Raw genomic sequence first — 55,953 nt, 5'->3', positions numbered from 1 at the left:
TACGCGAATGTGGCGCTCAGTGTGGCCGCGGGCCTCGGCGCGGCGTTCCTCGGCTACGCCCTCGTGACCGCGGTGGCCGGCTGAGCGCGCAGGTCAGCGGGGCGGACCGTCAGCGTGCCCGGCGTTCCGGGTGCGCCCGGTTCCACGCCCGCATCCGCTCCGGGTAGCCGGTGCGGGCGGCCTCGTACAGCGGCAGCGCGTGCTTCTGCGCGATCTTCGCGGCCACCCGCGGCGAGCCGGTACGGCGGCGGATCCACTCGCCGTCGTGCGCGATGGCGACCACGGTCGTGTCGGTGGCGGTGGTCTCCGGTTCCAGGTAGAACTCGACTCCGCTCCGGCTGGTGACGAACGCCTCCAGCTGCGCGAGGTCCTCCCGGTTCGCCTCGCGGTCGAGCTTCGTCGGGGTCGTCGGGTCGGCGGCCCGGCGGCTGAACCAGCCCATGCCCGCCTCCTCTCCTCGGCGTTCGCTCCAGTGCAGCACGCCCGCCTGGCAGGCGGCTGGGAGCACGGTGGGAGTCGACTGGGCCGGCTCGGCCGACCGTCACCCCCGGCTCAGCCGACCTTGACCCCTGGCGCGCCGGCCGGCGCGTCCGGCGCGGCGGGGCGCTCCCGCAGCACCGGCACCAGCGCGAGCGTGGGCAGCAGGAGCAGTGGCACCACGCCGAGCGCGGACAGCACGCCGAAGTGGTCGCCGAGGAAGCCGAGCAGCGGCGGGCCGGCGAGGAACGCGGTGTAGCCGATCACCGCGACCACGCTCACCCGGGCCGGGGCCTTGTCCTCGTCGTCGGCGACGGCGCTCATCCCGACCGGGAAGCCGAGCGAGGCGCCGAGCCCCCACAGCGCGACGCCGACCACGGCGAGGGGGCCGTTCCCGGCCAGCACGGCGAGCGCGGCGCCGGCGGACGCCATCGCGATGGTGGTGAACAGCACCGGCACGCGCCCCCACCTGTCGATGGCGACGGTGCCGACGGTGCGGCCGATCGTCATGCCCACCACGAACACGCCGAACACGGCGGCGCCGACCGCCTCGTCGACCCCGTACCCGTCGACGAACGCCACCGCGAGCCAGTCGTTGGCGCTGCCCTCGGTGAACGCCATGACCAGCACGAGCAGCCCGATCAGCAGGGTGCGGGGCTCGCGCCAGGCGGCCAGCAGCGCCTGCCGCCGGGCCGCCGGCTCCCCGGCCCCGGCCGCCTCGGCGGTGGCCGCGAGGAAAGCCCGGGCGCCGAGCAGCGTGCCGGCCAGGATCAGCACGGACAGGACCGGCAGGTGCACGCCGACGGGTACGCGGAAGTGCGCGGCGCCGGCGCCGAGCCCGGCCCCGGCCACCGAGCCGAGGCTCCAGGCGGCGTGGAACCGGGGCAGGATGGTGTAGCCGAGGCGTTTCTCCACCGCCGCGCCCTCGACGTTCATCGCCACGTCGCACAGGCCGGAGCCGAAGCCGAACGCGGCGAGGCCGAGCCCGACCCCGACGACCGAGCCGGCCAGGCTGGCGGACAGACCCGCCACGGTCAGGCCGAGCGAGACCAGCACCACCGACACGGCGACAGTGCGCGCGGGCCCGAGCCGCTGGGTGACCAGGCCGGCGGTCGGCATGGCCAGCAGCGAGCCCGCCGACGCGCAGAGCAGCAGCAGGCCGAGCCGCCCCGGGTTGAGGTCGAGCGCCTCCTGGGCCGCCGGGACCCGGGAGAACCAGCTCGCCACCGCGAGCCCGTTGAGGGCGAAGACGACGGCGACGCCGTTGCGGGCGGTCAGCACCGCCCGGGGCGCCGGTGGCCGCTTCCCGGCCTGCGCGTCGATGGTCCTGCTCACGGTGCGGTGGTCCCTTCCCCCGTCTGGTTCCCGACGACAATCGCACACCTGAGAGCGCTTCCACCACAAGCGCCGTTATGGCTTAGCCCATCCGCGCCCGAGCAGGCATGATGCGGTCATGGATACGCCGACCGCACGGCCCGCCACCCTCGAAGACGTGGCCCGCGACGCCGGGGTGTCCCGGGCCACCGCCTCCCGGGTGCTCGGCGCCTACGGGTTCGCCTCGACGGACGCCCGCGCCCGGGTGCACGCCGCCGCCGAGCGCCTCGGCTACGTACCGGACGTCACCGCCCGGGCGCTCGTGCGCGGGGCCGGAGTACGCCTGGTGGTGGCCGTGGTGGGCCGCGACGACACGGTGCTGGACGACCCGTACGTGCACCGGGTGGTGGGCGCGGCGTCGCGGGTGTGCGCGCCGCACGGCGTCGGGGTGGCGCTGGAGTGGCTGCCGCTGGCCGACCCGTCGGGGCTGACCCGGCTCGGTGCGGACCGGAGCGTCTGCGGTGTGATCCTGGTCAACACCACCCAGGCGGCGCTGGAGGCGGTGCCGCCGAGGTTGCACGGCCGGGTCGCCTCGATCGGTCAGGGTTCGGCGGCGGTGCCCTCGTTCGACGTGGACAACGCCGGCGGCGCGGGCGAGGTGCTGCGCCACCTGTACGCCACCGGCCGGCGCCGCATCGTCATGGTCACCGGGCCGCGCTGGCTGAGCTGCGCCGAGCGTTCGGTCACCGCGTACCGGGAGTTGATGCGGGAGTCCGGGGCGCCGGCGCGGCTGGTCACCGGCGACTTCACGGCGGCGCGGGGCGGCCGGGCGGCGCTGGCGGCGCTGCGCCGGTGGCCGGACGCCGACGCGGTCTACGCGGCCAGCGACGCCACCGCGTTCGGGGTGATCGCGGCGCTGCGCGGGCGCGGCGTGCGGGTGCCGCACGACGTGGCGGTGGCCGGGTTCGACGACCTGCCGTACGCGGCCGTGAGCAGCCCGCCGCTGACCACGGCGACCCATCCGGTCGACCGGATCGCCGCCGCGGCGGCCACGGCCGTGCTGACGCGCGCGCCGGTCGCCCCGAGCACCGCGTTCCCGTCGACGCTGGTCGCCCGGGAGAGCGCCTGAGCGCCGGTCAGTGCCCGGCGGCGGCCGCGTCGACCCGGTCCGGGATCGCGTCGTCGTCGCCGGCGTCCACGGCGCGCAGCAGGTCGATGGCGGTGTCGCGGACCTGACCGGTGACCATCGCCAGCGGCAGTGTGGCGTCGCCGGTGAACAGCCGCCCGGCGCTGCGGACGGCCGCGAGGGCACGCTCCTCGGTCCGCGCGCGGTGCCCCGCCGATTCGCGCTCCCGCCCGCCGACCTCGGCGGCGAGCGCGTCCCCGGCAGCCCGGACGGCCTGGCCGAGGGTATGGAGCGCGTCGCCCAGCTCGGCCGGGACGGGCGAATCGCCCCGGGTGAGTGTGACCGCGGCGCGCACGAGCGCCCGCACGTCGCGTACCGCCAGGTCGACCTGCCGGACCGAGCCCTCCACCCAGCGCAGCCGGCCCAGGCCGCGGCGGCGGCGTACGGTCAGGCGCAGCCCTTCGCCGGCGGCGCGTGTCGCGTCCCGCAGCCGGTCCACCGCGGCGTCGGCGTGCCGGGCGCGGTCCAGGACGGCGCGGGCGCCGTTCTGGTCGCCGTGCCGCAGCGCCTCGGCGGTGTCGTCGAGCACCCCGGCCAGTTCCGCGAAGGTCTGCCGGACCTGCCCGGCGAGCGGGACGAGCGGCCGGCGGGCGCTGAGGACCTGGCTGGTGACGAGCGCGACCGCGCCGCCGATGAGCGCGTCGACGAACCGCACCGGCACCAGCGTCTCGTCCGGCGGCGAGACCACGGCCAGGTAGAGCGCGGAGAGCGTGGCCTGCACGGTGCTGACCGAGCTGGCGCCGAACGCCACCGCCAGCGTGACGGTGAGCAGGAGGACCGCGAAGACGGTGCCCGTGGTGCGCGGGCCGAGCGCCTGCACCACCAGTTCGGCCACCAGCACGCCGACGGCCACGCCGATCACCACCTCGGCGGTACGGCGGATGCGCCGCCCACGGGCCTGGGCGAGCACGTTCAGGGCGGCGGCGGGCGCGAAGAACGGCAGCGGGTGCCCGGCGACCCGGGTGGCGATGATCCAGGCGACCGTGGCGGCCAGGGTGTCCTGGAGCACCGGCCGCCAGCCGTGCCGGAGCCGCCCGGCCGCCTGCCGGAGCGCCGCCGCGGCCCGGCTCGCGGTCGCTGTCATCCGCTTCCCCTCCGGTCCCCCGCCTCATCCTGCGGCCCGCCGGACCGGCCGGTGGCCGGGCAGGCGGTGGTTCACGCTGCGGTGGACGGCTACGGGCCGGTCGGCCCTGGCCGCCGACGCGCGCCTGCCCGTCAATGGGTACGGGAGAAGGAGGGCCTGCGATGGGCGGCGTCATGACGTGGATGTACCGGGGCGGCCGGCCGAACCGGCTGGCCCGGATGTTGAACGCGCTGTCGGCGTGGCAGTACGGCGCCGGCCTCGCTCCGCGGCACTGGATGACCATGGAGGTGCCGGGCCGCCGCACCGGGCGGATCGTCTCGGTGCCGATAGTGGTCGCCGATCACGACGGCGAGCGGTACGTCGTGTCGATGCTGGGCGAGGGGGCAAACTGGGTGGCGAACGTGCGCGCCGCGGGCGGCCGGGTGGTGCTGCGCCGTCGCCGCCGCGAGCCGGTCCGGCTGGTCGAGGTGCCGGTGGCGCAGCGGCCACCGATCCTGCGCCGGCACCTCGCGCTCGCTCCCGGCGCGCGCCCGCACGCGCCGGTGGACCGGCACGCCCCGCTCGCCGAGTTCGCCCGGGTCGCCGCCGGCATCCCGGTCTTCCGGATCGTCGTGGCGGAGTCCTCGGCGCGGTGAGCTGTAGAAGGAGGTGCGGGGTGGGCGAACCACACGCGGTGGTGGTCGGCGCGGGGATCGGCGGGCTGGCCGCAGCCGTCGCGCTGCGCCGGCGCGGATGGCGCGTCACGGTGCTGGAGCGTGCGGACCGTCCGCGCGAACTCGGCACCGGCCTGACGCTGATGGCCAACGCGCTGCGCGGGCTCGACGCGCTCGGCCTCGGTGACGCCGTGCGGCGCGACGGCCGGCCCGACACGCCGGGCGGACTGCGCACCCGCGGCGGCCGGTGGCTGTCCCGCATCGAGGGCGCCGACCTGGAGGCCGCGCTGGGCACCGCGGCGCTCGGCATCCACCGGACCGCCCTGCACCGCCTGCTGCGGGACGCGCTGCCGTCCGGGGCGCTGCGCACCGGCGTCGAGGTCGTCGACGTCGACGCCACCGCGCCGTCGGTGACCTGCCGGACCGACGGCACGACTGAGGTCCTCGCCGGAGACCTGGTCGTCGGCGCGGACGGGTTGAACAGCACGCTGCGCCGCCGGTTGTGGCCGGCGGCGCCGCCACCGGCGTACTCCGGCTCGACGGCCTGGCGGGCGGCGATCACCTGGCCCGCGCCGGTGGCGACGGCAGTCACCTGGGGGCCGGGCCGCGAGTTCGGCACCGTTCCGCTCGGCGACGGCCGGCTCTACTGGTACGCGGCGGACGTCGCGCCGCCCGGCGGACGCGAGCCGGACGAGCTGGCCGCCGTACGGGAGCGGTTCGGCGACTGGCACGAGCCGATCCCGGCGCTGCTGGCGGCCACGCCGCCGGAGGCGGTGCTCCGAACGGATCTGCTGCACCTGGACACCCCGCTGCCGACCTACGTCCAGGGGCGGGTGGCGCTGCTCGGCGACGCCGCGCACGCGATGACGCCGCACCTGGGCCAGGGCGCGGGGCAGGCGATCGAGGACGCCGTGGTGCTGGGCGCCGTCTGCGCGAACGGCACGGCGGACCTGGCCGGCGCGCTGGCCTCGTACGACAGGCAGCGGCGACCGCGCAGCCAGGCCGTCGCGCGCGCGGCCCTGCGCACCGCCCGGTACGGCCAGCAACTGCGCAACCCGGTGGCGGTGGCCCTGCGCGACACGGCGATCCGGCTGACCCCGTCGAGGGCGGCGCTGCGCGGCATGGCCCGGTACGCCGACTGGCAGCCACCGGGCTGACCGCCGGAGGACCGGGCGCCACCGGGACCGCCGGCGAATCAGCGACGCGACAATCCTTCAGAATATCGATCGCTCGCATTTTCGAGGTCGTCCGAATGGGAGAGGACGCCGGTAAGATCGGCGACAGAACGGCGACCGATCACGGACTGCCCGGCGGGCGGCACCGGCTCACACTGAGCGCATGAATACGAGACTCCGCCGCAGCCGGTCATTCCGCCTCGCGGTGTGTCTCGCCCTCGTGGCGATATTGAGCGGCTGCATGCAGCTCAACCTCGGGCTGACCCTGAACGACGACGACACCGTCTCCGGTCAGCTCCTGCTCACCGCGCCGAAGTCCGTGCTCAAGCAGCGCAACCCGGACCCGGCGGTCGCCTTCGCGCAACTGCGGCCGAACATTCCCTCACTTCCGCCCGGGGCGGAGAGCCGGTACGAGGACGCGACCTCGTACGGCATTCAGATCACGTACCGGAAAACGCCGCTGGCGCAATTCATGAGCGAAAGCGTGAATCTTGTCCGGGACGACGATCTCTATCGATTCTCGCTCCCGCTGGACCCGAAGAAATACGGCGGGATGGTCGGGCAGCAGGATCCGCGCCAGCAGCAGGCTTTCATGACCCTGATGGCGTTCGAGATCTCGGTGACCTTCCCCGGCCGGGTGCTCGACACCAACGGCACGGTCACCGGGCGCTCGGTCAGCTGGAAGGTGGTCGCCAACCAGCCCAAGCCGGCCGAGCTGCGCGCCGTCGCCCAGGCGCCCCCGCCGCCGGCCACCAGCCCGGCCGCGGTGGTGACCGGGAACGGATCCTTCCCCTGGCTGCCGGTCGTCGGCGCGGTGATCGTCCTGCTGCTGGTCGCCGGCGTGGCGCTCGTGCTGCTGATGCGGCGGCGGCGCTCCCGCGGCGGCCCGGACGCGACGGCCACCACCGGCCCGGGCGCCGCCACCGGCCCGGGCGCCATGCCCGGGGCCGCCCTCAGCCCCGGCGCCACCACCGGCCCGGGCGCGCCCGGCAGCCCGGCTCCGGCCCCGACCGGCGGCCCGGCCGCGCCCGACGCACCGACTCGACCCGCCGGTCCACCGGCCTGAGCCCTCCGACCACCGACGGCGCCCGCGCCGGCGGCCCACCACCGCACCGGGCGGAACCTGGGGTGAGCACCCCGGAACGCCGCCGCACCATCGCACCCCGGCCGCACCACCGCACCATCGAAAAGAGAGGGATCGCCGTGAACGATCTCTTCACCTGGGCCGCCCTGGGCAGCCTCACCGGCGCCAGCGCCGCCACCCTGCTCGCCACGAACGTCATCGGCGGGCTGATCGGCCCCAGCGGCGACAAGGCGCGCAAGTGGATCGCGCTGGGCTTCGCGCTCCTGCTGTCCTACCTGACCGCCGCGTTCGCCGCCGACGCCGGCCCGGAGAAGTGGATCATCGCGTTCTTCAACGGACTGGTGATCTTCTCCGCCGCGCTCGGCGTCAACCAGCTCCCCCCTGGCAACCGGCAGGCGACGCAGGCGTCGCCGACCCAGCTCGCCCAGGGCCGCGAGTCCCGCTACGTCCGCTCCTGGGTCTGAGAGAGGTGACCCCATGATCTTCGGCATCCTCAGCGCCGCCGTCCAGGTCGTCTTCGGCGCCGTACTCGGCCAACTCGCCGCCGGCACCGTCGGCCTGCTGGCCGGCGCCGTCGTCGGACTGCTCGTCGGCGCGCCGTTCGGCTGGGCGTCCGCCTCCGCCGGCACGTACGGCGCCGACCCGAAGGGGATCTTCCTCTTCGTGGTCGACCACACCTGGAGCCTGCTCAACACGTTCGCCGGGGCGCTCTTCCTGGCCCTGCACCTGGTCTTCGGCCACCAGCTCGACCGGATCATCTCGGCCGGCAGCGGCCGGGTCAACGTGATCGAGGGCGTCTCCCCCCGGTACGCCACGACGATCGGCACCGTGTGCGCCGGGTCCAGCCCGGGCATCCAGCGCCACGAGGACGTGCACGTGTTCCAGGCCCGGCTGCTCGGCCCGTTCTACCTGCCGCTCGTCGCGCTCAACTACGTGCTGTTCACCATCGCCCCGGTGTGGCTGCTCTGGCACGACCACACAAACGCGCCGATCAACAGGTTCACCCGCTACTTCGAGATCGGCGTCTACCCGCACGTCTGGAACGAGGCCATCGCGTACCGGATCCAGGGGACGCCACCGCGATGACCGGCGCGATCGAGGCGGCCGTCGCGGACGTCGCGAGCTGGCTGACCGGAGCCGCGGGTGAGCCCGTACCGGTCGGTCCGCCACGCGACGACCCCGACGGCGGCCTCACGGTCTGGCCGCTGGAGCTGCGGCCGGCCCGGCAGACCGCCACCGGCGGCGCGGCGCGCGAGCCGTACCGGTTCGTGGTCCGCCTGCTGGTCGCGGGCGGCGGCCCGGCCGCCCTCGCGGCGCTGGACCGGGTGCTCGCCGCCGCCACCACGGCGGGCCGGCCGGAGCTGGTGCTCGCCACCGGCGACCCGGCGCTGTGGCGGGCGCTCGGCGTGACGCCCCGGCCGGCGCTGCTGCTGGACGTGCCGGCCCGCATCGACCGGCCGGTCCCGGCCGCGCCGCCGGTGCGGCACCCGCTGCGGCTGCGGCAGCTCGGCATGCGCACGCTCGACGGCCGGGTGGTCGGCCCGCAGGACCAGCCGCTCGCCGCCGTCCGGGTGGAGCTGGTGGGCACCGCCCAGACCACCGAGACCGACGCCGCCGGCCGGTTCCGGCTGACCGGCGTGCCGCACGACCCCGACGCGCCGGACGCACCGGTGCGGATCCGGCTGGTCGGCGCGGGACGCGTCCACACCGCCGAACTCGATCCGGACGGCGACCACCTGATCGTCGTCCGCGCGCCCGACTGACGTCCGAGGAGGACCGATGCCCACCTACTTCTCCCCCGGCATCTACGTCGAGGAGGTGCCCAGCGGGGCCCGCCCGATCGGACCGGTCGGCATGAGCACCGCCGCGTTCGTCGGGGTCGCGCCCGACCGCGGCGCCCACGTCGGCGAGGCGCTGGCGGTGAACAGCTGGACCGAGTTCCTGCGGCTGTACGCCGACGGCGAGCACCTGGAGAGCACCCCGCTGGCCCGCGCCGTGTTCGGCTTCCTGGACAACGGCGGCACCCGCTGCTGGGTGGTGAACGTCGGCGAGGGCGGCCGGCTCACCGGCACCGGCGGGCGGCGCGGCGGCCTGGAACTGCTGGAGGCGATCGACGAGGTCTCCATCCTGGCCGCGCCCGGCTACCACGACCCGGTCTCGCACGAGGCGCTGATCAGCATGGCCGAGCGGCTGCGCACCATGGTGGCGATCTGCGACCCGCCGCCCGAGGTCACCGACGTCTCCCGGCTCACCCGGGTCGCCACCCCGGGCAAGCCGCCCAAGCCCGCGTCGGCCGCTTCGTCCTCGTCGGCCGACAAGCCCGCCGAGGGTACGCCGGGCGACGCCGACGACGAACCGCCCGGCACCGGCGGCGACCGGCCCCGGCAGTCGGACTTCGCCGCCTTCTACTTCCCGTGGATCCGGGTCCGCGACCCGCTCAGCGGCGACCTCGTGCTCACCCCGCCGAGCGGGCACGTCGCGGGCATCTGGGCCCGCACCGACGCGCTGCGCGGCGTACACAAGGCGCCCGCCAACGAGCCGGTACGCGGCGCCGTCGACCTCGCGTACCGGGTCACCCGGCCCGAGCACGACGTGCTCAACCCCAAGGGCGTCAACGTGATCCGGTTCTTCGCCGGGGAGGGCATCCGGCTGTGGGGCGCCCGTACGCTCGCCGCCGAGGCAAGCGAGTGGCGCTACCTGAACGTGCGGCGGCTGTCCATTTCCATCGAGCAGGCCATCGCCAACGGCACCCGGTGGATGGTGTTCGAGCCGAACGACTTCACGCTGTGGCGCTCGATCCGCCGCGACATCGGCGCTTTCCTCACCCGGGTGTGGCGCGACGGCGCGCTTCTCGGCCGTACGCCCGAGGAGGCGTTCTTCGTCAAGTGCGACGAGGAGACCAACCCGTCCGACGTACGCGACGCCGGAATGGTGGTGGCCCACATCGGCATCGCTGTGGTCAAGCCCGCGGAGTTCGTGGTGTTCAAGCTGAGCCAGTGGGCCGGCGGCACCGAGACCGAGACGATCGGAGGCTGACATGCCCACCACCGCGACGCCGCAGCCGGGCGCGCCCGTCGACCCGTACCGCGCGTACCACTTCAAGCTGCTCATCAACGGCATCACCAACGGGCACTTCACCGAGGTCAGCGGCTTCGAGGTGGCGATACCGGCGCTGTCGTACCGGGAGGCGGGCAACGAGCGCATCCGGGCCGTGCCCGGCCAGGTCGAGTACGCCCCGGTCACGCTCCACTTCGGCCTGACCAGCTCGCGTGAGCTGTGGGACTGGGTGAACGCGGCCGCGAAGGGCACAGTCAACCGGCGCAACGTGTCGGTGGTGCTGCTGGACCCGGCCGGCACCGCCGAGGTGCTGCGCTGGAACATGATCAACGCTTGGCCGACCCGGTGGCGGGGCGCGCACCTGAACACGCTGTCGCAGGAGATCGCCATCGAGGCGCTGACCCTGGCGTACGAGGGCCTGGAACTGGAGGCCGGCGGTGCCGCCGCCCCGGCGACCGCGTGACCGGCTGGCCCGCGCGCTGCGGGCCACCGCCGATCGCCTGTCCGATCCGGGCTCGCCGTCGTCGCCGGACTTCCCGGCCGACGCGCCACGTCCTCCCGGTCAGCCGCCCGAGCACTGGCGGCGCCTGGTGGCCGCGCACGCCCCCGGCCTGCTGCGCGACCTTCCCCCGCCCACCGCTCCTCCCCCGCTCTCCGACGAGCGGGTTCAGGCGCGCCGGTGGCGGACCTGGACAACACGGCTGATCAACCGCCTCGCCGCCCCCGGCAACGGCCCGTCGAGATCTTGGTACGAAAGGGCCCCTATAGGGGCCGTTTCCTACCAAGATCTCCCGGAGGTCCTGGAGGATGGGACGGGGATCCCGGAAAGCGGGAAGGCGGAGCGGGGGCGCGGCGCGGCATCGCCCTGGCGTGGAGCGTCGACGTGGGCGGGTGCGGAGTGGGAAGCGGGCGGGGCGGTGACCTCCGCAGCGGTGGCGGACACCCGGTCCTACTCGGACAGTGCTGCGCGGGCGTGGGATACCGGGTCGCTCGGGGATGGGCCCGCAGGCCGGGACGTGGCCGAGTCGGGCGGTCCGGCCGCGGCGCCGGCGCCGGCAGGAACGGCGAGCATCTCCGACAGGACTGGATCACCGAGCGCCACCGGCACGACCGACACCACACGCACGACTGACGCCAGCGGCGCGTCCTCGATCCGCAGGCCGACGGTGACCCGCGCCCCCAGGCCCACCACCACCGGCGCACGCGGCGCGAGCGGCGCGAACGGCGCACGCGGCGCGAGCGGCGCGAACGGCGCACGCGGCGCGACCGGCGCACGCCGCGTGATCGGCGCGAGCAGCATGACTGGTGCGATCAACGCGAACGGCGCGCGCCGCGTGACCGGTGCGAGCGGCATGACCGGTGCGATCAGCCCGAACGGCGCAAGCAGCAGCAACGGCGGCAACGCCGCGAGCGACGGCACTGGCGAGATCGGCGGCCTCGGTCGGCCCACCGAGCCGGGCCCGCCCACCGGCACTGGCGGACCCGCACATCTCACCGAAAGCCGGGACACCATCGGCGTGACGTCCCGCGAAGCGGACCGGCCGTCACCGCCCGAGCGGCCCGGACTGGGCGCGGATCGGGTGGACGCACTCCGGAATCCGGCGTCGGCCGGACGGGACCGGAATGTGGTCGGCGGAACGAGCCCGTCGCCCAACCGGGACGAGGTCCTCCCACTCCTCTTCGCCGCCGCACGACCAACCGCACAACCAGACGCACGACAGGCCGCACGATGGGCCGCACCACCGGACGCACGACCCGGACCGGCCACACCCGACGGAGGCGACCGGTTCCGGACCGCCGATCCCGCCGCGCAGAAGCGGGGACGCGCCGCCGAGCCGTATCCCGAGAGGCCCGGCCCGGCGACCGACGGCGATCATCCGGCGCGACAGCGGCACCGGCCCGAGTCCACGCCTTCCGGCCCGTGGCCGGCCCTGCCGGACGACCCCGGCCGGACCCCGGCCGCGGTCTCCGCACACCAAGCTGCCCAGGGCGGCGGGACACACGCGGACCCGTGGCCGGCGCTCCCGGCCGAACCGGTGTGGCTTCCCCCGCGGACCACGCCGTGGAGCGACACGGCCCGGCTGGACCGGGAACAGGCGGGTGACTGATGGAGCGTGTCGCCTTCCTCGTGGACGAGTCCGGCACCCGGGTCGACTGCCTGCTCAACCCGGAGACCGTGCAGGTGACCCGGCTGGCCGGGGTACGCCCGCGCGGCGGCCCGGACGGTCCGCTCACCGGCGCCGGACTGGCCGACGATCCGCTGGTCTTCACCGGCGGCGGACGTACCGAGCTGGTCCTCGATCTGCTCTTCGACGTGGACTTCGTGGAGTCGCCGGCCCGGCCGCAGGACGTGCGCGCGCTGACCCGGCCGCTGTGGATGCTCGCCGAGAACTCGGCGGTCGAGCACGGCTGGCTGCGCCCGCCGCTGGTCCGCCTGGTCTGGGGCAAGACCTGGAACGTCCCCGGCGTGATCACCGCTATCGCGGAACGCTTCGACGCGTTCACGCTCACCGGTACGCCCCGGCGGTCCTGGCTGCGGCTGAAGCTGGTCCGCGCCGCGGAGAGCGCCGAGGCGGCGCGCGCCGGATTCGAGGAGGAACTGGCCGCGGCGAGCACGCCCGCCGTCGCGCCCGGATCGGCGGTGGTCGCGGCCGCCGACGGCGCGGCCGAGCCGGGCTGGTCCGGGGTGCGCTTCGACCTGCTCGCCCACGACGCGCTGGGCTCGCCGCTGCGCTGGCGGCTGCTCGCCGAACACAACCGCATCACCGACCCGCTCACCGTGCCCGCCGGCACCGCGCTCGCCGTCCCGCCGGTCGGCGCGGTCACCACCCCACCAGACGGGGCCGCCGGAGGCGCGCCGTGAGCCGGGCCGCCGTCGTGACAGTCGACGGCCGTCCGCTGGCCGACCCGGCCCGGCTGCGCGCCATCCGCGTCGCCGCCCGCCTGAACCGCCCGGCGCAGTGCGAGCTGACGCTCACCGCCGCCCCCGGCGCGGGCCCGCTCGACCCTCCGGTACGCCCCGGCGCCGCCCTCGACGTACGCCTCGACGGGCAGGCCGAAGCGCTGTTCACCGGTGAGGTGACAGCCGTCGAGCGGGAGTACGCCGGTGACGGCGTGCCGCTGGCGCGGATCCGGGCGTACGACCCGCTGCACCGGCTGCGCAAGCGCCAGGAGCTGCGGGTGTTCGAGTCGGTGACCGCCGCCGAGCTGGCCGGCGAGCTGTGCGCCGGGCTGGGGTTGAGCGTGGCGGCCGAGGACGACGGGCCGCGCCTGGACCGGCTGCTCCAGCACCGGCACACCGACCTGGACCTGCTGTGCGAGGTGGCCGGCCGGGCCGGGCTGCACCTGAGCGTGGACGGTGACCGGTTGCGGCTGCTCACGCTGGACGGCTACGGGGATCCGCTGCCGCTGACGCTCGGCGAGACGGTGCACGCGCTGCGGATCACCGAGAACCTGGACCGGGCGGGCGCGGAGTGCGCCGTACTCGGCTGGCACCCGCAGCGCGCGGAGGCGCTGGGCCAGCGGGCGGACGAGGCCCGCAGCGGGCGGCGCATCCCGCTGCGCCCGGAGCCGGGCGACGTCGGCGCGGACGGCGTGCGCACGGCCGTGGACCAGCCCGGCCGCAGCGACGACGAGCTGGCCGCGCTGGCCCAGGCCGGGCTGGACGCCCGGGTCGCCGCGCTGGTCACCGCCGAGGGCACGGCCGAGGGCGACCCGGCGCTGCGGCCCGGACGGCGGATCGCCCTCGCGGGCGTCCCGGACCCGCTGGCCGGGGTGTACGTGCTCACCGAGGTGGTGCACACGGTCGACGCGGACGGGCACCTGACCCGGTTCGCCACTGCGCCGCCCGGCCCGCCGCCGACGGCCGCGCCCCCGGCCGCGACGGTCACGCTCGGCACCGTCACCGACGTCGACGACCCGGACGGGCTGGGCCGGGCCCGGGTGACGCTGCCCGCGTACGGGGATCTGGACGCCGGCTGGCTCGCGGTGCTCTGCCCGGGCGCGGGCCGGGGCAAGGGCATCGTCGCGCTGCCCGACCCGGACGACACCGTGCTGGTGGCGCTGCCCGGCGGCGAACCCGCGTCGGGCGTGGTGCTCGGCTCGCTGTTCGGCGCGGTCGAGCCGTACGACACGGGGATCGTGTCGGGGCGCTCGCGCCGCTGGTCGATGCGGACCGGCACCGGGCAGTCGATCGTGATCGACGACGACGGGCGCACGCTGCGGCTGGCCACCGACGCGGGCAGCTTCGTCGAGCTGCGCCCCGAGCTGACCACCGTGCACGCGGCCGGTGACCTGGTGCTCTCCGCGCCCGGCCGGGCCGTCGTGGTGCGCGGCCGGACCGTCGACTTCCTGCACGCCCCGGCGGCCGAGGACGCCGAGACCGCCGCCGCCCAGGCCCGTACGCTCGCCCGTTCCGCCGGAGGTGGCTGATGCGCTGGATCCACCGCGACTCGCTGATCACCTGCGGGCACGACGGGCGGGTGCGCAACCGCCCGTCTCAGGACTGGGTGACGGTCCAGGCCGTGCCGGTGCTGACCCGTCCCGACCCGGAGGGGCGGGACATCACCGCCTGCCCCAACTACGGCCCGACGATCAAACCCTGCCTGCACACGCTGACCGTCACTGTGGGTTACAGCACGTGGGTGCGGGTGGACCGGCAGCCGGTGGTGCTGTCGCACCTGGACGGCCTGACCGACGGCACCCCGCCGGGCACCGTGCACCACCAGGTCCGCGACGTGCGGCAGGGCTTCCTGGGGGCGGACGCATGAGGGCCTTCCGCTTCGTCGGCGCCGGCTTCGACGCCGGCCGCGCCGGTGGTCTCGCGCTCACCGCGGCCGGCGGGCTCGCCATGACCGACGGCGACGAGACGGTACGCCAGGCGCTGTACCTGCTGCTGTCCACCACGCCCGGGGAACGGCTGATGCGTCCCGGGTACGGGTCGCGGCTGCACCGGCTCGTGTTCGCGCCCAACGACGACACCACGGCCGGGCTGGCGATCCACTACGTGCGGCAGGCGATCCGGCGGTGGGAGCCCCGGGTCGAGGTGCTGGACGTGGACGCCGGCCCGGACCCGGACGACCCGTGGCGCCTGGTGATCCGGCTGGACTACCGGGTGCGGGCCAGCCTCTCCCCCGGCCACCTGGTGTTCTCCGTCGACCTGCTGCCGGCCGACGAGGAACCCGCTGACGAGGAGGGCACGCCATGACGCTGCCGGTGCCGCACCTGGACGACCGCGCCTTCCTCGACCTGGTCACCGAGGCGCGGGAACGCATCGCCCGGTCCTGCCCGGACTGGACCGACCTGTCCGCGCACGACCCGGGCATGGCGCTGGTGGAGGCGTTCGCGTACCTGACCGAGGTGATGATCTACCGGCTGAACCAGTTGCCGGAGAAGGCGTACGTGGCGTTCCTGAACCTGCTCGGCGTCACCCGGCACGCACCGGCGGCGGCCTGGGCGGACGTGCGCCTGACCCGCACCGGCCCGGACCGCGGCCCGGTGCGGGTGCCGGCCGGCACCCGTGTCGCCGCGGCGCGCGGCGCGGACCCCCGGCCGGTCGTCTTCGTGACCACCGAACCGGCGGTGCTGCCCGCCGGGGAGACCACCGTGACGGTACGGGTGCACCACTGCGAGCCCGTCGAGGCGGAGCTTCTCGGCACCGGCACCGGGCAGCCCGGTCAGGTGTTCCGGGCCGCCCGCGCGCCGCTGATCCGCACCACCGAGGCACTGGACCTGCTGCTCGGGGTGGAGGTGCCGGCGGGCTCGGTGGAACTGGGCGCGGCCGCCCGCGAGCACGAGGGGCGCACGTACGAGATCTGGCGGCCGGTGGACAGCTTCGCCGGTGTCGGCCCGCAGGCGAAGGTCTACCTGGTGGACCGGGCGTCCGGGGTGGTCACGTTCGCCCCGGCGCTGGACCTGCGCCCGGTCGTGGGCGCCGCGGCCGTCGAGGGGGCGGCCGGGGCGACCACGGTGGCGGCGGTGCCGCCGGCCGGGCGGCAGGTGCGGCTCTGGTACCGCTGCGGCGGCGGGCCCGCCGGCAACGTGGCGGCGGGCGTGCTGACCAGCCTGCGCGACCCGCTGCCCGGGGTGAAGGTGGACAACCCGGCGCCGGCCACCGGCGGGCGGGAACTGGAGTCGCTGGAATCGGTGCTGGCGCGCGGGCCGTACGAGTTCTTCGCCCAGCAGCGCGCGGTCACCGCCCGGGACTTCGAGATCCTGGCCACCGGCTCCGGGGCGGTGGCGCGAGCGCGGGCATTCACCCGGGCCGCCGTCTACAGCTTCGCCCGGCCCGGCGAGGTCGAGGTGGTGCTGGTGCCGTACGTGCCGGACGCGGCCCGCCCCGGCGGGCGGCTGCCGGTGGCGGTGCTGCGCGAGCACGAGGTGGAGGAGGCCCGCCGCCGGGTCGAGGCCGACCTGGAACGCCGACGCGCCCTGGGTACGGCGGTGCGGGCCGGCTGGGCCCGGTACAAGGCGGTGTCCATCCAGGCGCGGGTGGTGGTGCGCCGCGAGGAGGACGTGGACGCGGTACGCCGCCGCATCCACGACCGGCTGCACCAGACGCTCAGCCCGCTGCCCACGCCGCTGAACCCGGCCGGCTGGGCGTTCGGCGAGCCGCTGCGCGCCTCCAACGTGTACCGGATGCTGGAGCACGCCGAGCCGGGCGTGCGCTACGTCGAGTCGGTGCGCTTCGTGGTCGACGAGGCGCCCGACGCGCAGGTGCGCACCGTGGCGGTGGACCAGTACCAGGCCGACACCTGGTACGCCGGCGGCGGCCCGGTGCTGTTCCGCTCCACAAACGCCGGTGCCGGCTGGGAACCGGCGGGCCGGTTCGACGGCGAGACGGTGGTGCGGGTGGTGCCCGCGCCGGCCCCGGTACGCCCCGGCGTGGTTCCCCGGGCCGGTTCGGTGGCGGTGGTGACCACCCGCGACGCCGGTGGCTCCCGGGTCCGGCTGAGCACCGACCTCGGCGAGACGTGGACGCTGCTGACCGACCTCGACTCCGGCGTACGCGACCTGGCCTGGATCGACCGCGACGGCACCGGCGCGCTGCTGCTGGCCACCGACGCGGGCCTGTACGAGGTGCCGCTGCTACCCGGCGCGGTGCCGTTGCAGATCCTGGTCGACCCGGCCGACGCGGACCGGGGCTTCTACGCGGTGCGCGCGTTCGTCTCCGAGCGCGGCGCGCCCGGGGTGGCGGTGGCCGCGCAGGCCGGGTTCGGCGTCTACCTGTCCACGGCGGCCGGACGGCCCGGCACGTTCGCCCACGTCGGCCTCGCCAACGTCGACAACCGGGTCCTCGCCGTGCAGTACGACGGCCCGGCCACGCTGCTGTGGTGCGGCGCGGGCGAGCCGGACCCGAAGAAACCCGGGCAGGGCTGCCACCGCACCCGGCTGTTCGAGTCGGACGTGAAGTGGCAGTCGATGGCGTCCGGCTGGATCGGCGGCACCTGCCGCGACCTGGCGTTCAGCGGCCCGCTCGCGCTGGCCGCGACGCAGAGCGGCGGCGTGGTCCGCCTGGACACGCTCGCCGGGCAGCCGCAGTGGTCGCCGGTGATGGTCAACTGCGGCCTGCCGCTGCGGGACCGGACCCGGTTTGTCCCGGTCGACGCCATCGCCGCCACCGCGCCCACCGGCACGTCCGGCGCCGGGCGGCTGGTGCTCGCCGGCGGTGAGCGCGGCGTGTTCCGCAGCGGCGACGGCGAGGACTGGACGGCGAGCGCCAACCAGGCCACCGCCGACGTGGTCACCGTCCCCGGCACCTGGCTGCTCTGCTCCGGCGAGCACGACATCGAGGTGGTGCGGCAGGATGCGCCGAGCGGCGATTGAGCGGCTGCTGCCCGCCGCGTACCAGCGGGCCGCCGGGCCGGGCAGCGTGCTGGGCGCGCTGCTGGACGTGATGGAGGCGCTGCACGCCCCGGACGAGGCGGTGCTCGCCGACGTCGACGCGCTGTTCGGGCCGTACCGGACGCCGGACGGGTTCGTGGCCTACCTGACCCGCTGGGTGGCGATGGACCACGTGGTCGCCGCGCCCCGCGCGGACGCGCCGCTGCCGTTGCCGGCGGGCCGGCTGCGGGACCTGGTCGCGCACGGCGCGCTGCTGGCCCGCTGGCGCGGCACCCCGTACGGGATGCGGACCGCGCTGGAACTGGCCACCGGCGTGTCCGGGTTCGTGCTGGACGAGCCGCCGGAGCGGCCGTTCCACCTGGTGGTGCGGGTGCCTCCTGCCGCCGCCGACCGGCTCGCGCTGGTCACCCGCATCGTCGAGGCGGAGAAACCGGCCGCGGTCACCGTCGAGGTCGTCACCGACCCCGGCCCGCCCGAGCCGGCGCCGCCCACAGCAGGCCCGCCGGACCCAGGCCCGCCGCCCACGCCCGAGCCGGACGACGCCGAGCCCGCCGCCGGGGTGGCGACGGTCCGCGCTGTCGGCCGGGCCCACGTACCAGCACCCTTGCCCCACGATCCGCCCGAGGAGCCGTCATGACCACCGAATGGACAGTCGTCGCCGCCGCCGAGCAGTTCACACTGGACACCCGCAACGGCGGCGAGCTGACGTTCACCGTGTCGAACCCGGGTACCGCGCCGGACACCGTCGTCTTCGACGTCGCGCCCGGCGAGGGCAGCCAGCGGGCCTGGTTCACGGTGGCCGAGCCGCAGCGGGTGGTGCCCGGTCAGGGCTCGGTGTCGTTCCTGGTACGGCTCGCCGTACCGCCCGGCACGCCGCCCCGGCGCTACGACATGACCGGGTTCGCGTACTCGGCGAACACCGCGCCGGAGGAGAGTTCCCGGTCCAGCGGCCGGGTCACGTACGACGTGCGGGCTGTCGTACCCCCGAAGCGCGCGCCGTGGCCGTGGATCGCCGCCGCCGCGGCGCTGGTGCTGGTCGTGGCCGGGGTGGTGGCCTGGCTGGTGACCCGCGGACCGGACGCCCCGGCCCCGCCGCAGGCGAACGCGGTGACAGTGGAGGCGGAGACGCTCGTCTCCGGCGCTGTGGTGCAGTCCCCCACCGGCGCCAAGGCGGAGGTGGTGGCGCAGGAGAACTGCTGCGACGTGGTGTGGTCCGGCGACGCGCAGCTGTTCTTCCTGGGCCGGGGCGTGGGCGACCGGGTGACGGTGCAGGTGGACCTGCCGGCCGACGGCACCTGGCGGTTCTCCACCGTACGGACCACGTCGTTCGACTACGCGAACACGATCTGGCTGGTCGACGGCCGGCAGGTCGGCGACACGTTCTTCGGGTTCAGCCCGACCGTGGTGCGCACCGACGAGGTGGACGTGGGCACCGTGGAGCTGACCCGCGGGCCGCACAAGCTGACGCTCGTGGCGGTGAGCAAGACCCAGGGCACCGACAGGTACTTCGCCGGGGTGGACGAGATCCGCTTCACGCCCGTCGTCCGGCCGTGAGCGCGAGGAGTGAGCCGGTGTTGCGAGCCCCGCAGTCGCGAACCGAGCCGGCACCGTGACCACGAAGCAGAAGGTGCTGCTGGTGGCGGTGGCCGTACTGCTGGTGGCGCTGTACGTGGTGGCGGTGGCCGGTCGCCGCGACGACCCGGGCGACCCGGCGGACGGGCCGGGCGCGCTGGCCCGGCTCGGGCGCGGATCCGGGACGGTCGACCCGGCGACGGTGGCGGTGACGTGCCTGCCGCCGGCCGCCGAACCGGCCACCACCGCCGACGGGGTGGCGCTCGCCTTCGGGACGGTGTGCCGGCTGCGGGTGGCCGACCCGGGCGCGCTGCGCACGCTCGTGCTGCGCGGCACGGCGCCGTTCCAGGTGACCGCCCGCGCGCCAGGCGACGCGGACGTCACCGTCACCGACGAGGTCGCGCCCGACGCGGACGGCCCGGCGGTGGCGAAGGTGGCCGTGGACCGGGAGACCGAGGTGCTTCTGCGCTGTCCGGGAGGTGGCGGATGCGCTGTCACGCTGGCCCGGTCCTGACCGGGACGGAGACGCGGCATGGGTGAGTTGCGCAAGCCGTTCCTGCTGCTGGCGTTGCTCGCGGTGGCGCTCGTGGTCGGCGTGGAGCTGGGCGCGGCGGTGCTGACCGGCGGCGGCGACGCGAGCGGCGCGCTGCGGGGCAGCGCCGGGCAGCTCGGCGTCGAGCTGGGCGACGTCGGCGCGGTGTCCGAGCCGTCCGGGCGGGGCATCGGCTATCTCGCGCTGATCGACGTGGTGGCGCTCTGGACGACCGGGCTGTTCTGCCTGAGCCTGGTGCTGCCGGACCGGGTGCAGGGCCGGGTGCAGGGTGTCGCCACGCTCGTCTTCTCGATCGTGCTGCTGCTGGTGTCGCTGGTCCTGCTGATCGTCGCGTTCGTCGAGCTGACGGTGATGGTGTCGCTGTTCCTGGCGCCGCCGTTCGGCACGCTGGCGTACCTGGCGGTCTGGGGGTTCTTCCCGGTCGACGACGCCGCGGCGCTGCTCGGGCTGACGCTGCTGCTCAAACTGGTCTGGGCCGGGCTGCTGCTCGCCGCCCAGCCCCGGATCCTGCGCAACAAAGGGCTGGTGCTGCTGGCGCTGACCACGCTGCTGTGCACAGTGGTGCTGCAGTTCCTGCACGCCCTGGTGCCGGTGATCCTGGTCAGCATCCTGGACGACCTGGGCGCCGTGGTGTTCGCCGTGGTGGCGCTGATCTGGGCGCTGGTGCTGCTGATCGGGTCGATCCCGGCGATCGTCAAGGCGGTCCGGACCACCGCAACCACGTCCGGCCGTACGGTCCGGTGACCGCGCGGCCGGTCAGGCGATCGCGGCCGAGGCGGCGGCGACGAACTGTTCCGCCGCCCGGGCCGGAGTGGCCCGGCCGGACTGGGCGTTCTCGGCGGCCTTGACCAGCTCGGACCTCACCGTGCGGTGTCCCTTGAGCGGGGGCCGCGGGCCGTCGCCGAACGTCTTCGCCAGCTCGGATCCGAACCGGATGGACCGCTTCACGGTCGGGTCGGTGACCGTCTCGCCGAGCTTGGCGCGCAGGTCGGCGTTGGGCGGCAGGCCACGGTCGGTGCCGAGCAGCGCCACCGCTTCGGGATCGTTGAGCATGAAGTTGATGACGTCGACCGCGGCGTCCTTCTTCGTGCTGCGCCTGTGCACCGACCAGTACGTCCCGGCGCGCGCCCACTGTGCGCTCGGGTCACCCGGGTACGCCACCACGCCCAGCTCGTCAGCGGTGCCCTTCTGCAGGTCCGGCATCTGGCCGGCCCAGACCCAGGACGTGGCCGCCCTGCCGGTGACCACCAGCTGCCTGGTGACGTCGCCGGTGTTTCCCTGGCGGATGACGTCCGGCGTCGGCGTCGCCCCCCGGTCGCGGGCGCCGGACCACAGCGCGAACCACCGCGTCACGTCCTCGACGGTGAAGCCGAGGCCCTTGTCCTGGTACAGATCCTTGCCCTGCTGCCGCAGCCACACCCAGAGCGCCTTGTCGTCGGCGCTCGGATCCTGGGTACCCGGGACCTTGGTCTTCCTCGTCACCTGCTCGGCCCAGGCGATGTGCTGCTCCCACGTCATGCCGGTGGTCGGCTCGGGCAGCCCGTGCCTCGTCAGCAGCGTCCTGTTGTAGACCAGGCCCTGGGTGTCCTCCCCGGCGGGCACGCCGACGAATTCGCCGTCCACGTAGCCGTACCGCCAGAGGCTGTCGTGCATCGGGCGGGTCTCCAGCTTGCGCGCCCCCTGGTAGTAGAGCAGCCCGGCGAGCGTCCGCCGCGCCGCGTACTCGGCCAGGTGGTCGTCGTCGATCTGGAAGATGTCCGGCGCCTTGTCGCCGGCGGTGAGCTCGGCCAGCCTGTCGAAGTAGCCCTTGTCGGTCTGCCAGGTCTTCGTGAAGGTCACGTTCGGGTGCTTCCTGGTGTAGAGGGCCAGCACCTCCTCGGTCAGCCTGGCCCGCGCGTCGGTGCCCGACCAGAAGACGGAAAGCTCGACCGGGGCGTCCGGGGCGACGGGTCCGTCCTCGTCGTCGCCGCAGGCCGCGGCGGCCGTCAGCGGCGCTGCGGCCGCGCCGACCAGCAGGCCACGCAGCAGCAGCCGCCGGGACAGAGGGCTGGACAGCGACACGCCGTCGGCGTGCCTGGCAAGAGCGCGCATCAGGTCCTCCTCGGCCGCCGGGTCCCCGTGTCGGCTACGAAGATACGGTCGTCGCGCCACCGGATCCACCACGCGGCGCTCAGGTGGCCGCCCCGCCTGCGGCGAGCGTGGCCAGGCGCGGCAGTTGCGCCGGATCGGTGAGCGCCGACCCGACCGCCACCACGCGCGCACCGGCGGCGAGGAAGTCACCCGCGTTGCCGGCGTCGATGCCGCCGGTGGCCACGAACCGGGCCTCCGGCAGCGGCCCGGCCACCGCCCGGAACCACGCCGGGCCGAGGCTGACCGCCGGGAACGCCTTGAGCCACACCAGGCCGTGGTCGAGCGCCCGCTGCGCCTCGGTCGGGGTGGCCACGCCGGGCAGGTGCGGCACGCCGAGACCGGCCGCCGCGTCGGCCACCGCCAGGTCCAGGCCCGGCGCCACTGTGAACGCCGCCCCGGCGGCCACCGCGTCGTGGACCTGCGCCGGGGTACGCACAGTGCCCGCGCCGACGATCCGGTCCCGCCGCCGTCCGGCCGTCACCGCGGCGTGCAGCGCCGGCACCGCTTCCGGGGTACGGATGGGCACCTCCACCACGGCGATGCCGAGATCCCAGGCCAGTTCCGCCAGCCGGACCGTCTCCTCCGGCGGCAGGTCGCGCAGGATCACCATCACCCGCGCGTCGCCGAACAGAGCCCCGAAGTCGTGCCCGCTCATCTCCCACTCCCTCTCCCCGCCTGCGCCTGCTCGGTCCACGCCTCGTCCGGCAGCGCCAGCGCCCGCGCGATCGTCTCCGGGTCCGGCGGCGGGGCGGTGTCGCCCGGCACGGCCAGCACCGGCGCGGCGGTCAGGTGCCCCAGCCGCAGGCAGGCTCGCAGGTCGAGGCCGCGCAGCAGCCCGGAGAGGAACCCGGCGGCGAACGCGTCACCCGCGCCCACCGGCTCGACCACGTCCACCGGCAACGCCGGCACGAACACCGCCGGTCCGGTACGCGGCAGCGCCGTCGCGCCGACCGGCCCGTCCTTGACCACCACCAACTCGGGACCGGGCAGCAGCGCACGCACCGCGGCCGGATCGTCCGCCGACCAGAGCACGGCCGCCTCGTCCAGCCCGACGAGCACCACGTCGGCGCGGTCGGCCAGGTCGCGCAGGACCGGGGCGGCCCGGTCGGCGGGCCAGAGCGCCGGGCGGTGGTTCACGTCGAAGCTGACCCGGGCGCCGGGCAGCGCCCGCCCGTCCAGCGCTGAGACGAGCAGGTCGCGGCAGGTGCCGGAGAGCGCGGCGGTGATCCCGGACAGGTGCAGCAGCCGCGCCCCGGCGAGCCCGGGACGCGCGAGGTCGGAGGCGCCGAGGCGGCTCGCTGCCGACCCCGCGCGGTGGTAGTGCACGCGGGTGCCGTCCGGCCCGGGATCCTTCAGGTAGAGCCCGGTCGGCGCGTCCGGGTCGACGGTGACCGCTGAGACGTCCACGCCCGCGGCGGCGACCTCGGCCACCACCCGCCGCCCGAACGGGTCGTCACCGACCCGGCTGACCCACGCCGCGCGGTGCCCGAGCCGGGCCAGCCCGGCCGCCACGTTGGACTCGGCGCCGCCCACGCCGACGGTCATCCGCGCGGCGTGCTCCAGCGACCCGCCTTCGGCGGGGGCGAGCACCACCATCGTCTCGCCCACGCAGACCACCTCGGGCCTCGCGGCATCACCCGGCTCAATCCTCGCGCTCACCGGAGAACCGCCTCGACTCGGGCCGCGACGTCGGCCGCGTCGAGGTGGCCGTCGGCGACCAGCACCCGGTGCCGGTTGTGCCGGGGCCGTCCGGCCGTGACCACCGCCGGGGTGTCGAAGGCGTACGCCACGCAGACGCCCGGGTACATCGCGGTGCGCACGAACCACCTGTCGCCCGGCCCCAGGCCGGTGAACACCAGCGTGTACGCGCCACCGCCAGGCGCGGAGGCGGACAACGCCAGCCAGGACGCGGCCGAGCCGTTCACCGCTTCCTCGCCTGCCGCGTCGGCGGTGCGCACGCGCGCTTCCCCGTCGGCCACCGCCCGCCAGAAGAAGCCGCCGTACCCGGCGCCGCCCGGGCGGCCGTTCGTGGCCGGGCTGCCCAGGCGCACGTCGGCGCCGGTCGCGGAGGTGAGCGTGGCGGACAGGTCCAGCCACCAGGCGTCCTCCCCGGCGGGCGTGGCGGTGATCCGCCGGCGTTCGCGCAGCAGCACCCGGCCGTGCCGGTCGCGCCACTCCAGGTCGTGGTCGAGCCGGTCGGCGGCCCGCTCCCGCCAGCCGGTGTGGGCGATGACGCCGTGGTCGTCGCGCCAGGTGTAGCCGGTGCCGCGCACGTACGTCCGGCCGCCCCACAGGTTGACGCCGTCGACGTCCTGCACGGTCAGGGAGGCGCCGAGGTGCCAGACGTGGTCGGCCGGGAGCGCGTCGGTGACCGGGGTGCCGGCCCGGGTCCGCACCGGATGCAGGTACGGCCGGGGCCCGTGGCGCGGGTCCAGGTCGGGACTGATCAGGTACCGGGCCACCTCGACGCCGTCCACGACCAGCCGGGGCTCGGCGTCGGCCCCGGCCGGACGCGGCCCGGCAGCGGCGGAACGAGGTTCGGCTGTCACGACGGCTCCGGGGCGGGGACCGGGCGGCGGGCGTCCAGCGCGTGCAACGCGGCGAGGGCGTACCCGCCGAGGATCGGCACCGCGACCGGCGTGACCAGCACGCCCAGCAGAACCGCCAGCGCGCAGACGCCGGAGGCGGCGGCCCACACGCCGGGGCGCTCCGGGCAGGCACGCGCCACCCGGGCGGCGGCGGCCCGCCAGCCCCGGCCGCCGGTGCGCCCGACGGCGACGGTGACCAGGCCCGCGTACCCGAGCACTGCTGCCACCACCACGGCGGTGAGCACGAGCGCGGGCCCGCCGCCTGGTACCCGGCCGGTGGCGAGCGCGACCAGGTCGGCGGCGAGCAGCGCGACGGCGGCGAGCACGACGGCGCTGACCGCCAGCCCGGCGGGCAGCGCGCGGCCGAACCGCCTGAGGCTGGTCCGCGCCTCGGGCCAGGCGCCGGTGACCGACCTGTCGTGCAGCGCGGTACTGGCCGTGGCGAGCGCCGGGGCGAGCGTGAGCACCGGCAGCGCGGCGAGCGCCACGGCGAAGCCGAGCAGCGCCAGGTCGCTCGCCTCGCGCAGGGTGTCCCGCCAGTCGGCGCGGACCGGTACGGCGTCGGTGGAGGCGGGCACGGCGGTCATCCCTTCAGCCCGCTGGTGTTGATGCCCTCGACGAGCATCCGCTGGAAGGCCAGGAAGAACAGGAACACCGGCAGCAGCGACAGCACCGACATGGCGAACATCGGCCCGACGGAGCTCTGGCTGGTCGAGTCGATGAACAGGGTCAGCGCCACCGGGACGGTGTAGTCCTCCAGGCTGGACAGGAACACCAGTTGCCGGAAGAAGTCGTTCCAGGTCCAGATGAACGAGAAGATCGCGGTGGTGACCAGCGCCGGGCGGCTCAGCGGCAGGATGACGTGCCGGAACACGCCGTACGGGGACGCGCCGTCGATGGTGGCCGCTTCGTCCAGCTCGCGCGGGATGCCGCGCATGAACTGCACCATGAGGAAGACGAAAAACGCCTCGGTGGCCAGGAACTGCGGCACCAGCAGCGGCAGGTACGGCCAGTCGCCGCCGACCAGGCCGAGGCTGCGGAACAGGATGTACTGCGGCACGATCAGCACGTGCCCGGGCAGCAGCAGCGTCCCGATCATGACGGTGAACCACATCTTGCGCAGCCGGAACCGCAGCCGGCCCAGGGCGTACGCGGCGAGCAGGCAGGACAGCGCGTTGCCGACGACGGTGAGGCCGCTGACCATCACGCTGTTGAGGAAGAACCGGCCGAAGCTGATGTCGAAGTTGGTCCAGCCGTCGAGATAGTTGCCGGGGGTGAACCGTTCCGGCAGCAGGCCGACGTTGTTGACGATCTCGGCCTGCGACTTGACCGAGGTGCCGAGCATCCAGAACAGCGGGTAGAGCACCACCGCGACGATCGCCACGAGCACGACCAGCCGCAGGACGTTCCGGCCGCTGCCCGGCCGGCGGCGCGCGACAGTGAGCGCGGTCATGAGTCGTCTCCGTCCGAGTAGTGCACCCAGAACCGGCCGGTGCTGAAGAACACGGCGGTGACCACGCCGATCGCCAGCAGGAACACCCACGCCATCGCCGACGCGTAGCCCATCTCCAGGTCGGTGAAGCCGGAGATGTAGAGCTTCAGCGTGTACATCAGGGTGGAGTCGACCGGGCCGCCGGTGCCGTTGCTGAGCACGAACGCGGCGGTGAAGCCCTGGAAGCCGTTGATGGTCTCCAGCACCAGATTGAAGAAGATCACCGGGGAGAGCATGGGCAGGGTGACCGCGCGGAAGCGCCGCCACGCCCCAGCGCCGTCCACCGCCGCCGCCTCGTACAGCTCGGTGGGCACCTGCTTGAGCCCGGCCAGGAAGATCACCATGGGCGCGCCGAACTGCCAGATCGCCAGCACCATCAGCGTCTCCAGCGCCCAGTCCGGGTCGCTGACCCAGGGCAGCCCCTCGACGCCGAACAGGGCGAGGAACGAGTTGAACGCGCCGTCCCGGTTGAACATGTTGACCCAGACGATGGCCAGCGCGACGCTGCCGCCGAGCAGCGACGGCAGGTAGAACAGGCTGCGGAACAGCCCGACGCCCCGCCAGGCGCGGTTGAGCAGCAGCGCCACGCCGAGCGCGGCGGCCAGCTTCAGCGGCACCGCGATCAGCGCGAACGTCAGCGTGACCCGCACCGCGTGCCAGTACGACGGGTCGGCGGTGAACATCCGCTCGTAGTTGGCCAGCCCCACCCACCGCACCTCGGACAGCGGCGTGAGGATGTCGTAGTCGGTGAAGCTCAGCCAGAGCGACAGCAACATGGGGATCGCCGTGACGCCCATCAGTCCGATGAGCCAGGGCGAGAGGAAGACGTACCCCGCCAGGCCCTCGCCGAGCCGGGCCCGGCCGGCCCGACGCCGCGTGGGGCGAGGGCCGGCCGGTCCGGTGCGCGGGGTCCGGCCGGGCGCCGTGGTGAGAGCCACGGGACCGGTCCTTTCGTGTGGTCAGGCGATCGCGGACTTGCAGGCGGCGACGAACTGCTCCGCCGCCTGGGCCGGGGTGGCGCGGCCGTACTGGGCGTTCTCGGCGGCCTTGACCAGCTCGGACTTGACCTTGCTGTGCCCCTTGATCGGCACCTGGGGCGAGGCGCCGAACTTCTGCGCCAGGTCGGACTCGACCTGGATGGACTGCTTCATGGCCGGGTCGGTGGCAGTCTCGCTGACCTTGGCGCGCAGGTCCATGTTCGACGGCAGACCACGGTCGGTGCCGAGCAGCGCGACCGCCTCCGGGTCGTTGTTCAGGAAGTTGATCACGTCGACGGCGACGTCCTTGTGCTTGCTGCCCTTGAACACCGACCAGTACATCGAGGCACGCGCCCACTGGGCGCTCGGGTCACCCGGGTACGCCACCACGCCCAGCTCGTCCTTGGTGTTCTTCTTCAGGTCCGGCATCTGGTTGACCCAGACCCAGGAGGTGGCCGACTTGCCGGTGACCACTAGTTGCTTGGTGATGTCGCTGGAGTTGCCCTCGTGGATGACGTCCGGCTTCGGGGTGGCGCCCCGGTCCCGCGCGCCCTTCCACAGCTCGAACCACTTCGTCACGTCCTCGGCGGTGAAGCCGAGCTCCTTGCCGTTGTACAGGTCCTTGCCCTGCTGGCGCAGCCACACCCAGAGCGCCTTGTAGTCGGCGCTCGGGTCCTGGGTGCCGGGCACCTTCGTCTTCTTCGCCACCTGCTCGGCCCAGGCGATGTGCTCCTCCCAGCTCATCCCGGTGGTCGGCTCGGGCAGCCCGTTCTTGGTCAGCAGCGTCTTGTTGTAGACCAGGCCCTGGGTGTTCTCCCCGGCGGCCACCCCGGCGAGCTTGCCGTCGACCACGCCGTACTCCAGCAGGCTCTTGGGGAACTTCGACACGTCGAGCTTGCCGGAGTCGCGGTAGCTGCCCAGGTCGAGCGTGGTGCTGCGGCCGGCGTACTCGGCCAGGTAGTTGTCGTCGATCTGGAACAGGTCGGGCGGGTTGCCGCCGGCGGTCAGCGTGGCGAGCTTGTCGAAGTAGCCCTGGTTGGCCTGCCAGGTCTTCTCGAACGTCACGTCCGGGTGCTTCTTGGTGTAGAGGGCCAGGGCGTCCTCGGTGAGCTTGGCCCGGGCCTCGCCGCCCCACCAGAAGACGGAGAGTTTGACCGGGCCGCCGTCGCCGCCGGCGGAGTCGTCGCCGCAGCCGGCCGCGCCCAGGGCGAGGGGCACGGCGAGCGCGACGGCGGCCAGGCCGCGGACGAGTCGGCGTCGGGTCAGAGGGGTACGGTGATCCCGCCCGGCGGGTACGCCGGCGGTGGGGGACGTTGCGGGGTGCATCAGCGCTCACTCCTCGGCTGTGGGAGGCGACGACGTCACCGGCGGCCGTCCACGGGCCGCCCGGGTCCGCAGTGCTGTGCGGGCCCGGGCCACCTGTTCAGGCCCCGGTGCCGTCCCGGCCGGGCGCGGGGACGGGCCCGGTCGAGTCGCGGACGACCAGTTCGGTCTGGAGCATTACCTGTGCTGTGGTGCGACGGTCGCCGGCCGCCGCGCCCCGGCCCCGGGCGCCGCGTGGCGCGTCGGAGTCGAGTTGCAGCAGCATGTCGACGGCCGTCCGGCCGGCGGCCGCGGTCGGCGTGGCCACCGTCGTCAACTTGGGGCGGGTGAGCCGGCTCAGCGCGATGTCGTCGACGCCGACGACGCTCACGTCGTGCGGCACCCGCGCCCCGATCGCGTCCAGCCCTTCGATCAGGCCGATCGCCATCAGGTCGTTGTAGGCGAGCACGGCGGTGACGCCGCTGCGGCGTACCTGTTCGGCCAGGGCGCCGCCGCCGGTCTCGGTGGGCTGGTTGGGTCCGAGAATGGTCAGTTCCGCTCCCCCGCCCCGGGCGGCGGCGGTCGCGGCGCGGCGCATCTCCCGGGCGGTCCAGGAGCCGCGCGGGCCGCCGAGCAGCGCGATCCGGCGGTGGCCGAGCCCGAGCAGGTGCTCGATCGCGGCCCGGGCGCCCTGCCCGACGTCCATCATCACGCAGGGCAGGCCGGCGACCTGGCGGTTTATCACCACCACCGGGACCTCGCGGCTGACCTGCTCGATCAGGCTGTTGCTCATCCGGGGGCTGCACAGCAGCACGCCGTCGACCTGCTTGGCCAGGGCGTGGACCAGGTCCTCCTCGGCGACCGGGTCCTCGTTGGTGTCGGCCACGAAGACGTGGTAGTCGCGATGCCGGGCCTGCCCCTCCGCCGCCTTGATCAGCGGCGGGAAGAACGGGTTGGCGATGTCGGCCACGATCAGGCCGATGTTGTGGGTACGGCCGGTGATGAGGGCCCGGGCGGCCCGGTTGGGCCGGTAGCCGAGGTCCTCCGCGCAGGCCAGCACCCGGACCCGGGTCTCCGGGTTGACCAGGTGCGGGGCCGAGAACGTACGGGACACGGTGGAGATGTGCACACCGGAGGCGCGGGCGACGTCCCGGATGGTGGCTGGCACGGCGGGCTCCCTCGTCCGATGTGGTGGGGGTCACGGGTGCCGCCCATTAATGCAAACGGTTGCGCCCGTGTCAACGGTCCATTGTTGCGGCTCGATTGCGGCGCCGGTCCTTCCGGGTGCGCGAAACCTCATCAATGCGGATGGATAGGGCGGCTTGGCCGGCAACCGTTGACGACGTATCCACCGTCGTGGTTTCTTCGGCTGCAAACCTTTGCAGCCGACTGCCGGGGAGGCCGACGCCATGTCACCACCGGCCCGGGAACGGGTCCGCCACGCCCTGGTGGGCGCCGGGGCGCGCGCCGAGATGTTCGTCCGCGCCCTGGCCCTCGACCACGCCGACACCGCCGAGCTGGTCGCGCTCGCCGACGTCAACCAGAGGAGGATGGACGCGCACAACCGCTGGCTGACCGAGCTGGGCCACCCGCCGGTGCCCACGTACGCCGCCGGCGACTTCGCCGCCATGCTCGCCGAGGAGCGCGTCGACGTGGTGCTGGTGACCAGCGTGGACGCCACCCACGACGAGTACGTGACGGCGGCGCTGCGCGCCGGCTGCGACGTGGTCGTGGAGAAACCCATGACCGTGGACGCGGACCGGTGCCGGCGCATCCTCGACGCGGTCGCCGAGACCGGCCGCCGCGTCACAGTCGCGTTCAACTACCGCTACAACCCGCTGCACGAGCAGGTCCGGCGGCTGCTCGCCGACGGCGCGGTGGGCGAGATCGGGTCGGTGCACTTCGAGTGGCTGCTCGACGTGCGCCACGGCGCCGACTACTTCCGCCGCTGGCACCGCGACAAGTCCGTCTCCGGCGGGCTGCTGGTGCACAAGTCCGGCCACCACTTCGACCTGGTCAACTGGTGGCTCGACGCCCGCCCGGTCGACGTGCACGCGTACGGCCGGTTGTTCTTCTACGGCGCGGACGGCCGCCGGCACGGCTACGCCCGCGACTACGACCGGGCGCACGGCTCCCCCGCCGCCGACGGCGACCCGTTCGCGCTGCGCCTGGCCGACCACCCGCGACTGCGCGAGCTGTACCTCGACGCGGAGGCCGAGGACGGCTACCACCGCGACCGCAACGTCTTCGCCCCCGGCGTGACCATCGAGGACGACCTCGCGGTGCTGGCCCGCTACGACACCGGCGCGACGATGACCTACCACCTGACCGCGTACGCCCCCTGGGAGGGCTACCGGGTGATGGTCAACGGCAGCCGGGGCCGCCTGGAGCTGGAGGTGACCGAGAGCGACCACGTCAGCCCGGCCGTCGCCGGAGCACTCAAGGGCGCGGCGCTGCACGGCGACGAGGCGGCGGTGGAGCAGGGCGCGGCCCGGCTCACGCTGCGCCCGTTCTGGGCGCCGCCGGTCCAGATCCCGGTCGAGGGCTGGACCCGGCGCGGGCACGGCGGCGCGGACGCCCGGATGGCCCGGGTGCTGCTCGGCGGCGAACCCGACCCGCTCGGCCGGGCCGCCACCGCCCGCGACGGCGCGCTGGCGCTGCTCACCGGCCTGGCCGCCAACCGTTCGCTGGAGACCGGCGCGCCCGTCCGGGTCGCCGACCTGCTCACCCTGCCCTGACCGAGGAGCCCGCCCCCGTGCCGATCATCTCCCCCAGCGATCTGCTGCTGCCCGCCGAGCCCGGCCTGCGCGCCCTGGCGCGCGAGCTGTACGCGCTCGCCGCCGAGCAGCCGATCATCTCCCCGCACGGGCACGTCGACCCCGGGCTGCTGGCCGAGGACCAGCCGTTCCCCGACCCGGCCCGGCTGCTCGTCGTACCCGACCACTACCTGACCCGGATGCTGTTCAGCCAGGGCGTTCCCCCGGCCGACCTGGGGGTGCCCAGCGTCGACGGCAGCCCGGTGGAGACCGACGGGCGGACCGTCTGGCGGCGCTTCGCCGCGCACTGGCACCTGTTCCGCGGCACCCCGTCTCGGCTGTGGCTGGAGCAGACGTTCCGCAACGTGTTCGACGTCGACACGCCGCTGAGCCCGGCCACCGCCGACACCGTCTACGACGCGCTCGCCGCGCGCCTGGCCGAACCGGGGTTCCGGCCCCGGGCGCTGTTCGAGCGCTTCGGCATCGAGGTGCTCGCCACCACCGAGTCGCCGCTGGACGACCTGGGCCGGCACGCCAAGCTCGCCGCCGACGGCTGGGGCGGGCCCGGCGGCCGGGTGGTCACCACGTTCCGCCCCGACGACGTGGTGGACATGGAGTTCGACAACTGGGCCGCGAACGTGGACCGCCTCGGCGAGGTCTCCGGCGAGGACACCGGCACGTACGCCGGATACCTGGCCGCGCTGCGGGCCCGGCGGGAGGCGTTCGCCGCCGCCGGGGCCACCTCGTCCGACCACGGGCACCCGACCGCCCGTACCCTCGATCTGAGTCCGGCGCAGGCCGCCGCGCTCTACGACAGGGGCCGGCGCGGCCTGGCCGACGCGGCCGACGCGGAGGCGTTCCGGGCGCACATGCTGCTGGAGTTCGCCCGGATGTCGCTCGACGACGGCCTGGTGATGCAGCTGCACCCCGGCGCGGTGCGCAACCACAACCGGTGGCTGCACGCCCGGCACGGCCGCGACGTCGGCGGCGACGTGCCGCAGGCCACCGAATACGTGCACGCCCTCGCCCCGCTGCTGGACGCGCACGGCAACGACCCCCGGCTCACGGTGGTGCTCTACACGCTCGACGAGGACACGTTCACCCGGGAACTCGCCCCCCTGGCCGGCGGCTACGCGGCGCTGCGCCTCGGCGCGCCCTGGTGGTTCCTGGACTCCCCCGAGGTGCTGCGCCGGTTCCGGGAGACGGTCACCGAGACGGCCGGCTTCTACAACACCGCCGGGTTCGTCGACGACACCCGCGCGTTCTGCTCCATCCCGGTACGCCACGACGTGGCCCGCCGGGTCGACGCCGGCTTCCTCGCCCGCCTCGTCGCCGAGCACCGGATGACCGGGGACGACGCCGCCGAGACGATCGTCGACCTGGCGTACCGGCTGCCGAAGCAGGTCTTCAAGTTCGGAGGTGGGCCTTCATGACCAGGATCCTCGACGTCGAGGTGCACGACGTGCGCTTCCCCACCGCCGCCAGCGGCGACGGCTCGGACGCGATCAACCGGGGCGACTACTCGGCCACGTACGTGGAGTTGAGCACCGACGGCGGGCCGACCGGCACCGGGTTCACGTTCACCAACGGGCGGGGCAACGAGATCACCTGCGCGGCGGTCCGCGCGCTCGCCCACCACGTGCGGGGACGCACCGTCGCCGAGATCGCCGCCGAACCCGTCGCGTTCTGGCGCTCGCTGACCGCCGACGTGCAACTGCGCTGGCTCGGGCCGGAGAAGGGGGTGATCCACATGGCCACCGGCGCGCTCGTCAACGCGGTCTGGGACCTGCGCGCCAAGCTCGCCGGCAAGCCGATGTGGCGCCTCCTCGCCGAGATGCCCACCGACGAACTGGTCGCCACTGTCGACTTCCACCACATCACCGACGCGATCACCCCCGACGAGGCGGCCGCCATCCTCGACAAGGGACGCGACGGGCTCACCGACCGGCTGGCCGGGCTGGAACGCGACGGGTTCCCCTCGTACACCACCTCGGTCGGCTGGCTCGGCTACCCGGACGAGCAGGTGCGCGCGCTGACTCGCGACGCGTACGCCGCGGGGTGGCGCGCGATGAAGATGAAGGTCGGCGGGCGCATCGAGGACGACCTGCGGCGGGCCCGGATCATCCGGGCCGAGATCGGCCCGGACGCGCTGCTGATGATGGACGCCAACCAGGTGTGGGACGTGGACGAGGCGATCGCCGCGATGGGCGTGCTCGCCGAGGTCGACCCGTACTGGATCGAGGAGCCCACGCACGCCGACGACGTGCTCGGGCACGCCCGGATCGCCCGCGCGGTCACCGAGCTGACCGGCGGACGCTGCCGGGTCGCCACCGGCGAGGTCGCCGCCAACAAGGTGATCTTCAAGCAGTTGCTCCAGGCCGAGGCGATCGGCGTGATGCAGATCGACGCCTGCCGCGTCGGCGGCGTGGACGAGGTGCTCGCCGAGCTGCTGCTGGCGGCGAAGTTCGGCGTGCCGGTCTGCCCGCACGCCGGGGGCGTGGGCCTGTGCGAGTACGTGCAGCACCTCGCGATCTTCGACCACCTGCGGGTCGGCACGAGCCTCGACGGCCGCATGGTCGAGTACGTCGACCACCTGCACGAGCACTTCACCGACCCGGTCCGCACCCGGGACGGCCGCTACCTGCTGCCCACCACGCCCGGCTACAGCTCCACCATGCGCCCGGAGTCCATCGCGCAGTTCCGCTTCCCGGACGGCCCGGCATGGCGCTGACCCCCGACCGGCTCGGCCTGGCCACGCTGCGCCACCTGCCGCCGGAGTCCCGGCCGCTGCTGCGCCCCGGCACCGTGCCCGCCGGCATCGTCCACCTCGGCGTCGGCGCGTTCCACCGCGCCCACCAGGCTGTGCACACCGAGGCGGCGGTCGGCGCGGCCGGCGGCGACTGGGGCATCATCGGCGTCGCGCCGCGCAGCACCGACGTGGTCGACGCCCTCGCCGCGCAGGACTGCCTGTTCAGCGTCACCACGCTCGCCCCCGACGCCGCGGCGACCCGGGTGGTCGGCGCGCTCGCCGGGGTACGGCACGCCGCGAGTGACCCGGACGCGGTGGTCGGCCTGCTCGCCGACCCGGCCATCCGGGTGGTCACGCTGACGGTGACAGAGAAGGCGTACCGGCTGGACCCGGTGACCGCCGCGCTCACAGTGGACGCGGACCTGACCGCCGACCTCACCACCGACCGTCCCCCGCGTACCGTGCCGGGTCTGCTGGTGCGCGGGCTGCTCGCCCGCGCCGCCGCCGACGCCGGGCCGATCGCGCTGGTGAGCTGCGACAACCTGCCCGCCAACGGGCGCCGGCTGCGCGGCCTGGTGGAACAGGGCCTCGCGCTGGCCCGGGTGCCGGACGCGACAGCCGAGCGGGTCCTGGCGGCGGTGACCTGCCCCGGCACCATGGTCGACCGGATCGTGCCGGCCAGCACCGACGAGACCCGGGAGACCGCGCGCCGGGCGCTGGGCGTGACCGACCTGGCGGCGATCGCCGCCGAACCGTGGTCACAGTGGGTGATCGAGGACGACTTCCCCGGCGGGCGGCCGGCCTGGGAGCGGTCCGGCGCGATCCTCACCGACGACGCCGGCCCGTGGGAGCGGCTGAAACTGCGGGCGCTCAACGGCGTGCACTCGGCCACCGCGTACCTGGGCGCGCTCGCCGGCGCGGAGACGGTGGCCGAGGCGCTGGCGCTGCCGCACCTGGAGGCGGTGCTGCGGCGGCTGCTCGCCGAGGAGATCACGCCGAGCTTCACGCCGCCGCCCGGCGCCGACGTGACCGCCTACGGCGAGCAGGTGCTCGCCCGCTTCGCCAACCCGGCGATCCGGTACCGGACGACGCAGGTCGCCATGGACGGCTCGCAGAAGCTGCCGCAGCGGGTCCTGCACACCGTCGCCGACCTGCGGGCGGCCGGCCGGTCGGCGCGGTGGAGCGCGCTCGTGGTGGCCGCGTGGCTGCGGTTCCTGCTCGGGTACGCCGACGACGGCCGGCCGCTGCCGCTGGACGACCCGCTCGCCGACCGGCTGCGCGCCGCGCTGGCCGCCGGAGCGCACACCCCGGCCGGGGTGGTGGACGCGGTCTTCGCGCTGCGCGAGGTGTTCCCGGCCGAGCTGGCCGGCGACGACGAGTTCCGCGCCGACGTGACCGGCTGGCTCACCGCGCTGGAACGCCACGGCGTCCGGGCCACGCTGGCGGCCGCCCGGTGACCGCGATGGGGCGGCCGGCGGCCGGGGGTGGCCGGTGAACGGCGGCGGTCCGCCGCGGGTGGCGCTGATCGGGGCGAACGGGCACGGCCGCTGGCACCGCCGGACCATCGCGGAGCTGCACGCCGCCGGGCGGGCACGCCTGGTCGCGCTGGTCGACGTGCGCCCACTGGAGGCCGAACCGGAGGCGCCCGTCCCGCCGGAGGCGGCCGTCCTCACCGACCACCGGGCCATGCTCGCCGCCGCCCGCCCGGACGTGGTGGTGATCTGCACGCCGCCGCACACGCACCTGCCGATCGCGCTCGACGTACTCGCCGCCGGGGCGGACCTGCTGCTGGAGAAGCCACCAGTGCTCGACCTCGCCGAACACCGGACGCTCACCGCCGCCGCGGACGCCGCCGGCCGGGCCGTGCAGGTCAACTTCCAGGCGCTCGGCTCCGCCGCGCTGACCGAACTGACCGGCGCGCTCGGACGGCTCGGCCCGGTCACCGGCATCGCCACGCTCGCCGCCTGGCAACGCCCGGACGCCTACTACGCCCGCTCCCCCTGGGCCGGGCGGCGAACCGTCGACGGCCGCCCGGCGCTCGACGGCGCGCTCGCCAACCCGCTCGCTCACGCGCTCATGCAGTGCCTCGCCGTCGCCGAGTCGGTCACCGGCACGCCGGTACGCCCGGCCCGGATCGAGGTGGAGCGCTACCGGGTCCGCCCGATCGAGGTGGACGACACCACGGTGCTGCGGCTTACCCCACACGCCGGGCCGCCAGTGCTGGCCGCGCTCACGCTCGCCGCCGAGGACCACGTCCCCGGGGAGGTGCTGGTCACCGGCGAGCGCGGGCGGGCGGTGCTGGAGTACCCCACCGACCGGCTGCGGCTACCCGGCGACGACGCCCCACGCCCGGTGCCCGGCCGCCGCGGGCTGCTGGCGAACCTGCTCGACCACCGCGCCGACGGCACGCCGCTGATCGCGCCGCTGGCGCGTACCGAACCGTTCACCGCGGTGCTGGACGCGCTGCGGGACGCGCCCGTTCCGACGCTGCTCGACGGGGACCTGGTGCGCGTGGCGGGCGACGGCCCGCAGCGGGTGCGGATGGTGCGGGGCGTCGGCGCGGTGCTGCGGGCCGCCGCGGAGTCCGGCGCGCTGCCGTCCGAGGCGGGCGTGCCGTGGGCGGTCAAACCGTACGTGGTGGACCTGCCAGTGCAGTGAATGTCCCTCCAGGAGAACGGAACGAGTCATGCGTACCCGAACCGCAGTCGTCGCGGCGCTGACCGCCGCGCTCGTCCTCACCACCGCCGCGCCCGCGCCGGCCGCGACCGGCCGGCCGTCCCGGGCCGCCGAGCTGATCGGCCGCCAGGCCCTACCCGCGAACGACGGCTGGGCCGCCGCCGGCACCGGCACCACCGGCGGGTCGGCCGCCGCGCCGGACCGGGTGCACGTCGTGCGTACCCGGGCCGAGCTGGTCGCCGCGCTCGGCGGCGACAACGCCACGAACGCCGCCGACGCCAGCCCCAAGATCGTGTACGTGGCCGGAACAGTCGACGGGTTCGAAGGGCCCGACGGCACGCCGCTGGACTGCGCCGACCTGGCCGACCCGGAGTACTCGCTGCCCGCCTACCTGGCCGCGTACGACCCGGCGACCTGGGGCCGGGTGAACCCGAGCGGGCCGCTGGAGGCCGCCCGGGTGCGGTCGGTGGCCAACCAGACCCGGCAGACCCAGATCAACGTCGGCGCCAACACCACGATCATCGGCCTGCGCGGCGCCCGACTCACCGGCCTGACGCTGATGATCGACCGGGTGGACAACGTGATCGTGCGGAACATCGAGTTCGCCGACGCCCGGGACTGCTTCCCGGCCTGGTCCCCCACCGACGGCGACACCGGCAACTGGAACTCCCAGTACGACCAGATCTCGGTGCGGCGCAGCGAGCACGTCTGGATCGACCACAACACGTTCACCGACGGCGACAACCCGGACAGCGCGCAGCCCGTCTACTTCGGCCGGCCCTGGCAGGTGCACGACGGCTCGGTGGACGTCACGCACACCGCGAGCCTGGTCACCGTCTCCTGGAACCGGTTCACCGGCCGGGACAAGGTGATGCTGATCGGCTCGTCCAACACGGTCGGGCCGGACGTGGGCCGGCTCAACGTCACCGTCCGGCACAACCTGTTCGACGGCACGCTGCAACGCCTGCCCCGGGTCCGGTTCGGCCAGGTCGACGTGCACGAGAACCACTACCGGCTGGGCGGGCCCGGCTTCGCGTACGCCCTCGGCGTCGGCGTGCAGTCCGCCCTGTACGCGGAGAACAACTTCTTCACGCTCACCGGCGACACCGGCCCCGCCGACCTGCTGTACGACTGGGGCGGCACCGCGCTCACCGAGCGGGGAAGCTGGGTGCGCCAGGGTGACCGCCTGCCCCGGCCGGTGGACCTGCTCGCCGCGTACAACGCCGCGCACGACCCGGACCTCGGCGGTGACGCCGGGTGGACGCCCACGCTGCGCGCCGCCCGGCCGATGCCGACCCCGCTGGTCCCGCTCGCCGTCGACGTCTTCGCCGGCGCCGGGCGGCTGCCGCTCTGACCTGCGCCCGGTCCCGCACGCGTGCCGCCTCGACGCCGTCGGGGCGGCCGCCGCCCGGGCTGATCATCCGACCCGGGCCGGCGTCCCCTCGGGGGTCGCCGGCTCGCCGCCGTTGCCGTCCTGCCGGGCCGCCGGCTGACACACCGCCACCGATGCGCAATGATCACGTTGACGGACAGCGCCGCCGGGGATTGAAACGGCGGCCACCGGGGACAACAGGGTGAGAATCGGGCGGTGACAGCGCGAGTGGGCGCCCAGGTCCGGGGATGGGCACGGGACGGAGGGCCGGACGTGACGGGTGAGACATCCGGGGGCGTCGGCCCGGTCCTCACCATCGACCTGCCGGCCGACCCGGGACGGCTGGCCGCCACCCGGGAGCGGCTGCGCGGCTGGCTGCACGCCCGGGGCGTCAGCGAGTGGGACGTCGAGACGGTCCTCATCGCCACCGGCGAGGCGTGCGCCAACGCCATCGAGCACGGCTACCGCTTCGCCCCCGAGGGGATCACCACGCTGCGGGCCGAGCTGCGCGGCGACCGGCTGGAGATCGAGGTACGCGACCACGGCGGCTGGCGGGCGGCCGACGGCGACGAGAACGGCGACCGGGGGCGCGGGCGGCTGATCATGGCGCGGGTGATGGACGAGGCCACCATCGTCGGCACGCCGGAGGGCACCTGCGTACGCCTGGTCAAGCGCCTCACCGGCGACGTGAGCGGCCCGGCGGGCACCGGATCTAGCGAAGATCAGCTATAAGGGACGCATGGAGTTCCCCGCGTACCTCGCCACCATGCCGATGCACGCGATCACCGAGATCCACGGTGAGCCTGGCCTGCTGGCCCGGTTCCGGCTGGAGATCGAGGCGTTCGACGAGGCCGACCGCGACCGGCTGACCGAGGCGCTCGACCTGGCCGCCGACCTGCACCGCGACGACCGGCGCGTACGCGAGCCGTACCTCAACCACCTGCTGCGGGTGTCGATCCGACTGATGCACCACTACCAGGTGCGGGACGTGGACGTGATCGTCGCCGGGCTGCTGCACGACGCGGTCGAGGACCACCCCGCCGAACTCGCAGGGCTCGACGCTGGCACCGGAGCGGACGCGACCCCGGCGGCGCTCGCCGTGCTCTCCGACCGGTTCGGGGCCCGGGTCGCCCGGCTGGTCGCCGCGGTCACCAACCCGCAGTACGACCCGGGGCGGGACCGCGACGAGCAGTACCGGGAGCACGTGGCCGCCAGCCTGGAACGGGAGCCGTGGGCCCGGGTGATCAAGGTGTCCGACTTCACCGACAACGGCGTGGGCGTGATCCACACGGTCGGGCCGAAGGTGGCCCGCGCCGCCGCCAAGTACCGCCCGCTGGTGCCGGTCTTCCGCGACCTGGTCGCCCGCCCGGACACGCCGTTGTCGGCGCCGGTCAAGGAGCACATCTTCGCCCAGCTGGACCTGGCCGAGGAGCGCTTCAGCGCCATCCTCGACCAGCCCACCTGACCCCACCCGGTCCGGCGCGTCCCGCCCAGGCCGCAGACGCGACCCGCGCGCTCACCACCAGGTCCACACTCACCCCACCTTCGCCACTTCCCCGACCCGGTGCCCGGCCCACCACCCCGAGGTGACCGCATCCCCACTCACCAGCCCTCACCACCTCCCCGAACTGGCGCCCGGCCCACCACTACGGGGAAGTGGCCGCATCCCCACCCACCGGACCCCGTCACCTCGCCGAACTGGCGCCCGGCCCGCCACTACGGTGAAGTGGCGGCATCCCTCCCCACCGAACCCCGCCACCACCCCGAAATGGCGACCGCCCACGCCACCATCTCGAACTGGCCGCATCTCCACCGACCGAACCTCACCACCTCCCCGAACTGGCGTCCGGCTCGCCGCTACGGGAAGTGGCGGCATCCCTCCCCACCGGACCTCACCACCTCCCCGAACTGGCGCCCGGCCCGCCACTACGGCGAAGTGGCGGCATCCCTCCCCACCGGACCCCACCACCTCCCCGAACTGGCGCCCGGCCCGCCACTACGGCGAAGTGGCGGCATCCCTCCCCACCGGACCCCACCACCTCCCCGAACTGGCGCCCGGCCCGCCACTACGGCGAAGTGGCGGCATCCCCATCCACCGGACCCCACCACCTCCCCGAACTGGCGAACGGCTCGCCACTACGGGGAACTGGCGGCAACCTCACTCACCAGACCCCGCCACCTCGCCGAGCTGGCGGCCACGATCACCGCACGAGGTCGCCACTTCGGGGAGGTGGCGGCGAAACGGCACCGGTCAGCCGGTTGCGGGAGGCGGGGCGCCCACCCGCCCGCCGAGCACCGCGGCGACGCGGTCGCGCAGGGCGGGCAGCCGGTCCGGGTGGTCGCGTAGCACCACCCGCAGCGTCTCGTGACCACCGGCGGCGACCGCGCCGAGCACGTCGAGCAGCGTGCCGAGCTGGGCTGGCGGCTCGTCGGCGAGCAGGTCGGCAGCGTCGGTCACGACCACTGTCAGCGGGCCGTCGTCGAGACGGTCGGCGAGCGCGTCGGCGAGGGCGTCCCAGTTGCGGCCGTACCAGTCCGGCAGTTCCAGCGCCGCGGCAAGCGTCTCGTGCAGCCCGGCCCGGGTGCGGCCGGCCGTACCGGAGACCGGCACACCGTCCGGCTCGGACGGCGCACAGTCGTACACGAGCCAGGCCGGCGTCCGCGTACTCATGATCCGTCCTTTCCCGACGGCGCCGGCCGGGCGTCGCGGAGCCCGGCCGGCGTCGAGGCCGCTCAGAGCCGGTAGAAGTTGGCGTAGTGGTCGGGTGAGAACCAGGTCGCCCCGGTGCTCTTGTTGACCACGATCCGGTACGCGTCCCGGGAGGCGTTGCAGGCGCGCGGATACACGTCGTACTCGTAGTAGGTCGCGCCGGAGGGCAACTGCCCCTCGTAGTTGTAGAACCGGCCGCCGGCGAAGTTGCACTGGCCGCCGCTCCACGAGTACCAGCCGCGGCTGGTCGGGAAGCTCTTCGCGGACCAGCCGGACCGCGCGGTGCGCGCGTCGGCGCAGCGGGACTGGGTGCAGGAGCCGTAGACGGCGGCGGCGGCCGGTTCGGCGAGCCGGGTGGAGACCGTGGCGGGGGCGACGAGCGCGGCGGCGGCCACGGCGGTGACCAGGGCGGAGGCGGCGAGGGCGCGGCGTACGCGGTTGACGGCGGCGCGGAACGGGGTCAAGGGATCCTCCTTGAACGAGACGACAGCGCATCGATCGATGTTGATGCTCGACCGCTGCTCAGTCTGTCGAAAATCCTGCCCGCGGTACAGCCCTCTTCCGGCGACGGCGCCCCGAATCGAGGGTGAATACACGGTGGCGGGTGCGGTCGGGCGACCCGGGCCGCCCGTCCGCACCCGCCGTGTGAATCTAGTGCGAGAACGCCTGGAACTCGGCGATCCGCACGTTCTGCGCCTGCGGGCTGGCGGTGGCGCAGTCGGTCGCCGCCCGCGGGTCGTCGTCCTGCTCACCGGCGTAGTCCGGCGCGCCGGTGCACTGGTTGGTCAGCACCTCGACACGCAGGTGCGTGGCAGTGGTCCGCGGGATGTCGAACGACCGCATGATCAGCTCCGGCGCCCGGGGGCGCGGCGCCACCGACGGGAAGGCGTCCGGCCTGCTGGTGTAGACCGGCCGGAAGTCCGCCGCGTCGGCGCACGTCACCGGCCCCTGCGCGGTGCACGCAAGGACCCGGAACTGCCGCAGCGCGGAGTACCGGCTCTGGGTGCCGGCGTCCGCGTCACCGGCCACCGGCGGGCGCAGCATGGCGCTGACCTGCACCCGGCGTACCTGCTGGACGCCGCCGGACAGGTCGACGGTGACCTGCCGGCCGGCGACCGGCGCGCCGAGCGCGGCCCAGTTGGTGGCCTCGTCGTCGTCGGCGATCTGCGGCAGGTTGATGCCGTCCCCGGCGACCGTCGCGCCGGTGGTCGCCGAGGCCAGGTTGGGTCGCAACGCCACCGGCAGCGTCCGGTTCTGACCCGCCTTGATCGTCACCGGGCCGATCCGGGTGTGCCCGTAGCCGGGGGCCCGCACCACGAACTCGTACGTGCCGGGCACCAGGTCCACCCGGTCGGTCAGCGGGGTCGCCGCGTCGGTGTCCGCGACCGGCACGGCCCGCGCCTGGTAGCGCCCGACGAACAGCTGCGCTCCGGCCACCGGCCCGCGCTCACCCAGCGGCAGGAGCCGCAGCGAGCCCTCGCGGGCGTACGGGGAGGTGAAGCCCGGGGTGGGATCGGGGTCGGTGTGGCCGACGCTCGCCGCGCCCTCCCCCAGGCCGCGCTTGGCGAACGCGTTCCAGAGCAGGTCCTGGTTGGCACCGCCGAAGCGGATCCGGTCGGCGGCGAGCATCGCGTCCCGGGCGTCGACCATGCTGACCTGGCTGACCGACATGAGCAGGAACGAGTCGAAGACCAGCTGGATCCAGCGCCGGTTGCCGGGGCAGGCGGTCACGTCGCGGGCGCCGGTCGCGCACGCCTTCTGGATCGCCGGGGTGCCGCTGCCCCAGCGGCGCATCATGGCCGCGCGGATGTCGGTGTTGGTGGCGCTCCACACCTCGCCGGACGCGTGCACCTGAAGGCCGACGAAGTCGTAGTCGAGCGAGCTGTAGTTCAGCGGGCTGTCGCTCATGTTGTAGTTGCGGATGCCGGCGTTCGGGTCCTGCGTGGTGTACTCGCCGATGGTGAAACCGCGCCGGCCGGGCGCGGCGTACCCGTGCTCGAAGAGGTACTCCACCGCGAGCTGGTCCGACCAGCTCTCGCTCATGCCCTGCGGCGTGCTGACCCCGGCGCTCGGGCCGGCGATCATGCGGTTGGTGACCGCGTGGCCGTACTCGTGGGCGATCACCGACATGTCGAAGTCACCGTCGACGCAGGGCGCGTAGAACGAGCCGGCGGTGGGCTGCCACAGGTACATGTTGGTGGTCGGGGCGACGCCGTCCGGCGGGGTGATCTGGTTGGCGTTGTTGCGGGCCGGGAACGTCGGCGGGCCGCCGCTGACGCCACCGGCCTGGGCGTTGCCCTGCTCGGGGTCGTTGGCGAGACCGCCGCGGCCGAGGTTGTCCTGCTGCATGTTCCAGGTCTCCTCGGTGAACCCGAGGTGGTACGTCCAGTCGTGCATCCGGTTGTGCATCGCGAACAGGTTGGCCCGCGCCGCGTCGATGTCGTTGGCGCGCGGCGAGGTGAACACCTCCGGGTTGCAGCGCTGCTCCTGCCACTGGTTCGTCCACGGGTAGTCGTACCTGCGGTCCGGGCGGGGCGTGGCGGTCTCGGTGCCGACGCTGAACGGGTCGTTGCTGAACCAGTTCTGCACGGCTATCGCGTTGTTGCCCTTGGTCGTGGTGGTGGACTCACCGGTCGCCGGGTCCACGTCCCAGGCCGGGTGACCGGGCACGCCGACGACCTCGGCGCAGCCGCGCGCCGGGACGGCGCACCACCGCTTGCGGGTGTCGACCGAGGACCTGTCGACGCGGGGCGAGTTCGGGAAGACCTCCCAGGACGGGTGGTCCGAGGCGTGGTCGATGAGGTCCTCGCGGACCAGCACGGCGCCGTCGCGGGCGTCCACGTAGGTGGAGTAGGCCGCCGCGTCCGCGCCGGTGGTGTCCGCGCCGAGGACCACCTCCCACGCCGCGCGCGGCCCACGGTCCGCGGTGGGCACCGCGACCAATGAGGTACGCATGACCTGCGCGTCGGCACGGCCCGCGTCGGCGATGGCAGCCTTGCGGGCCTGCTCGGCGCTGATCGTGGCCGGCGCCGGCGTACCGGCGTCACGGGCCAGCGAGGAGCTGACGTGCCACACCGCCTTGTCGCGTACGCCGACCGACAGCATGCCGTCGACGGCGGCCGGCAGGTCTCCGAAACGCTGCCGGAACAGCACCGTCGCACCCTGCCCCATCGGTGCCACGGTGAGCAGCTCCAGCGCGGCCGCGCCCTCGGCGGTCAGCCCCAGCACGTCCCGGTTGGCGGCCACGTACGCGCGCGCGGCGGCGGCCGGGTCGGCGGGCAGGCCGGTCGCGAGGGGCTTGCCGGTCGAGGTGAGCGTGGCCGGCGTACCGAAGTCGGACCAGCGCACGCGCGCGCCGAGCGCGGCGGCCCGGTCCCGCTGCCGCTCGGTGGCGGCGACGCGGCCCTTGCGGTTGTCCTTGGCCTTGGTGTCGTGCCGGTCGCCCGGCAGGTGGTCGGGTGGCGCCTGGGTACGGGTCTGTTCCCGGGGTGCCGCCTGGCCGCCGCCAGCGGCGGTCAGGACCAGACCGGCTGCCAGCAGCAGCGCGGTGGTCCCCGTCAACGCACGGGATGGTGTGCGCACGGTCCCTCCTGTCATCGTCGAACGGCGATGTCCGTTCCGCCATCCGACCAGCGCGATCGACGCGCCGACACCATCCGAACATCCATAAATGTTGCTGCGTCGATCTCTCGGCCGGTCGACAGAGATGCGCCACCCACTCGGCACGTCAAGCAGCGCCATCGGCGCTCCGCACCAGACCCTTCGTAGGGCCGTCGCCGAAGGTCGTTCTCACTCAGCCCTGACAGAGGCAGCCGATCCTCCTACCCGCATCGCCGGGATCTTGAAGCTCTCCCCAGTTGCGTAAACCACGCGGAACCCGAGATGGTGCGCCAGCGGCGCCCATCGCGCGGAGGCAACGAGCTGCTGAACGCTGTTGACCTTTCCGCTATTGACGAGCCTGTCTAAGAGCACCGTCTCGAAGGCAGCCGCTTCGATCCAGTTGACCTGTTTTGTGAAGCCGCACATCATCGCGGCGCCGGTTCGGCTCAGGAAATCGACCATGTCGGTGTCAGACCCTCGAAGGACTGAACAAGCGCCGATGTAGATTCGCTTGCCGCTCCACGCACCTGCCGCCCACTCCCCCAACTCGTCGAGGCTCGTTGACTCTTTTTGTGACAGCCATAGCTGACGGGGGGAGCCATGCAACGCGAAGAACCCGACCTCGAACGAGGCGTATCTGGCCAAGGACCACTGCCCGAGAAGGTACCGCAGTTGATCGCGGGTGACGGCGCTGCGATGAATAGCGCGGAGGCTGTCAAGTCCTTCTAGCAGCTCCAACATCGGCCGCACAGACCAGCGCTTGGTCATGTCTGGATGCCATTCGCCCTCAACACAGAAGACGCCTTTGCGCTTCGGCATACGGATCTCCCCATGGTCACCGAAACCGCAACAGTACGGGGCACCGAGACGCGATCTCCATCCCGGAAACGTCCTAACTGGATGGCCGATCGTCGGGCGCGTCCAGGACTGAGGACTGGCGCTGCACCAACACCGCCGGGGTCGCTCTAGCGGACTTCGGGAGCAGGCGCCTCACCTGCTCCACCGACCCCCCGCGAACACCGAGGCTCTGCCGCGCTGCGCGGTAGAAGTTGTCACGGGCGACGTCGGCCCGATGAATCATCCCCGATACGTCCGTTGGGGGAAGGGGAAGCGCACGCGCCGCCGACTCGATGTCGCGCACGGCGTGCCGCCACTCAGCAGCAGCGCGGACGGTGATCTCATCACCAAGGAGCAGCACCGCCTCCCAGGCCAGGGTATGCCGGACATCCGCCTCCGCCAGCCGAACCAGTCCTTCATTCTGATCCAGCGCCGGTCGCCTCGCGTTAGGCCGATGCTTTCCGAGCATTCGGGTGGCCACGGCATGGATCTCTTTGACCGCTTTCGTCAATTCCACGTATGCGTCGAGACGCCGCTCGTCCCATCTGACCGTCTGCGTCCGGCGCCACCGGGTTCGCTCGTTCAAGCCCGTAGCGACCATCGTGCCCACAGTACCGACCAGGACACCGAGCAGAGCGGGCAACTGCGTCGCCATGCTCTCCAGCACGTTCACCCACCACCATCCCGTCTAATGCGTGTGGATCTTTTACGCTACGCGGGGTTGCGGCTCGCATGAACTCGACACAGCCGGCGACTGCGCAGCGTGGATGCCCATCGGACGTGCTTGCCCCTACGGCTGCCTCATCCAGGTCTTCGGGTCGGTCACGAAGATGCCCTTGCCCTGGTGACGCCGAATAACGCCGAGCGCCTCCAGCCGGACGTAGACCATCTGGATGGTCGAGGTACCGACCTTGTAGTCCGCTGCCATCTGGGCGATCGACGGCAGCTTGTCCTCTGGCTTGAGCCGCCTGCTCCGAACAGCAGCAATGATGTCGTCGGAGATGCGGATGTAGTCGGGTGTCGTAGGCATGGCGCTCCTTGCGTGGCCCGCCAATTCGATCACGAAACGCCCATGAACGACAACAATCAGTGGTTGACTTAAACGGCTAAGCCGTTAGTGTTGCTACTGGGCCGCTCCTCGCGTGGCAACGAGTTCGGCTCATCCCCCGGTCGGGACGGGTGCGCACCCGTCCCGACCCTCCGGACTGCTCCGCCTCCGTACCGCCGATCCGGGCTGCGTGGGCGGAGCGGGCGGGCCGTCCGGGGCCGGCGTGCGGACGGCCCGCCCTTCCAGACCACCCCACCTGTCCTCTACCCCTGGAAGGACCGAAGTGACCCTGCATCGATTCGGCCGGCTCTACCCGACCGGCCTTCCGGCCCGACTGACCCCGCACGAGGTGCGCACCCACGCTTTCGACCCGCATCGACGGGGCGTCGACCCCGATCAGGTACGCGAGTTCCAGACCCGCCTCGCCGACGAACTGACGGAGCTGCACCGGCAGGTACGCCTGCTGGCGCAGGAGAACGACAGGTTGAAGCGCGCCCTGCGTGACTGGCAGGCCATGCACGCCCGCGAGTGCCGTCCGCCGAACGACGGCCACTGGTAGCGATGCGTGCGCCGCAACCCGGTGACCTGCTGCGAGTCGACGGCCGAGCGTCGGTGCAGTTCGGCGGCGACCGGGCGCTGACGTTCCGGGTCGTGTCGGTCGGCGCCGAGGTGACGCACATGGGCTGGATCTGGCTGACCGGCTACGTGCTCGACAGTCGCGGTAACGCCATCGCCAAGCGGGAAATCTTCGTGCGGCTCGCCGGACTGCGCCGGGCCGACGAACCGTTGCCGCGCGATCAGTCCTGCGTGCCGGCGAACAGGGTCCAGGCGTCGATCTCGGTCGGGGCGAGGGGACGCGCCGGCAGATAGGACGCCAGGTCGCGGAAGTCCGCCACGGCGTTGTGCACGCACACCGCGAGCGAGAAGTGCAACAGCTCCCGCAACGCCTGCGCGTCGGGCGCGGTGGCGTCGTGGAGCAGCGGACTGCGGACATCCAGCGCGAACACCACGTGGCAGGCGCTCTGGTCGGCCTTGACGACGCAGTAGTAGCGTCCCGCCTCGGCCAGCCGGTTGCGGATGTTCGCCCAGGCCATGGCCCCGGAGATGTCCGGCACGTCGGCGCCGGCCGCGCAGGCCATCCGGAAGACCCAGCGGGCCGGGTCGTCCGGCGACACCGCGCCGTAGACCAGCACCAGGCCGCCGCGGTGGAAGACGGCGAAGCCCTGCACGTCGGGGGTGAGGTGCAGGAAGTCCGGAGTCCAGACCCGGTCGTACTGCCGCTCGGCCAGGGATCGCACGTATGTCACGGTCTGGCCGGCAGCGTGGCGAGCGTCTACGCCCATGCGTTCTGGTCCTCCCCCGAAGAATCGCGGAGCCTCACGCTACGAAGCGCTTCGATAACAGATCAAGGTATGCCGATCGAGTTTGGATGGTCGGTCCCGTGAACGGGACCAAACCCGCCCCGAGTCCCACGGATAGGACTACGGGACGGCTCGTCCGATCGGTCAGCGCCCGCCACGCGGCCGGGCGGAACCGCCGTGCGCGCGGCTGCGCGCGTACACCGGTCGCTGTTGTTAGCGTGGTTCGTGGATCGCCGCCTGCGGCGGTCCGGCCACCCCTCGCCCGACCGGCCCGCGCGTCCCGGTGACGCCGCGGGGCACGGTGCTGCCGTGGAGGGGGTGCGATGACCGCGGTGCCGGAGGATCCGGGGCCGGCCGACCACCGGCCCGCGCCCGGCACGCCGGGCGACCGTCGGCCGCGCTGGCGGGTACGGGCGCGGGCGCTCGGCGAGGCGGCGCGGCTGCGGACCCGGCGCTTCTGGGACGGCGCGCAGCCCACACTGCGGCAGCTGTGGTGGACCGAGGAGCCGGAGACGCCGGTGAGCACCGTCGACCGGCGCGCCCCGGAGCCGCTCGTGGTGCCGGCGCAGGGCCAGGTGTACGTGTTCCTGGTGCGGGCCACCTACACCTGGTCGTCGGAGACCGCACGGCCGGAGCTGTTCGGCTGGTACGTCGACTACTTCCAGGCGCAGGCGACCCAGCGGCTGCACCGGCTGGCCGTCCGGCACGCGGTGGAGGTGCCGCCGCACCGGCCGCGCGACCTGCACGCCGCGCTGACCGCCGCGCTGACCGAGGACGATCCACCGCCCTGGACGTACGCGCGCGGGGAGGTGACATTCGCCTGCGAGCCGGACGTCACTGTGCACCTGGACGAGCGGGTGCGCAGGCTGCTCCAGCCGTACTGGGAGCAGCGCATCGCGCTGGAGTGCGAGCGCGACCTGGCCCGCCGCCGCGCCGAGTTCGCCGAGGAGCGCGACCGGCGTGACCGGGAGCCGGAGGCGACGGGTGCGAGGCAAGCGCCGGACGCCAACGGGCCGGCGGACCTGTTTCCGCTGGAGCCGCTGCTCCCCCCGCCCGCGTCGCGCCCGGCCCCGGGCCAGCGGCCGCGACCGCGACCCGGCGAGCCGCAGCCACCCGCGATCTGACGGCGGCGGTCCGGGTGGCCCGCCGGCGGTCAGCTCACCACGGCGGCCTCGTCGGGACGGGTCCGGCGGGCGGTCAGGTACGCGGCGAGGCCGGTGGCGTCCTCGGTGGCCAGGAACGCGCCACGCGCGTTGACGAGCGTCTCGTCGGCGTGGGTCAGGCAGCCCCACACCGTGTCGCCCCAGGAGTCGGCGAGCTTGACCTCGGCCGGGTTGGCACACGGCTCGCCGCGCGGCCCGCCGATCTGGCAGTGGGCGGGCGCGCCGTCGCGCCGGGCGGCCACTGCGGCGGCCCGGCGGACGTGCGTGGGTCGGCCGTCCGGCTCGGCCTGCGGGGCCGGGGCAGGCAGAGCCGGCGACCGGGTGAACAGGATCGTGTTGCCGTCGGGGTCGATGGTGCGGCACTCGCCGCCGGGCACGTGGTCGACCGGGTGGCCGGCCGCGACGAGGCGGTCGGTGGTCGCGGCGACGTCGTCGACGTGGAGGTAGAGCGCGGCCGGGACCGGGGTGCCCTCGACGAGCAGCAGGGTCAGCTCGCCGCAGCGCAGGTGGAAACGCCCGTCCCCACGGGGCTGCCCGGTGTAGCCGAACAGCGTGTAGAACCTCCCGGCCGCGTCGGCGTCGCCGACGTACAGCACCGGCATCTGAGCCTGCACCCCACTGCGCACCGCGCCACTCTACCCATTGCCGAGCCACAAATCACGTCTTGCAGATCGGGTTTCGGCCGGCCGGTTTGCCGCCCGCGATCAGCAGCCGTTGGTGCTCTTCTGGTTACGCTTCAGCCCGTCGGACCAGGTGACTCCCTGGACGACGGCGACCACGACACTGCCGTTGTGGATCTGCTCGTAGTGCAGATGCGGGCTGAGGTCGTACTTCGCCGACGTCGCGCCGACCCGGCCGATGACGTCGCCGCGCTTCACGGTGTCACCGGTGGCCACGGCGCGGGAGTTGAGGTGGGCGTACCGGGTGCGCCAGCCGTCGCCGTGCCCGATGACGATGGTGTTCCCGTAGCCGGAGGTGGTGGAGTAGTACGACTCCAGCACGGTGCCGGCGGCGCTGGCGACCGTCCGGCGGTTGAGGTCGTCGGGGCTGCCGTTGGCGTCGTAGTGGTTCCAGTCGATGGCGTGGGCCGGGCTGTGCCCGTTCCAGTTGTTGCCCTGCCAGGTCTGGCCGCACAGGAACGGCATCCGGAAGCCCGGCCGGGCGGCCTGCGCGGGCTGCACGCCGAGCATCGCACCGGCGACGACGGCGACAGTGAGCATCGCGGGCACGCGCATCCGGGCGGCGGTGAACGTCAGGGACATCGCCTCTCCTCTTCTTCGACAACGATGTAGATCGATGCTAGGGCTGCTACCCGGCCGGGTAAATAGCTACAGAGATGAATGCCAGGGCAAAAGTTTTCTACATCCCGTCACCCGCCCGCGGTGGCCGGGCCGGGCGCGCGTACGGCAGAATCGCGGGCCATGGAGGCGGCCAGGATCCTCACCGCGCTCGCCGACCTGGCACCGGCCGGCGCCGAGCGGATCTTCGACGTCTCCGGTGCCGGCCGTCCGCTGATCTGGCTGCCCGAGCCCGACCGCGCGCCGCGCGACGCCACGCTGGACCGGCTGGCGGCGCTGGACGCGTTGCACCGCGACCAGCGGATCCTGCGCCGTGGTCTGGCCTTCGTCGTCGGCGCGGCCGACCTCGACGGCAGCCGCCGCCGGGTCCGCGTGCCGTTGCTGGCCCAGCCGGTACGTCTGGAGCGCACCAGCCGCAGCTACCGGATCGTGCCCGCCGGGGACCTGGAACTGACCTCGCTGATCGAGGACCGGGACCTCGCCGGCCGGCTGGAGGCCGCCCCCGGGCTGGCCGGGCCGGGCTGGCTCGGCGCGCCCGGCACCAAGGCGTGGATCACCGCCGCCGCCGAGGCCGCCGGCCTGAAGCTGGCGACGGTGCAGGCACGGCCGCCTCGGCCGACCGACGAGGACCGGCTGGTCGGCGTGGCCGCCGCGGCGCTGTTCACCACCCGCGACGTGCTGGCCGGCCGGCTACGCGACACGCTGCTCGCCTGGGCGGCCCGGCCCGGGCTGGCCGACACGGCGCTGAGCCGCCTCTACACCGGCCCGGGCGACTCCACGCCGGGCGACGCCGGAAGCCGGGGCGACGCCGGAAGCCGGAGCGACGCCGACAGCCGGAGCGACGCCGGAAGCCGGGGCTACAAGAGCGGCCGGGGCCGGCGGGACACCAGCGGCGAGGGCGACGACACCGAGGCCGAGGTGCTGTCGCCGCTGCCGTTGAACGCGGCCCAGCGCGACGTGGTGCGCCGCACCCGCGCCGAGCCGGTCGTGGTCGTCTCGGGCGCGCCCGGCAACGGCAAGAGCCACGCCCTGGTCGCCGCCGCGCTGGACGCCGTGGACCGGGGCGGGTCGGTGCTCGTCGCCACCCAGTCGGTGCACGCCGCCGACGTGCTCGGTGAACTGCTGCGCCGGCACAGCGGCCCGGCGCCGGTGCTGTTCGGCGACGCCGAGCGCCGCGAGACGATCGCCGCCGACCTGGCCGGCGGCGCGCCCGCCGGGACGGACGACGCCACGCTGCGCGACGCCGACGCCGCCGTGGCGGCCGCCCGCGACCGGGTGACCGCTCTGTCGGACGGGATCGCCGCCGCCCTCGACCAGGAACGCCGCGCCGCCGCGCTGCCCGACTGGCAGCCGTTGCTGCCCGCCCTGGGCCAGGAACTCCCCCGCCTGTTCGACCCGGACACCGACCTGGACGCGGTCCGGTCCGCGCTGACGGCGGCGACAGCGGACGGTGACGGCTGGTGGCGGCGCTGGCGGCGCGCCCGCGCCGGGAGACGGTTGCGCCGGATCAGCGGCGGCGACGTACCCGTGGACCGGCTGCGGACCGCCGTGGAGGCGGCGGGCGCGGTCCGGGCGGCGGCGCGGCTGGCCGCCACCGGCGGTACCGACCTGGCCGCGTCGTGGCGTGCCCTGGCGAGCGCGGAAGCCGCGCTCGCGGACGCCGTCGGCACGGCGATGCGCCACCGGGCGACCAGCGCCCACCGGTGGAGCGACGCGGCTCGGCGCGCCACCGGTGGACTGGCCGCCGCCTTGCGGGCCGGACGGAACCGCCGCCGCGAGCTGCTGGCCGGGCTGGACGCCCAGGCGCTGGTACGGGCGCTGCCGCTCTGGGTGGGCACTGTCACCGACGTCGAAGACCTGCTGCCCCCGGTGCCGGGGATGTTCGACCTGGTGGTGCTCGACGAGGCGGCGCACATCGACCAGTTGCGGGCCGCGCCGGCGCTGGCCCGGGCCCGGCGGGCGCTGGTCGCCGGCGACCCCCGGCAGTTGCGGTTCGTGTCGTTCGTGGCCGACGTGGACGTGGCCGACACGCTGCGCCGGCACGATCTGGACCGGTTCGGCGACCGGCTCGACGTACGCCGCTCCAGCGCGTTCGACGTGGCTGCCGGCGCGGCGCCGGTCACCTGGCTGGGCGAGCACCATCGATCCGTGCCGCACCTGATCGGGTTCTCCGCGCGCCGGTTCTACGGCGACCGGCTGGAGCTGGTCACCCGGCATCCGCGCAACGAGCGCGCCGACGTCATCGACGTGCTGACAGTCGACGGGGCGAGCGTCGTCGACGGCGTCAACCAGGCCGAGGTCAGCGCCGTCCTCGACCTCGTACGGCGGTTCGCCGACGATCCACCGCCGGGTGGCATCGCGGTGGTGAGCCCGTTCCGCGCGCAGGCGGACGCGGTGGAGGCGGCGCTGCTGGCCGCGTACGACGTCGACGAGATCGAGCGTCTCGGGCTGCGGTCGGGCACCGTGCACGCGTTCCAGGGCAGTGAGGCGGACGTGGTGATCGCCTCGCTCGGGCTGGTGGACGACGACCCGCCCTCGCGGCACCGGTTCGCAGCCGGGCCGAACCTGTTCAACGTGCTGGTCACCCGGGCCCGGAGGCGGCTGGCGGTGGTCACCTCGCTGCGCTCGCCGGAGGGCCTGGTGGGTGACTTCCTGGCCTACGCCGACCGGCGACCCGCGGCACCGGAGGCGGCGCCGGCGGCCGGCTGGACCGCCGAGATGGCCGAGGAGCTGCGCCGGCTCGGGCTGCCGGTGCGCCCGGGATATCCGGTGGGCCGCTGGCGCGTCGACCTCTGCGTGGGCGCGGACGCCGACGCCGTCGGGGTGATCTGCGCGGTGCACCCGGACGGCTCGGCGGCTCATCTGGAGCGACAGCGCACGCTGGTCCGCGCCGGGTGGCGGCTGCACGAGGCATTCGCCAGTCGCTGGGCCGGCGACCCGATCCGGGCCGCCCTGGAGCTGGCCTCAGCCGTCGGCACGAGCGGCCCCGGCAGCGGGCCAGGCAGCGGCAGCGCATCCGACACCGACGGCAGGTCCGACGACGACGGCGGCGCCGCGCGGACCGGCGCTCAGCCGACCAGGGCGGCGTAGCGGCCGCGCCGGTCCAGCAGCGCGTCGTGGGTGCCGGACTCGACGATCCGGCCGTGGTCGAGCACGGCGATGCGGTCGGCGTCGCGGACGGTGGAGAGCCGGTGCGCGATGGTCACCACTGTGCGTCCGCGAGCCAGTTCGTCCAGGGCCCGCTGGACCGCGCGCTCGGTTTCGGTGTCCAGCGCGCTGGTCGCCTCGTCCAGCACCAGGATGCGCGGATCGCGCAGCAGTGTCCGGGCGATGGCCAGGCGCTGCTGCTCGCCGCCGGAGAACCGGTGGCCGCGCGAGCCGACCATGGTGTCGTACCCGTCGGGGAGCGCGGCGATGAGGTCGTGGATGCGGGCGGCGCGGGCGGCGGCCTCGATGTCGGCGTCGGTGGCGTCCGGGCGGGCGTACCGCAGGTTGTCCCGCACGGTGCCGTGCAGCAGGTACGTCTCCTGGCTGACCACGCCCACGACGGCGGCCAGGTCGGCCGGGCGCAGGTCGCGCAGGTCGATCCCGTCGATGGTGATCCGGCCGGCGTCCGGGTCGTGCAGCCGGCTGATCAGCGCGGCGAGCGTGCTCTTGCCGGAGCCGGTCTCCCCCACCAGGGCGAGGCTGGTGCCGGCCGGGACGTCCAGGCTGACGCCGGCGAGGGCGGCGGTGTCGCTGCCCGGGTAGCTGAAGGTGACGTCCTCGACGCGCAGGTGGCCGCGGGCGGTGGCCGGGTCGAGCGGGACCGGGCGGGCCGGCTCGGCGACCTCGACGGGCAGGTCGAGGTATTCGAAGATGCGGGCGAACAGGGCCAGCGACGCGGTGAGCGTGACGCCCACGTTGAGCAGGCCCATCAGCGGCCGGAACAGGTTGCCCTGCAACGCGGTGAACGCGACGAGCGTGCCGATGGTGAGCGTGCCGGCGGTGCCGGGCAGTCCGGCGCCGAGGTAGATCACGGCGGGGATGGCGGCGAAGACGATGCTCATGGCGGCCATCCGCCAGCGTCCGGCCAGCTCGGAGCGCAGTTCCAGGTCGACCAGGCGGGCCGAGGAGGCGGTGAACCGGTCGACCAGGGCCGGGCCGGTGCCGAGGGTCTTGGCCAGCCGTACGCCGCTCACGGACAGCCCTTCCTCGATGGTCACTGTGAGGTCGGCGAGTTCCCGCTGGCGCTGGGCGGTGATCTCCCGGCGCAGCCGGGCCACGCGGCGGGTGAGCCAGAGCGCGGGCGGCAGCACGACCGCCGAGACGAGGGTTAGCCGCCAGCTCAGCGCCAGCATGGCGATGGTGGTGGCGACCACTGTGGTGAGGTTGGCGGCGATCGAGGTGGCGGTGGAGGTGACGACCGCCTGCATGCCGCCGATGTCGTTGGTGATGCGCGACTGGACCTCGCCGGTGCGGGTGCGCACGAAGAAGCCGATCGACTGCCGCTGGAGGTGGGCGAAGACGTCGGTGCGCAGCCGGTGCATGACCTCCTGGCCGACGCGGGTGGAGATCCAGGTCTGCGCGACGCCGAGCACGGCGGTGACCGCTGCCACCGCGACCATGCCCGCGACCAGCCAGGCCAGCAGCGTCAGGTCGCGCTCGGGGAGGGCCTTGTCGATCACGGTACGCAGCAGGAACGGCGTGGCCATCGCGATGATCGAGGACGCCACGATGATCGCCACCACGGTGGCGAGCGGGCGCCGGTGGGCGGTGAACAGGCCGCCGATGCGGCGCAGGGACACCGAGCGGGCCTGGGCCTTCTCGGCGGGGGAAACGGTCCGGCCGTCCCGGCGGCCGTCGGGGATGCGATCCAAGGGTGCTCCTCGTGTCCGGGGGAAACAATGCTGAGGTTACCTCAACATGAGGGAACAACACGAAAGCCTGTTACGGTATTCCCCGTGAGCGGCAGCGACGAGAGCCTGGCCGAGACGTTCTGGGCGGTGACCCGCCGGCTGCGGCACCAGACCAAGCGCGCGCTGGAGCCGTGGGAGATCAGCCCCGGGCAGGCGCGGGCGCTCGGCGTGCTGATGCGCCACGGCGCGCTGCGTCCCGGCGCGCTCGCCGAGCACCTGCGCATCGCGCCGCGCTCGGCCACCGAGGTGATCGACGGGTTGCAGGAGCGCGGGCTGGTCGAACGCCGGCCCGATCCGGGCGACCGGCGGGCCACGCTGGTCGCGCCCACCGCCGAGGGCGAGCGGGTGGGCACCGCGATCCGCCAGGCGCGGGCCACCGAGGCGGAACGGTTCTTCGGCGCGCTCGACCCGGACGACCGGGCCGAGCTGGCCCGCATCCTGCGCCGCCTGCGCGAGGACTAGACCCGGCGGGTTTCACCCGTTCCGGGTGAGGCGACCGGCCCCGTGGCGGGGAATAGCGCCACCGGGAGGAGGGCCGATGGCCGACGCCACCGAAGAGTTCTTCCGCAGCCTTGGGCAGCGCAGGCAGCGCGGGCTGACAGCGCTGCACGAGGGCAGCGTCCGGTTCGACATCACCGGCGACGAGTCGGTCGACCACTGGCTGGTCTCCATCGCCCGGGGCGAGGTCACCGCGGCGCGGCAGGCCACCGGCGGGGACGCGGTCGTCCGGGCGGACCGGGCCGTCTTCGACCGGATCGCGCGGGGTGAGGCGTACTTCCTGACCACCGTCCTGCGCGGCGAGGCCGACGTGGAGGGCAGCCCGCGGCTGTTCGCGACCGTACGCCGGCTGTTCCCCTCCCCGCCCGGCTCGCGCCCGGAACGGCACCGGGGAGACGGCCATGGGTGACGACCACGTCGGCATCTTCGACGGGACGATCTTCCTGGTCTGCGACCGGGCGGGCGACATCGTCCCGGCGGCCGACGGCACGCACGGCCTGT

57 protein-coding genes (2 of these 57 running past the window's edge) are annotated in these 55,953 nt (G+C 74.3%); 34 read left to right on the top strand and 23 right to left on the bottom strand.

The features are described from left to right. On the top strand, nt 1-84 hold the 3' portion of the coding sequence (locus ACSDG8_RS30305; RefSeq protein ID WP_439427483.1) for a fluoride efflux transporter FluC. The gene continues 279 nt to the left of window position 1, outside the view; 84 of the gene's 363 nt are visible here — the last part of the coding sequence; the start codon falls outside the window, past its left edge; its stop codon occupies nt 82-84. Nucleotides 85-109: 25 nt separating this feature from the next. Here the strand turns inward: ACSDG8_RS30305 and ACSDG8_RS30300 are convergent, their stop codons facing one another. Beyond that, nucleotides 110-442, bottom strand: a complete 333-nt coding sequence (locus tag ACSDG8_RS30300; RefSeq protein ID WP_116506245.1) for a hypothetical protein — start codon at nt 440-442, stop codon at nt 110-112. A gap of 110 nt (nt 443-552) precedes the next feature. Further along, the gene (locus ACSDG8_RS30295) at nt 553-1,812 is read right to left on the bottom strand and encodes an MFS transporter (RefSeq protein ID WP_439427482.1); all 1,260 of its coding nucleotides are present in this window, start codon (nt 1,810-1,812) and stop codon (nt 553-555) included. A 118-nt stretch (nt 1,813-1,930) separates the two neighbouring features. Here ACSDG8_RS30295 and ACSDG8_RS30290 point away from each other — a divergent pair, with 118 nt between their 5' ends. Next, nucleotides 1,931-2,920 (top strand): LacI family DNA-binding transcriptional regulator, encoded by a 990-nt coding sequence (locus ACSDG8_RS30290; RefSeq protein ID WP_439427481.1) that lies wholly within the window; start codon nt 1,931-1,933, stop codon nt 2,918-2,920. A gap of 7 nt (nt 2,921-2,927) precedes the next feature. Here the strand turns inward: ACSDG8_RS30290 and ACSDG8_RS30285 are convergent, their stop codons facing one another. Then, the gene (locus tag ACSDG8_RS30285) at nt 2,928-4,061 is read right to left on the bottom strand and encodes an FUSC family protein (RefSeq protein ID WP_439427480.1); all 1,134 of its coding nucleotides are present in this window, start codon (nt 4,059-4,061) and stop codon (nt 2,928-2,930) included. A 161-nt stretch (nt 4,062-4,222) separates the two neighbouring features. Here ACSDG8_RS30285 and ACSDG8_RS30280 point away from each other — a divergent pair, with 161 nt between their 5' ends. The 8 genes from ACSDG8_RS30280 to ACSDG8_RS30245 all read left to right on the top strand — a co-directional run bounded on the left by ACSDG8_RS30280 (nt 4,223) and on the right by ACSDG8_RS30245 (nt 10,493). After that, complete coding sequence (locus ACSDG8_RS30280) at nt 4,223-4,696, top strand: nitroreductase/quinone reductase family protein (RefSeq protein WP_210943018.1); 474 nt, start codon at nt 4,223-4,225, stop codon at nt 4,694-4,696. A gap of 20 nt (nt 4,697-4,716) precedes the next feature. Further along, entirely contained in the window at nt 4,717-5,871 is a 1,155-nt protein-coding gene (locus tag ACSDG8_RS30275; RefSeq protein WP_210943019.1) for an FAD-dependent oxidoreductase, read from the top strand. A gap of 181 nt (nt 5,872-6,052) precedes the next feature. Then, nucleotides 6,053-6,955, top strand: a complete 903-nt coding sequence (locus ACSDG8_RS30270; RefSeq protein ID WP_247688311.1) for an LppM family (lipo)protein — start codon at nt 6,053-6,055, stop codon at nt 6,953-6,955. A gap of 137 nt (nt 6,956-7,092) precedes the next feature. Next, complete coding sequence (locus tag ACSDG8_RS30265) at nt 7,093-7,437, top strand: hypothetical protein (RefSeq protein WP_210943020.1); 345 nt, start codon at nt 7,093-7,095, stop codon at nt 7,435-7,437. Between the two features lie 13 nt (nt 7,438-7,450). After that, nucleotides 7,451-8,059, top strand: a complete 609-nt coding sequence (locus ACSDG8_RS30260) for a glycine zipper family protein (RefSeq protein ID WP_210943021.1) — start codon at nt 7,451-7,453, stop codon at nt 8,057-8,059. Next, complete coding sequence (locus ACSDG8_RS30255) at nt 8,056-8,736, top strand: carboxypeptidase-like regulatory domain-containing protein (RefSeq protein WP_210943022.1); 681 nt, start codon at nt 8,056-8,058, stop codon at nt 8,734-8,736. The genes ACSDG8_RS30260 and ACSDG8_RS30255 overlap by 4 nt, the downstream gene beginning before the upstream one ends. A gap of 16 nt (nt 8,737-8,752) precedes the next feature. Next, nucleotides 8,753-10,009: a phage tail sheath family protein gene (locus tag ACSDG8_RS30250; RefSeq protein ID WP_210895168.1), complete on the top strand. Its 1,257-nt coding sequence runs from the start codon at nt 8,753-8,755 to the stop codon at nt 10,007-10,009. 1 nt (nt 10,010) lies between these two features. Then, complete coding sequence (locus ACSDG8_RS30245) at nt 10,011-10,493, top strand: phage tail protein (RefSeq protein ID WP_013286679.1); 483 nt, start codon at nt 10,011-10,013, stop codon at nt 10,491-10,493. A gap of 486 nt (nt 10,494-10,979) precedes the next feature. Here ACSDG8_RS30245 and ACSDG8_RS30240 read toward each other — a convergent pair whose 3' ends face one another. Continuing rightward, the gene (locus ACSDG8_RS30240) at nt 10,980-11,450 is read right to left on the bottom strand and encodes a hypothetical protein (protein ID WP_210943023.1); all 471 of its coding nucleotides are present in this window, start codon (nt 11,448-11,450) and stop codon (nt 10,980-10,982) included. A 687-nt stretch (nt 11,451-12,137) separates the two neighbouring features. Here ACSDG8_RS30240 and ACSDG8_RS30235 point away from each other — a divergent pair. From ACSDG8_RS30235 to ACSDG8_RS30195, 9 genes are read left to right on the top strand one after another with little or no spacing between them, the layout of a single operon-like run. Continuing rightward, entirely contained in the window at nt 12,138-12,893 is a 756-nt protein-coding gene (locus ACSDG8_RS30235) for a CIS tube protein (RefSeq protein WP_210943024.1), read from the top strand. After that, nucleotides 12,890-14,461 (top strand): phage baseplate assembly protein V, encoded by a 1,572-nt coding sequence (locus ACSDG8_RS30230; RefSeq protein WP_210895171.1) that lies wholly within the window; start codon nt 12,890-12,892, stop codon nt 14,459-14,461. The genes ACSDG8_RS30235 and ACSDG8_RS30230 overlap by 4 nt, the downstream gene beginning before the upstream one ends. Further along, nucleotides 14,461-14,799 (top strand): hypothetical protein, encoded by a 339-nt coding sequence (locus ACSDG8_RS30225; protein ID WP_210895172.1) that lies wholly within the window; start codon nt 14,461-14,463, stop codon nt 14,797-14,799. The genes ACSDG8_RS30230 and ACSDG8_RS30225 overlap by 1 nt, the downstream gene beginning before the upstream one ends. Next, nucleotides 14,796-15,236: a GPW/gp25 family protein gene (locus ACSDG8_RS30220; protein WP_210895173.1), complete on the top strand. Its 441-nt coding sequence runs from the start codon at nt 14,796-14,798 to the stop codon at nt 15,234-15,236. The genes ACSDG8_RS30225 and ACSDG8_RS30220 overlap by 4 nt, the downstream gene beginning before the upstream one ends. Next, a complete protein-coding gene (locus ACSDG8_RS30215; protein ID WP_210895174.1) occupies nt 15,233-17,854 on the top strand; it encodes a putative baseplate assembly protein in 2,622 nt (873 codons plus the stop codon). The genes ACSDG8_RS30220 and ACSDG8_RS30215 overlap by 4 nt, the downstream gene beginning before the upstream one ends. Then, on the top strand, nt 17,835-18,509 hold the full coding sequence (locus ACSDG8_RS30210) for a phage tail protein (RefSeq protein WP_210895175.1): 675 nt from the start codon (nt 17,835-17,837) through the stop codon (nt 18,507-18,509). Before ACSDG8_RS30215 ends, ACSDG8_RS30210 begins: the two co-directional genes overlap by 20 nt. Further along, on the top strand, nt 18,506-19,426 hold the full coding sequence (locus tag ACSDG8_RS30205) for a hypothetical protein (RefSeq protein WP_210895176.1): 921 nt from the start codon (nt 18,506-18,508) through the stop codon (nt 19,424-19,426). Before ACSDG8_RS30210 ends, ACSDG8_RS30205 begins: the two co-directional genes overlap by 4 nt. A gap of 55 nt (nt 19,427-19,481) precedes the next feature. Continuing rightward, complete coding sequence (locus ACSDG8_RS30200) at nt 19,482-19,958, top strand: hypothetical protein (protein ID WP_210895177.1); 477 nt, start codon at nt 19,482-19,484, stop codon at nt 19,956-19,958. 18 nt (nt 19,959-19,976) lie between these two features. Then, nucleotides 19,977-20,741 carry a hypothetical protein gene (locus ACSDG8_RS30195; protein ID WP_439427479.1) on the top strand — a complete coding sequence of 255 codons (765 nt, stop codon included), beginning with the start codon at nt 19,977-19,979 and terminating at the stop codon, nt 20,739-20,741. 12 nt (nt 20,742-20,753) lie between these two features. Here ACSDG8_RS30195 and ACSDG8_RS30190 read toward each other — a convergent pair whose 3' ends face one another. The 9 genes from ACSDG8_RS30190 to ACSDG8_RS30150 all read right to left on the bottom strand — a co-directional run bounded on the left by ACSDG8_RS30190 (nt 20,754) and on the right by ACSDG8_RS30150 (nt 29,654). Continuing rightward, nucleotides 20,754-22,088, bottom strand: a complete 1,335-nt coding sequence (locus tag ACSDG8_RS30190; protein ID WP_439427478.1) for an ABC transporter substrate-binding protein — start codon at nt 22,086-22,088, stop codon at nt 20,754-20,756. Between the two features lie 79 nt (nt 22,089-22,167). Continuing rightward, a complete protein-coding gene (locus ACSDG8_RS30185; protein WP_210895180.1) occupies nt 22,168-22,782 on the bottom strand; it encodes a bifunctional 4-hydroxy-2-oxoglutarate aldolase/2-dehydro-3-deoxy-phosphogluconate aldolase in 615 nt (204 codons plus the stop codon). Beyond that, nucleotides 22,779-23,735: a sugar kinase gene (locus ACSDG8_RS30180; RefSeq protein ID WP_439427477.1), complete on the bottom strand. Its 957-nt coding sequence runs from the start codon at nt 23,733-23,735 to the stop codon at nt 22,779-22,781. The genes ACSDG8_RS30185 and ACSDG8_RS30180 overlap by 4 nt, the downstream gene beginning before the upstream one ends. Before the next feature lie 47 nt (nt 23,736-23,782). Continuing rightward, nucleotides 23,783-24,676, bottom strand: a complete 894-nt coding sequence (locus ACSDG8_RS30175; RefSeq protein ID WP_210943027.1) for a PmoA family protein — start codon at nt 24,674-24,676, stop codon at nt 23,783-23,785. Then, nucleotides 24,673-25,302: a hypothetical protein gene (locus tag ACSDG8_RS30170; RefSeq protein WP_210943028.1), complete on the bottom strand. Its 630-nt coding sequence runs from the start codon at nt 25,300-25,302 to the stop codon at nt 24,673-24,675. Before ACSDG8_RS30170 ends, ACSDG8_RS30175 begins: the two co-directional genes overlap by 4 nt. Beyond that, nucleotides 25,299-26,168: a carbohydrate ABC transporter permease gene (locus tag ACSDG8_RS30165; protein ID WP_210895184.1), complete on the bottom strand. Its 870-nt coding sequence runs from the start codon at nt 26,166-26,168 to the stop codon at nt 25,299-25,301. The genes ACSDG8_RS30170 and ACSDG8_RS30165 overlap by 4 nt, the downstream gene beginning before the upstream one ends. Then, on the bottom strand, nt 26,165-27,145 hold the full coding sequence (locus tag ACSDG8_RS30160; protein WP_210895185.1) for a carbohydrate ABC transporter permease: 981 nt from the start codon (nt 27,143-27,145) through the stop codon (nt 26,165-26,167). The genes ACSDG8_RS30165 and ACSDG8_RS30160 overlap by 4 nt, the downstream gene beginning before the upstream one ends. 21 nt (nt 27,146-27,166) lie before the next feature. Further along, nucleotides 27,167-28,510, bottom strand: a complete 1,344-nt coding sequence (locus ACSDG8_RS30155) for an ABC transporter substrate-binding protein (RefSeq protein WP_439427476.1) — start codon at nt 28,508-28,510, stop codon at nt 27,167-27,169. A gap of 97 nt (nt 28,511-28,607) precedes the next feature. Beyond that, on the bottom strand, nt 28,608-29,654 hold the full coding sequence (locus ACSDG8_RS30150; protein WP_210895187.1) for a LacI family DNA-binding transcriptional regulator: 1,047 nt from the start codon (nt 29,652-29,654) through the stop codon (nt 28,608-28,610). 241 nt (nt 29,655-29,895) lie between these two features. Between ACSDG8_RS30150 and ACSDG8_RS30145 the strand changes: the two genes are divergently transcribed. From ACSDG8_RS30145 to ACSDG8_RS30110, 8 genes are all read left to right on the top strand, one after another. Then, nucleotides 29,896-31,224 carry a Gfo/Idh/MocA family protein gene (locus ACSDG8_RS30145; RefSeq protein ID WP_210943029.1) on the top strand — a complete coding sequence of 443 codons (1,329 nt, stop codon included), beginning with the start codon at nt 29,896-29,898 and terminating at the stop codon, nt 31,222-31,224. A 17-nt stretch (nt 31,225-31,241) separates the two neighbouring features. Then, on the top strand, nt 31,242-32,675 hold the full coding sequence (uxaC, locus tag ACSDG8_RS30140) for a glucuronate isomerase (protein ID WP_210943030.1): 1,434 nt from the start codon (nt 31,242-31,244) through the stop codon (nt 32,673-32,675). Beyond that, entirely contained in the window at nt 32,672-33,973 is a 1,302-nt protein-coding gene (locus ACSDG8_RS30135; RefSeq protein WP_439427475.1) for an enolase C-terminal domain-like protein, read from the top strand. The genes uxaC and ACSDG8_RS30135 overlap by 4 nt, the downstream gene beginning before the upstream one ends. Beyond that, complete coding sequence (locus tag ACSDG8_RS30130; RefSeq protein ID WP_210943032.1) at nt 33,964-35,448, top strand: mannitol dehydrogenase family protein; 1,485 nt, start codon at nt 33,964-33,966, stop codon at nt 35,446-35,448. Before ACSDG8_RS30135 ends, ACSDG8_RS30130 begins: the two co-directional genes overlap by 10 nt. Before the next feature lie 34 nt (nt 35,449-35,482). After that, nucleotides 35,483-36,649, top strand: coding sequence for a Gfo/Idh/MocA family protein (locus tag ACSDG8_RS30125; RefSeq protein ID WP_210895192.1), 1,167 nt, complete (start codon nt 35,483-35,485; stop codon nt 36,647-36,649). Nucleotides 36,650-36,677: 28 nt separating this feature from the next. After that, nucleotides 36,678-38,021: a pectate lyase family protein gene (locus ACSDG8_RS30120; protein ID WP_210895193.1), complete on the top strand. Its 1,344-nt coding sequence runs from the start codon at nt 36,678-36,680 to the stop codon at nt 38,019-38,021. A 291-nt stretch (nt 38,022-38,312) separates the two neighbouring features. Further along, on the top strand, nt 38,313-38,771 hold the full coding sequence (locus ACSDG8_RS30115) for an ATP-binding protein (protein ID WP_210895194.1): 459 nt from the start codon (nt 38,313-38,315) through the stop codon (nt 38,769-38,771). 7 nt (nt 38,772-38,778) lie between these two features. Further along, nucleotides 38,779-39,504 carry an HD domain-containing protein gene (locus ACSDG8_RS30110; protein WP_210895195.1) on the top strand — a complete coding sequence of 242 codons (726 nt, stop codon included), beginning with the start codon at nt 38,779-38,781 and terminating at the stop codon, nt 39,502-39,504. A 786-nt stretch (nt 39,505-40,290) separates the two neighbouring features. On the opposite strand, the gene ACSDG8_RS30105 is transcribed toward ACSDG8_RS30110, so the two are convergent. The 6 genes from ACSDG8_RS30105 to ACSDG8_RS30080 all read right to left on the bottom strand — a co-directional run bounded on the left by ACSDG8_RS30105 (nt 40,291) and on the right by ACSDG8_RS30080 (nt 46,216). Next, entirely contained in the window at nt 40,291-40,710 is a 420-nt protein-coding gene (locus ACSDG8_RS30105) for a barstar family protein (RefSeq protein ID WP_210895196.1), read from the bottom strand. A gap of 62 nt (nt 40,711-40,772) precedes the next feature. Further along, on the bottom strand, nt 40,773-41,213 hold the full coding sequence (locus tag ACSDG8_RS30100; RefSeq protein WP_210895197.1) for a ribonuclease domain-containing protein: 441 nt from the start codon (nt 41,211-41,213) through the stop codon (nt 40,773-40,775). 187 nt (nt 41,214-41,400) lie between these two features. Further along, nucleotides 41,401-44,310 carry a M36 family metallopeptidase gene (locus ACSDG8_RS30095; protein WP_247678694.1) on the bottom strand — a complete coding sequence of 970 codons (2,910 nt, stop codon included), beginning with the start codon at nt 44,308-44,310 and terminating at the stop codon, nt 41,401-41,403. A 228-nt stretch (nt 44,311-44,538) separates the two neighbouring features. Beyond that, nucleotides 44,539-45,168, bottom strand: coding sequence for a DUF6642 family protein (locus tag ACSDG8_RS30090; protein ID WP_210895199.1), 630 nt, complete (start codon nt 45,166-45,168; stop codon nt 44,539-44,541). Between the two features lie 73 nt (nt 45,169-45,241). After that, nucleotides 45,242-45,859, bottom strand: a complete 618-nt coding sequence (locus tag ACSDG8_RS30085; RefSeq protein ID WP_210895200.1) for a hypothetical protein — start codon at nt 45,857-45,859, stop codon at nt 45,242-45,244. 117 nt (nt 45,860-45,976) lie between these two features. Further along, on the bottom strand, nt 45,977-46,216 hold the full coding sequence (locus ACSDG8_RS30080) for a winged helix-turn-helix domain-containing protein (protein WP_030499297.1): 240 nt from the start codon (nt 46,214-46,216) through the stop codon (nt 45,977-45,979). A 301-nt stretch (nt 46,217-46,517) separates the two neighbouring features. On the opposite strand from ACSDG8_RS30080, the gene ACSDG8_RS30075 reads away from it, so the two are divergent. Together ACSDG8_RS30075 and ACSDG8_RS30070 are read left to right on the top strand one after the other, a co-directional pair. Next, entirely contained in the window at nt 46,518-46,793 is a 276-nt protein-coding gene (locus ACSDG8_RS30075; protein WP_210895201.1) for a DivIVA domain-containing protein, read from the top strand. A 2-nt stretch (nt 46,794-46,795) separates the two neighbouring features. Beyond that, the gene (locus ACSDG8_RS30070) at nt 46,796-47,104 is read left to right on the top strand and encodes a hypothetical protein (RefSeq protein WP_210895202.1); all 309 of its coding nucleotides are present in this window, start codon (nt 46,796-46,798) and stop codon (nt 47,102-47,104) included. On the opposite strand, the gene ACSDG8_RS30065 is transcribed toward ACSDG8_RS30070, so the two are convergent. Beyond that, nucleotides 47,032-47,532 carry a hypothetical protein gene (locus ACSDG8_RS30065; protein WP_307871181.1) on the bottom strand — a complete coding sequence of 167 codons (501 nt, stop codon included), beginning with the start codon at nt 47,530-47,532 and terminating at the stop codon, nt 47,032-47,034. The two genes, ACSDG8_RS30070 and ACSDG8_RS30065, sit on opposite strands and share 73 nt — an antisense overlap. Before the next feature lie 386 nt (nt 47,533-47,918). Between ACSDG8_RS30065 and ACSDG8_RS30060 the strand changes: the two genes are divergently transcribed. Further along, nucleotides 47,919-48,719: a hypothetical protein gene (locus ACSDG8_RS30060; protein ID WP_439427474.1), complete on the top strand. Its 801-nt coding sequence runs from the start codon at nt 47,919-47,921 to the stop codon at nt 48,717-48,719. Between the two features lie 29 nt (nt 48,720-48,748). Here ACSDG8_RS30060 and ACSDG8_RS30055 read toward each other — a convergent pair whose 3' ends face one another. Next, nucleotides 48,749-49,384 (bottom strand): VOC family protein, encoded by a 636-nt coding sequence (locus ACSDG8_RS30055; protein WP_439427473.1) that lies wholly within the window; start codon nt 49,382-49,384, stop codon nt 48,749-48,751. A gap of 78 nt (nt 49,385-49,462) precedes the next feature. Then, nucleotides 49,463-50,020, bottom strand: coding sequence for a M23 family metallopeptidase (locus ACSDG8_RS30050; RefSeq protein WP_116506324.1), 558 nt, complete (start codon nt 50,018-50,020; stop codon nt 49,463-49,465). Nucleotides 50,021-50,179: 159 nt separating this feature from the next. Between ACSDG8_RS30050 and ACSDG8_RS30045 the strand changes: the two genes are divergently transcribed. Continuing rightward, on the top strand, nt 50,180-53,146 hold the full coding sequence (locus tag ACSDG8_RS30045) for an AAA domain-containing protein (protein ID WP_439427472.1): 2,967 nt from the start codon (nt 50,180-50,182) through the stop codon (nt 53,144-53,146). Here the strand turns inward: ACSDG8_RS30045 and ACSDG8_RS30040 are convergent. After that, nucleotides 53,125-54,915 (bottom strand): ABC transporter ATP-binding protein, encoded by a 1,791-nt coding sequence (locus ACSDG8_RS30040; protein ID WP_439427471.1) that lies wholly within the window; start codon nt 54,913-54,915, stop codon nt 53,125-53,127. The two genes, ACSDG8_RS30045 and ACSDG8_RS30040, sit on opposite strands and share 22 nt — an antisense overlap. 84 nt (nt 54,916-54,999) lie before the next feature. Here ACSDG8_RS30040 and ACSDG8_RS30035 point away from each other — a divergent pair, with 84 nt between their 5' ends. The 3 genes from ACSDG8_RS30035 to ACSDG8_RS30025 form a co-directional block, all read left to right on the top strand. Further along, nucleotides 55,000-55,416 carry a MarR family winged helix-turn-helix transcriptional regulator gene (locus tag ACSDG8_RS30035; RefSeq protein WP_210895208.1) on the top strand — a complete coding sequence of 139 codons (417 nt, stop codon included), beginning with the start codon at nt 55,000-55,002 and terminating at the stop codon, nt 55,414-55,416. Nucleotides 55,417-55,492: 76 nt separating this feature from the next. After that, nucleotides 55,493-55,861, top strand: a complete 369-nt coding sequence (locus ACSDG8_RS30030; RefSeq protein ID WP_210895209.1) for an SCP2 sterol-binding domain-containing protein — start codon at nt 55,493-55,495, stop codon at nt 55,859-55,861. Continuing rightward, on the top strand, nt 55,854-55,953 hold the start of the coding sequence (locus ACSDG8_RS30025; protein WP_210895210.1) for an amylo-alpha-1,6-glucosidase. The gene runs 1,988 nt beyond the window's last position; 100 of the gene's 2,088 nt are visible here — the first part of the coding sequence; the start codon lies at nt 55,854-55,856; the stop codon falls past the right edge of the window. The genes ACSDG8_RS30030 and ACSDG8_RS30025 overlap by 8 nt, the downstream gene beginning before the upstream one ends.

The organism is Micromonospora sp. LA-10, from assembly GCF_051853095.1.
GTDB classification, from domain to species: Bacteria; Actinomycetota; Actinomycetes; order Mycobacteriales; family Micromonosporaceae; genus Micromonospora; species Micromonospora echinospora_A.
The sequence above is the reverse complement of the archived record's forward strand: the minus strand, read 5'-3'. Positions and strand labels throughout refer to the sequence as shown.

Coding starts and splice junctions, on each gene's coding strand:
- ACSDG8_RS30300 (WP_116506245.1), bottom strand. CDS start 442: ATGGGCTGGTTCAGCCGCCGGGCCGCCGACCCGACGACCCCGACGAAG.
- ACSDG8_RS30290 (WP_439427481.1), top strand. CDS start 1,931: ATGGATACGCCGACCGCACGGCCCGCCACCCTCGAAGACGTGGCCCGC.
- ACSDG8_RS30285 (WP_439427480.1), bottom strand. CDS start 4,061: ATGACAGCGACCGCGAGCCGGGCCGCGGCGGCGCTCCGGCAGGCGGCC.
- ACSDG8_RS30280 (WP_210943018.1), top strand. CDS start 4,223: ATGGGCGGCGTCATGACGTGGATGTACCGGGGCGGCCGGCCGAACCGG.
- ACSDG8_RS30270 (WP_247688311.1), top strand. CDS start 6,053: ATGAATACGAGACTCCGCCGCAGCCGGTCATTCCGCCTCGCGGTGTGT.
- ACSDG8_RS30260 (WP_210943021.1), top strand. CDS start 7,451: ATGATCTTCGGCATCCTCAGCGCCGCCGTCCAGGTCGTCTTCGGCGCC.
- ACSDG8_RS30255 (WP_210943022.1), top strand. CDS start 8,056: ATGACCGGCGCGATCGAGGCGGCCGTCGCGGACGTCGCGAGCTGGCTG.
- ACSDG8_RS30250 (WP_210895168.1), top strand. CDS start 8,753: ATGCCCACCTACTTCTCCCCCGGCATCTACGTCGAGGAGGTGCCCAGC.
- ACSDG8_RS30245 (WP_013286679.1), top strand. CDS start 10,011: ATGCCCACCACCGCGACGCCGCAGCCGGGCGCGCCCGTCGACCCGTAC.
- ACSDG8_RS30235 (WP_210943024.1), top strand. CDS start 12,138: ATGGAGCGTGTCGCCTTCCTCGTGGACGAGTCCGGCACCCGGGTCGAC.
- ACSDG8_RS30225 (WP_210895172.1), top strand. CDS start 14,461: ATGCGCTGGATCCACCGCGACTCGCTGATCACCTGCGGGCACGACGGG.
- ACSDG8_RS30220 (WP_210895173.1), top strand. CDS start 14,796: ATGAGGGCCTTCCGCTTCGTCGGCGCCGGCTTCGACGCCGGCCGCGCC.
- ACSDG8_RS30215 (WP_210895174.1), top strand. CDS start 15,233: ATGACGCTGCCGGTGCCGCACCTGGACGACCGCGCCTTCCTCGACCTG.
- ACSDG8_RS30210 (WP_210895175.1), top strand. CDS start 17,835: ATGCGCCGAGCGGCGATTGAGCGGCTGCTGCCCGCCGCGTACCAGCGG.
- ACSDG8_RS30205 (WP_210895176.1), top strand. CDS start 18,506: ATGACCACCGAATGGACAGTCGTCGCCGCCGCCGAGCAGTTCACACTG.
- ACSDG8_RS30195 (WP_439427479.1), top strand. CDS start 19,977: ATGGGTGAGTTGCGCAAGCCGTTCCTGCTGCTGGCGTTGCTCGCGGTG.
- ACSDG8_RS30190 (WP_439427478.1), bottom strand. CDS start 22,088: ATGCGCGCTCTTGCCAGGCACGCCGACGGCGTGTCGCTGTCCAGCCCT.
- ACSDG8_RS30185 (WP_210895180.1), bottom strand. CDS start 22,782: ATGAGCGGGCACGACTTCGGGGCTCTGTTCGGCGACGCGCGGGTGATG.
- ACSDG8_RS30170 (WP_210943028.1), bottom strand. CDS start 25,302: ATGACCGCCGTGCCCGCCTCCACCGACGCCGTACCGGTCCGCGCCGAC.
- ACSDG8_RS30165 (WP_210895184.1), bottom strand. CDS start 26,168: ATGACCGCGCTCACTGTCGCGCGCCGCCGGCCGGGCAGCGGCCGGAAC.
- ACSDG8_RS30155 (WP_439427476.1), bottom strand. CDS start 28,510: ATGCACCCCGCAACGTCCCCCACCGCCGGCGTACCCGCCGGGCGGGAT.
- ACSDG8_RS30145 (WP_210943029.1), top strand. CDS start 29,896: ATGTCACCACCGGCCCGGGAACGGGTCCGCCACGCCCTGGTGGGCGCC.
- ACSDG8_RS30135 (WP_439427475.1), top strand. CDS start 32,672: ATGACCAGGATCCTCGACGTCGAGGTGCACGACGTGCGCTTCCCCACC.
- ACSDG8_RS30130 (WP_210943032.1), top strand. CDS start 33,964: ATGGCGCTGACCCCCGACCGGCTCGGCCTGGCCACGCTGCGCCACCTG.
- ACSDG8_RS30120 (WP_210895193.1), top strand. CDS start 36,678: ATGCGTACCCGAACCGCAGTCGTCGCGGCGCTGACCGCCGCGCTCGTC.
- ACSDG8_RS30110 (WP_210895195.1), top strand. CDS start 38,779: ATGGAGTTCCCCGCGTACCTCGCCACCATGCCGATGCACGCGATCACC.
- ACSDG8_RS30105 (WP_210895196.1), bottom strand. CDS start 40,710: ATGAGTACGCGGACGCCGGCCTGGCTCGTGTACGACTGTGCGCCGTCC.
- ACSDG8_RS30090 (WP_210895199.1), bottom strand. CDS start 45,168: ATGCCGAAGCGCAAAGGCGTCTTCTGTGTTGAGGGCGAATGGCATCCA.
- ACSDG8_RS30080 (WP_030499297.1), bottom strand. CDS start 46,216: ATGCCTACGACACCCGACTACATCCGCATCTCCGACGACATCATTGCT.
- ACSDG8_RS30070 (WP_210895202.1), top strand. CDS start 46,796: ATGCGTGCGCCGCAACCCGGTGACCTGCTGCGAGTCGACGGCCGAGCG.
- ACSDG8_RS30060 (WP_439427474.1), top strand. CDS start 47,919: ATGACCGCGGTGCCGGAGGATCCGGGGCCGGCCGACCACCGGCCCGCG.
- ACSDG8_RS30050 (WP_116506324.1), bottom strand. CDS start 50,020: ATGTCCCTGACGTTCACCGCCGCCCGGATGCGCGTGCCCGCGATGCTC.
- ACSDG8_RS30045 (WP_439427472.1), top strand. CDS start 50,180: ATGGAGGCGGCCAGGATCCTCACCGCGCTCGCCGACCTGGCACCGGCC.
- ACSDG8_RS30030 (WP_210895209.1), top strand. CDS start 55,493: ATGGCCGACGCCACCGAAGAGTTCTTCCGCAGCCTTGGGCAGCGCAGG.